The organism is Sulfurimonas paralvinellae, assembly GCF_014905135.1.
GTDB classification, from domain to species: Bacteria; Campylobacterota; Campylobacteria; order Campylobacterales; family Sulfurimonadaceae; genus Sulfurimonas; species Sulfurimonas paralvinellae.
Genome location: NZ_CP041406.1, coordinates 114854 through 172036 on the forward strand (window position 1 = coordinate 114854; position 57183 = coordinate 172036).

Consider the following 57183-nt stretch of genomic DNA (forward strand, 5'->3'; position numbering starts at 1 on the left):
CTATGGTTTCGTTAAGTTTCTCCTGTGCCTGGGTTACCAGTTTTTGCTGCTCTTCTTCAACGTTTTTAAATTTTTGCATTGTTTGGAGATAGAACTCTTTGTCATCGGTAAGAAGAAGGATCTCATCTTTGTTCACCCATTTTCTGACAATTTTTCCATCGATCTTAAATTCAAAAATGACATTGTCACTATTTTTCTTCGTGATGAATTTCGGTACTTTAAAACCTATAAACTGTGTAGGATGGGTATCCATTTTTTTCTTTATGACATAATACATACTATTATTATACGATAATATGTTAAACTTTTTAATAAATGTTGAGGAGTGGCGAATGGATCACATATATGAACTGGCTATTGTCGGAGCAGGACCTGCTGGAATTGCAACGGCTGTTGAGAGTTATTTGCAGGGTATTCGAGATATCGTTTTGTTGGAAAAAGATGAAAATCATAACTCGACGATACGAAAGTATTATAAAGACAATAAACGTGTCGATGTGGAGTGGAAAGGTCAAAAGGTCGAACTTGACGGTAATATCTACTTTATAGACGGGACGAAAGAGACTACTCTGGACTTTTTTGATGAGATTCTATCCAAGCATTCCGTTGAACTGCAGACACATGTTGAAGTGACAGGAATCGAAAAAAAAGACGGCTATTTTGAAGTGCATATGGCAGGCAAGAGCATTAAGGCAAAATATGTTGTTGTTACCATAGGACGCATGGGAAAACCGAATAAACCAAGCTATAAGATACCTCCTGCCATTCGTAAAAAAGTGAACTACACGACAGATGAATGCGGTAGTGGCGAGAAGATACTTGTTGTCGGCGGCGGTGATAGTGCTGTTGAGTATGCGGTTGATTTGAGTGCAAACAATGATGTAGCTATTTGCTACAGACGTGAAACATTCCGTCGTGCAAATCCGACAAACCAGAGAGATATTGCCAATGCAATTGCCCATAATGAAGTACGCCCGATTTTAGGTGTCAATATTGACGGTCTTGAAGCGACCGAAGATGGGAAAATAAAAGTACTCTTCAATGAAATTGAGCCGGAAGTTTTTGACAGAGTCATCTATGCCATCGGAGGAACAACACCTTCTGCATTTCTGGCGAGTTCGGGCATTCAAGAAGCAGATGGGAAACCGGTTCATGATGAGCATTATGAGACAAATATTCCAGGACTGTTCGTTGCCGGTGACATTACGCAAGAAAGCGGCGGGAGTATTGCTCTTGGACTCAACCATGGCTATGCCATAGCCTGTCGCATCAACAACCTTTGCTAGGCTCTGTGTGAGATGACTCCCTCGGGAGTCTGCAGTGAGAGCTCTATCTCAGCTTCGAGATACTCTGAGAGTGTCAGCGGCTCGGAGTTTGTATCTTCAAAAGCGGCTATCTTTGCGCCGTTGATTATATTGTCAATGAGCGGCTTTGTCGCAATATCTTCATAATATCCACGGACTTCATCATCAACAATAATTTTGAGTGTCATAACAACAGATTCCTGCAGTGGCGGATACTGTTTTAAAAGAGCATCCTTGTCTATAAGGTTTCTGGCCTGAAAAACTTCATTTATCGACTCATGTGCTAGTTGAATTAGAAACGGACGGCTCACGCGAGGGCCTTTTGTTCTTTTTTTGTTTTGTAGACATTGATGAGTTTTATCATGATCATAACGGAAATGACCTGAAAGAGCGCAGCAAGAATGAAAGCGTAGTAGTGAAGCTTATCAATGGAGTTTGCGCTGTATGCTAAAGTAGCCATCGCAATAAGAAGCGTCAGCGGCATGGAATGAGAAAGCCCCAATAAAATCGTATCTGTAATCCCCAGGTCTTTTATGAAGACCAAAGAGGCAAAGAGACGCATTAAGATCATGACAACGGTAATGAGCAGTGCTTTTTCAATCAAACCGCTGATAAACAGAGCATCAAGATCAAATGAACTGCCGATATGGATAAAAAAGATAGGAATCAAAAGTCCAAAACCAAAAGAGCCGAGCTTTTCCGGAAGATCATGTTTATGCTCAAAGAATGTCGGAATGAATATGCCCGCTAAAAAAGCACCAAAAGCAAGTTCGAGATGCAGATAGAGCATAGCGCCGACAAGCAGAAAAAAGATTCCCATGGAAAGACGGATATCCTGTTCCTGATTATCCTCATGGGGCATAAGGGCAGTGGAGACCTTTGGAAACCACCAAAAGATAAGCTCCATTGCGCGAAAGAGCAGAAACATAAACAAAATAAAAGCGATCAAAGCCATGATGCTTTGGAATAGTCCAAGACCTATGCCTGATTTCAAAGTAGCCGATGTTATGGTCAAGATGACGATACTCACGACTTCACCAATACCACCGACGGTCATAGAGAGTGTTATCCAAGGGGTTTTTCCATACTCTTTTGCCAAAGAGGCAACAAGACCAACCGAGATAAGCGGCAGCAATACCATAAAGATCTTGCCAAGATGAAACTGCATCGAAAAGGCGATGGAAAAAGCGTATAAGAAGAAGAGATAGAGCGCTACTTTTTTGATGGTATGAACAGGAGTTTTGAGAACATTTTTCAGGTTGATTTCTGTTCCTGCGATGAACATAAGGTATAAAAAACCAAGTTCCGCAACGATATTAAAAAGATGCTCGTCATGTAAAAAACCGACATAACCAAGCAGTGAGCCTAGAATAATCTCGATAGGAGTTGTGGGCAGTTTGACACTCTTTGCAATAAAAGGCGAGAACATAATGATAAGCGATATCGTCGTAATGAGAAGGATGTTATCGCTTAGTGTATGACTCATATGTCTAACCTGCTACACTCTTGGCAATGTCAAGTCCGAGAGATTCAAGCATTTCAAGGTCTTTGTTCATCGCCCGTCCGGAAGTTGTCAGATAGTTTCCAATGACGATGGAGTTCGCACCTGCATCGAAGATCTCACTTTGGCGCTCACCGAACATCAACTCACGTCCGCCTGCGACCATAATACGCTTAGCATTTGGAATCATCTCTCTTGTGAGCTTGATGAGAGAAAGGGCATCTTCAACTGTCAGTGGATTTGGACTGAGCTGCAGCGCTTCATTGTGATGATAGAAGTTGATAGGCACGGAGGTAGGGTTGAGTGATGCTAAAGACTCCAGCATCGAGATTCTGTCAGCTTGCGTCTCGCCGAGTCCGAAGATGCCGCCGGTAATGAGAACAAGCCCTGCTTCGTTGACATTTTGGCAGGTCTTGTAACGCTCAGACCATGGATGCGTCGTGCATATCTGCGGATAAAACGCTTCGCTTGTTTCGAGATTGTGATTGTATGCTTTGATGCCTGCATCTTTCAATGTCAGCAGCTGATCTAATGTCGCTGTACCATTACAGGCAATCAGACGCAGTTCGGGTGCGACTTCTTGAACTGCGTGAGCGACATTGCAGACAAATTTCAAAGTCTTGTCATTGAGACCTTTGTCCGCCGTTACAAGACAAAAACCGAGTGCGCCGTTATCACGGGCATTAATAGCCTCTTGTTGGATATCTTGGATGGGTTTTTGTTTATAGCGATCAATGTCGGCTTTATAGCGCACACTCTGTGAGCAAAATTTACAATCTTCTTTGCATGTACCGCTGTTGATGTTACAGATGGAACATAGAAATATCTTCTCACTCACTCTTTTGCCTTTTAAATTCATACGTTTTTTGCAGTTTGAACTCTTTTTTTGGTTTTCGTGTATAGTAGTTTACTATAAATTTGTTTGATTTCACTTCAAGCATCACACACTCTGAGAGGGCTTTGTTTCTTGCGCAGACTTCGCCGGGATTGAGATAAAGCGTTTTGCCTTTAAATTCAATCTCGAAAGCATGGGTATGACCGAAGATGACCACCTCGGCATCCGCTGTCATATAAAACGGCAGATGCATCAGTTTGAACTTTGTGTCGGCGAGTTTGAAGTAATAAGGCTCTTGGACGAGATTGTAGTCGTTATGATAAGCTGCGAGGTGTGCGTCATTGTTTCCGTAGACTGCGATGTACTTTTTGCCGCAGTTGGCTAAAAGCTCCAAAATCTCAGGCTCGACAATATCCCCCGCATGGATAATAAACTCAGCCCCCTCGGCTATTAAAAAATCAAGAGCGATCTTTGCACGCTTGATTTTCGAATGTGTATCGGAGAGAACACCTATTTTCATGACTATTTTTGCTCGTCTATCTCTTCACGCGGTGTTCGCGCTTTACATTTGACACACTCATAGACCTCTTTATTTCTGTAGGTTCTAGGAGCAAGCACACCTGTACAGCCTTTTTCTTTACATTTGATGGTTGTCGGTTCGAACTTGGAGATGAACTTACAATCAGGGTAGTTTTCACATCCCCAAAACGGTCCTCTGCGTGAGTTCTTGAGGCTGATTTTGCCGCCACAGTCGGGACATGGCGTTTCACTTACTTTCTCTTCGACATTGATGCTTTTCGTATTTTTACAATCAGGATAGTTCGAACAGGCTAAAAACTGTCCGTTACGACCATTTTTTACAATCATATCGGCACCACACTTCTCACATTTGTCATCACTCGTCTGCTCTTTTTTCTCTACAGGGTTGCCCTCTTCGTCACACTGCTCTGTGTATTTACATTTTGGAAATCCGCTGCAGGCGATGAACTGTCCGAAACGCCCGCTTCGAAGCAGTAGCTCGCTGCCGCATTTAGGACAGTTTCTGCCTAACGGTTTGGCAACTTTGAGTGAAACGATCTTCTCTTTCCCCTCTTCAATCTGCTTCATAAAACTTTCATAAAAATCAATGAGCAGTTTTTGCCAATCTTCATGCCCTTCGGCTATCTCATCAAGCTTCTCTTCCATCTCTGCTGTGAAGTTGATGTCGACGATATTTGGAAAATGCTTCTCTAAGATTTCTGTTACCGTAAAGGCGATCTCAGTAGGGATGATCTGCTTCTTCTCAATGGTTACATAGGTGCGGTTCGAGAGTGTCGCGATTGTCGGTGCATAGGTTGAAGGACGTCCGACACCTTCGGCTTCGAGCTTTTTGATTAGACTTGCTTCTGAATATCGTGAAGGTGGCTCGGTGAAATGCTGCTCAGGTTTGACGCTTTGAATATCGGCTTTGTCACCCTCTTTTAGAGTAGGAAGGAGTTTGTCTTTGTCTTCTGTTCCTGTTACGGCATAAAAACCATCAAAGATGAGTTTACGCCCGCTTGCACGGTACTCGTTTTCATTTCCTTTAAAAATGATGCTCTGCTGCTCGAAGAGGGCATCTTCCATCTGACATGCCATAAAACGCTCATAAATGAGGCGGTAGAGTTTTATCTCGTCTGGTTTGAGGTATTTGACCGCTACTTCAGGAGTGAATTGCAGCATAGTAGGGCGGATAGCCTCGTGCGCTTCCTGTGCCCCTTTTGCTTTTTTCGTGTAGACTTTCGGACTTTTCGGCAGGTATTTTTTACCGTAGCGGTTTTCGATAATGCCGCGAACTGCACCTACAGCCTCTTGTGCCAGATTGAGTGAATCGGTTCTCATGTAGGTGATGACCCCTGATGTTCCGTCAGGTGTTTTGACACCTTCATAGAGTGTCTGGGCTATCATCATCGTCTTTTTCGGTGTGAAACCGAGTTTGCTTGAAGCTGTTTGCTGCAGTGTTGACGTCATAAATGGTGGCGGTGTTGCTGATTTTCGTTGTTTTGTCTCTATCTTTGCGATTGTAAAGTCATCGTTTTTTACACTCTGCGTGATAGATTCCGCTTTTTCTTTGTTCTCTATAGAGAGCTTGGAGAGCTTTTCGCCTTTATGTTTGATGAGGTTTGCGTCGATGTTTGTTTTAAAGACAGTGTCAATTGTCCAGTACTCTTGGGGAACAAAGGCTTTTATCTCACGCTCACGGTCAACGACGAGCTTGAGTGTCGAAGATTGAACACGCCCGCCTGAGAGTCCTTTTTGAATCTTTGAAGCTAGAAGCGGAGAGAGCTTGTAACCCACGATTCTGTCAAGAAGACGGCGTGCCTGTTGCGCGTTTACCATCTTCATATCTATCTTGCGTGCAGATTCAAGCGCGTGCTTGATAGCGCCTTTTGTGATCTCATGAAAGACGATACGCGGCAGATCTTCGGGGTCTTTTTTGATGGCGTGCGCGATATGCCAGCCAATAGCCTCTCCCTCGCGGTCCTCATCGGTCGCGATATAGATAGTGTCCGCTTTTTTCGCTTTTTCACGTATCTCTTTCACGGTAGGGGCATTCTCTTTGGCAACGGAGTATTTTGGAACAATCTCATGATGTTCTTCATCTATGGTTATCCCAAAGCGGGATTTCGGCAGGTCGCGGATGTGTCCTTTTGAAGCGATGACATCATAACCCTTCCCAAGAAAGTTCTTGATAGTACGGGCTTTTGCAGGTGATTCGACGATAATTAAGTTCAACTCATTTTTCCTATATATAGTATAGTGATCTATTTTTTGATTGTGGAAGTGTACCCAAAAAATCTAAAATTGTAAAAAAATGAAAAATTTCACATTTTTTCTAAAGTTATTTTTTTGGGTGACGATATTGATACAGTCTGAGGCAGGGAAGCCAAAAGATAATACAAAAAACAAAGAGCGATAGGCTCTTCCATAGAAAAGGATTTATTATGGGTTTTAGAATTAACACAAACATCGGTGCGATGAATGCACACAAAAATGCTGTTTTTAACAATCAGGCGCTTGATAAAAGTTTAAATAGACTTTCATCTGGTCTAAGAATAAATAAAGCTGCTGATGATTCAGCTGGTCTAGCGATTGCAGACAAACTTTCTGCGCAGTCACAAGGTCTTGGTCAGGCTATTAGAAACGGGAACGATGCTATCGGTCTTATTCAAACTGCTGATGGCGCTTTACAAGAGTATACACAAATTGTACAGCGTATTCGTACACTTGCTGTTGAATCATCAAATGATACGCAAGATTCTGCTTCAAGATCATTTATTCAAACAGAGGTTAACCGTCTTATCTCTTCTGCGAGTTTTATTAATTCACAGACTAAATTTAATGGTAAAACATTGTTTACAGATAGTAGTTTTACATTTCATATTGGAGCGTATGCAAATGAAACAACAAAAACTACTATTGATTCTATGACAGCATCTAATGTTATTGGAACTGCTGGTGTATCAACGCAATCGGCGGCAGAAGCTACAATCTCTGCAATGGATAGTGCTTTAAAAACGATTGATACATTGAGATCAACACTTGGTTCAGCTCAAAATCAACTTGAATCGACTATTAGAAATATCTCTACAACTCAAGTTAATGTTACAGCGGCTGAGTCTCAAATTCGCGATGTTGATTTTGCTGCTGAGTCTGCAAACTTCAACAAAAGAAACATCTTAGCGCAATCTGGTTCATATGCGATGAGTCAGGCTAATGCTGTTCAACAAAACGTGTTAAGACTTTTACAGTAGTAGCAACACATTTAAACTAAGCCTTTTGGCTTAGTTGTTTTTCCATCTCTTTTATGAAATTTTCCAGATAATTTTTATAATACTCAACGAGTTTTATCATTTGTGCTGTTAAAAGTTTACTCAGCTTTTTAATATGTTTTTTTGGATTTGTGACTTCTCTTGTATTGATAAAATCAAAAACATAACCACTGACCATTTGAATATACAGTGAAATGACACCATTCGTATCTTCTGCTTCTTGAACATCATCTTCTGCTAATATATTGATAAAAAGTCCAAGCAACTCATAATGAAAAATATTCATAGAATTAAATTTCATTTTTTGAAATGACTCCAACAGATTTAAGACATTATTTGCATGAAAAACACGCTTTTGCATATGCTCTATTTCATTTTCTGTCAATCCTATGGTAGATGATGATTCAAAAAGTTCTGTGAGTTGTTTTTGAATGTATGTTTTATCCTCGGATTCTAATTTTTCTTGTTCTAAACTATCAACCTTGAGTGGAATCGTACACTCAATAGCAGCACCGTCTGAGAGGTTAAATATCGTTTGCTTGGGAGATTTCATACGAATAAGCATACCCTTTATTTCCATTAAAGAACTGAGAAAATTAGGTGTTGTCGGTATTTCATCCGTAAAATTTCCTTTTGTAAAAAAGACACTATCATGATAACTGATATTTTCTTCCAATGATACTTTATGATTGATATCGAGTTCTTTGCTATGAACATGGTCTGAGAGATGCGTACGCCCTGTTTTAGCATCTAAAGCCATATCGAGACCAAGCAGGTAGAGTTTTTGCGTTTGAAACATGACAGGCAGAATACAGCTGATTATCCCTACATTTGAAGCCGTTATGAATTGATATCCCTCTTTTATAGAAACACCTGATTGGAAAATATAGAGTTTATCCAAGTTAAAAGAAAGAGATAACTCAGGATAGGTAAATGTTGAAAAAAGTTTGATAGAGTCATTGAAGAAATCTATAGAAGTTACATTCTCAAGGTGTTTCATACTTGCTTCAAAGCCATCAATGTGGACAAGTATATCTGGATGTATATTATTTTTTTCCAGCAAACTCATTGCTGCTGTTGCTGCAATTATGATGAATTTTTCCTGATTTTTGTGAACCCACTCTATATTTTTTTGTAAAGACGGTCCTGCACCCAGAACTAACACTTTGTGTTTTTTAAATTCTTTGGAGTCGATGATTTTTGTAAGGTTTACAAATTTAAATTTATTCTGTAAATAATCCAGAGGTCTTAAAAAAGCGAGTAAAACGGCTGAATGGGGAAACTTTAGATAATCTTGCGAAATGACGACATTATGCATAGCTTTTAATTTTTCATCACTGTGACTTAAAAGCAGAAAATATTTTAGATAGTGGTTGTAGATTGGCATGTCTCGTAAAAAAGCAAATGCCTTGTATCGAAAATCAGCTTCTTCTTCAAAAACGGAAAAGTGAAGATTTGCGCCATTGTCTGTCAGTGAAGCGTAATCACAGGTAAAAAGTGAAAGATAAAAAAGTTCCAGATCATCTTCTATAATGAAATAGACATTGGATTGAAGTTTTTCATGTACTTTTGGAAGATGCAACCCAAGACCGACACCAACAAAGATAAACTTATAGATTTTTTTCATAGTGGTTGTTTTGTCTGCATATTGGTTTGTATAATGAACGATTGGAGCGATAGTTGCGAGTGAAGATTCTATGAGATCCATCTGTTCGTATTTTTCAACATCTTCATCTGTAAAGCGTAAATCTCTAAAAGTTTCAAATAGATTATCTTCTTTTGAAAAATCAATACTTTTTGTAATTTTCTCTGCATGTTCATTACTGTCAATATTATAAAGCCATTTACCAGTTTCTTTTTCTATGACATCGAAGTAGCCTTCATTCTTATATTCAAGATCATATTTTTGTGTATAAAAACCGTTTTCAATAGCATTTTCAAAAGCTGAGATTTTTTCATAAAGATCAAAGTGTGATGATTGTAGAAAAAGAATGTTCTTTGTGTATACTTTCTGTGTCTGTTGTTGTATCTGTTGCATATCCATTATTATCCTTCGTTTATTAAAAACTGCGCAAATTTAAAGTCTAGTTCTGTATCGATGTCTATTGATTTTTCTTGTGGCATTTTATAGGCATAAATTTTACTGTTCAAAAAGAAAGTTTTTTCTTTGAGCACTCTTTTGGTATCTGCAATATATATAGCTCCATTCAGCCTGTAGTAAGGTTCAAGATCTTGACTTCTTTTGTTCTTTGCTTCAGCTTGTAAAAAGTTTTGCATACTGTTGTCTTCAGGGAGTTGGTTTGACCATAGAGGTGAATGTTCCGTCTTACAAACACTGATGACGGCATCAGCTTTTTTTGTCATAAGCAACTCTATAGCTTCATCGATTTCTTTGGAAGTTCGTAGGGGACTAGTTGGTTGTAGTAGTACGATAAAGTCGTATGTATCACTGTTCTCAATTGTGTGAATGACTGTTTCAATACTGCTTGCTGTGTCACTTGCAAGTTCTTGAGGCCTTTGTAAAACATCACTACCATACTCTTTAGCAATTTCCAAGATCGTTTCATCATCACTCGTGACGATAACTTTGTCTATGTATGTACTCTGTAGTCCCGCTTCTATGCTCCATGCTATTAATGGCTTTCCTGCCAGGTCGAGTATATTTTTCCTTGGTACTCTTTTACTCCCGCTACGCGCTGGAATAATTGCTAAAAAAGTTTTTTTCTGTAACATTAAAAGATCTCACCATACTCGTTTTGTGCCTGTTCAAAGTCACTCATCCGACCAATGTCGAGCCAATATTCATGGATAGGAAAAGAGATTGATTTTAGCTCATCTTTGATGATATCCTCAAAGAGTGTTGGCATATCATAGAACTCATTTTTTGGTATATACTCAAAGACTTGTGGTGAAAGAGTGTAAATACCGGCATTGACAAAAAATTTATGAACTGGTTTTTCTTCTATGGATGTAATACGACTGCCATCTGTTTGTATGACCCCATAAGGAACCTGATAATCGTACTCACGCACACACATCGTAGCAACAGAGTGTTCCATCAAGTGAAAATCGAGCAGATGTTCAAAGTTTACATTTGTCAAAAGGTCGGCATTCATCACAAAAAACGGCTCTTGCGGACGTTCCTGTATGAGACTGAGCGCTCCTGCCGTGCCAAGGCGCTTCGTTTCTTCGATATAGTCAATATTTACACCCAAATCACTTCCATCCCCAAAATATTTTTTGATCATATCAGCTTTGTAGTTGACACTAATAGTAATATTGACAAAACCATACTTGGCAAAGTTTTCGATAATTGTCTCAAGAATCGGTTTATTGCCGACTTTTAAGAGTGGTTTTGGAATATCTTCGGTCAAAGGACGAAGACGTGTTCCCAGGCCTCCTGCCATTAAAATCACCCTGTTGTTTTTTGCATTTGTTTTTAACAGTTTTGAGATCTCTTCGATCTTTACTAACTTACCTTCATCATCTACGATAGGAATCTGGTATATTTGTTTGCGAACAGCTTTTTGAATAATCAGTTCTTTAGAATCATTGATATTTGCCAGTGTCGGTTCTTTAAAGTAAAGATTTTCTATACTTGATTCAAGCGTGAGACCATCAAGCAGTCCACGACGAATATCTCCATCACTCAAAGTTCCAACAACTTTTTCATCATTATCCAGTACAATAGCAATACGCATTGCTCCTTTGTCGATAACATGCAGAGCTTTTTTTATGGTTGAATCTCTTTGTAGTAAAATATCTTGATATTTATTCATGGAAACATCCTTTTATGTCATAGAATTTTTTTCTTAAGATACCGTTTATTGGGTTCTTTTTTAATATTTCTTTTATTCTTTTCGCACTATTTGGCATTTCAAAAGGGCTTTTTATATCACTGATGTTTTTGAGAAAATCTTTATTGTATGCTGTTTCAATAGCTCTTTGTATGTCAGCTTGTTCTATCTTACAGTCAATGATACTTTGAGCTTTGAGTCTTCCTTCTTGTCGTTCACCTATATTTATGGTCGGTTTACAAAAACTTGGAACTTCTAAAATACCGCTTGAACTATTTCCTATTACAGCATCGACATATTGTATAATGCTAAAGTATCGTAACTGCCCCAAAGAATTAAAAGCAACAGCTCGTTTTTTATGTTTTTTTACAAATGTATCGATCATTTTGTTGATCTCTTTTCCGCCTTCATCAGCATTTGCTTTTGTAAAGACTATTGTGGTATCTTTAAGATTTTCAAGTACACATAAAAGTTCATGAAATTGTTCTTTTGGGGTCATTATTGAGAGTGTTTGTGGGTGATATGTTACAAGTAAATTTTTCTTACCGAGTGAAAAATTAATGTTTTTTTCTAAAGAGTGTCTGTCAAGCAGTTTCAAATTCTTAATATTCTCAACGCCTAACGAACCTACATTGAATACTCTAGCCGGATCTTCTCCAAGCTGTATGACTCGATCGGCATACTCTTGGGCTGCCGTAAAATGGAGCAAGGAGAGCTTTGTTACTGCATGGCGTATATTATCATCAATAGCTCCCTCTGTAATCTCACCCCCATGAATGTGTGCAATAGGAATATGCAGCATCATGGCTGCTGTTGCTATGCTAAGAATTTCATAACGGTCTCCTAAAAGCACAATAATATCAGGACTAAGTCTAGAAAGTGCGAGTGTGATATCTTTTTGTAATTCTGCCATACTCAATGATAATGATACAGGAGTATCACTTGAGAGATTCATTGCTATTTTTTCATTGATAGAGAATTCTGCTTCTATCTCTTTATATGTTTCACCAAAGTTTTTATCTAAATGAGTACCTGAAACGATCAATTGCAATTGTAATGCTTTATCATCTTCTATTTGCCGCAACAGAGGTTTTAAGAGCCCATATTCTGCACGTGTTGTTGTAACGACACAAATTTTTCTCATAACAATGCATCTTTCTGATAGTCTTTTTGTGAGACCGTGCCAATAATTTCATCCCATTTCATCGGACTTATTCCATTACCGGGTCTTTTGATAGTGATGTTTTCTTCAGTAAAAATTTCACCTTTTTTTATCTCTCTTTTTGCAACTATACTTTTTCGTGCCACAATAATATTTGGAGTTTCACTTTTACTTGGTTTTTTCACGCCATCACCTAAAGCCAGTTCTATATTGCGTATAGCTTTTACCATTGCTTTTAATTCATCCGGTTCTAAACTTGCCTTATGGTCAGGTCCTTCCATACTCTTATCAAGTGTGAAATGTTTTTCGATGACGCTCGCACCCATCGCCACAGCAGCGATGTCGACCTCGATGCCTAAAGTATGATCACTGTATCCATAGGCGATATCAAAGGTACTACCTATGGTAAGCATGGCTCGTAGATTGACATCTTCCATTGGTGTCGGGTACATTGTATTTGCATGCAGGACTGTAATGTTCTCTTTTTTTGTTCCTGCATCTTGGAGTATCTGCAGGGCATCATCTATCTCATCAAGTGTTGCCATACCTGTAGAGAGAATTACTTTTTTATTTAGTGCTCCTATTTTACGCAGGTAGGGCAGGTTCGTTATCTCTCCACTTGGAATTTTAAAGATTTTCAAACCAAGATCATTTAGCATGGCGATACTTTCAAGATCAAAAGGCGTGGAGAGGAACATTATATTCTTTTCTTCACAGTATTTTATAAGTTCTTTATGTGTTTCAAGATCAAGTTCGAGCTTTTTTATCATGTCAAACTGAGACTCTTGCGCATCTGTTGTCTCTTTTTGATACTCTGCTTTTTGAGCATTTTTACTGACGAGATTTTCGGTTTTGAAAGTTTGAAACTTAACTGCATCGGCTCCGGCATTACTTGCAACATCGATGAGTTTTTTAGCAAGTTCTATGCTACCGTTATGATTCACACCGGCCTCGGCGATTATAAAAACACTCATTTGACAATACTCCCGGCTTTTATAAAGCCACTTACGCATATACTCTGCTTTGTTGTCGTACCACTGCCTATAAAAGTGTCCTGCATCACCTGTACACCGCCATTGATGATGGCACCTGTGCTTACATGACAGTTGTCTTCAATACTGCTGTCATGTTCTATGAGTACTTTTGTATTGATAATACAGTTCTTGCCGACTTTTGCAGCGGCATTGACGATGGCATGGTGCATAATGACAGTGCCTTCTTGCAGGGTTGCGTGAGGAGAAACATAGGACAAAGGAGAGATTATTGTCGGAATGGTAAAGTCGAGTTCCTTCAGTTTTGAAAAAAGCTTTTTGCGTACGGCATTGGAAGCGATATGCCCTATGGTAATGAAGGCATAACTGTACTGCTCGCGCAAAGTTGCAAGTTCATCATCTGTACCGATTAACGGGTAGCCGAATATGGGTGCACTCTCACCTTCGAACTTTTCTACAATTCCGGCGATCTCGAATCTTCCTTCTTGTTCAATGACATCGATGACACTTTTGCAGTGTCCGCCGCCGCCAAGTAAAATGATCTTCTCTTTTTTCATTATAACACCACGCTGCTTGGAATATTGACTATCGTCTCAGATAGTGCGAATGAGTTTGCCAGAGTGTCTTTTTGACACTCTCTGTAGATCTCAAGCTCACTTAAAAGCTGCCAAATCGGTCGGGTCATGACATTGTTGGCATTACAACACTCCAAAAAAGCATCTCTTTGGCCTTTGTTTTGAAATGCCAAGGCGTTGAGCCAATAGTTGCTCTGTGCCCCCTTTGGTTCTTTTATAAACTCTATATCGTCATATTTTGAAAAAAAATCATTATATTTTTCTGCGAGGGAGCGTTTGTTGTGTAAAAACTCTGAAAGCTCTTCAAGCTGTGCGACAAGCAGTGCTGCGTTAAGGTTTGGCATACGGTAGTTATAGCCCATCATATCATGTACATATTCCCATTTGTGTGGAACTTTTGCCGTTGTTGAGATATGCTTGGCCTTTTGCGCCAAATCGGCATCATCAGTGACGATCATACCTCCGCCGCCTGCTGTGATGATTTTGTTGCCGTTAAATGAGAAACAGCCCAGTTTGCCAAAGGTTCCGGTATGTTTTGTTCTGTAGTAAGAGCCAAGACTCTCCGCAGCATCTTCTACAAGAGTAATATGCCAACGTGAGCAGATTTCGGCAATGGTGTCGATTTGACAAGGATGCCCAAAGGTATGCATAGGGACACATGCTTTGATGACTTTTTGCGTTGTTTTATTGATGCATTGTCTGTTTTCTATCTGACAGTTCTGTGTTAAAAAATTTTCAAGTGCTTCGGGACTCATGCCCATGCTCTTACGTGAGACATCAAGAAAGATCGGTTTTGCTCCACAGTAGCTGATGGCATTTGCCGTTGCTACAAAACTCAGTGCCTGCGTGAGCACTTCATCGCCATTTTTTACACCTGCGCAAAGCAGAGCAACATGTAGTGCACTTGTACCGTTAACGGTGGCAACTGCATATTTTGCTCCGACAAAAGCAGTAAAATCTTCCTCAGCTCTATCGACGAACTTCCCTACACTCGAAACGAAAGTGGAGTCGATACATTCGTTGAGGTATCTTTTCTCGTTCCCCCTAAAACGCGGCTCATGAAGAGGAATGAACTCTTGTGTTCTGTAAGTTTCTTGAATGAATTGAACAATATCATTACATTTTTGAGTCAAGATATTTTCCTTTGTCCTCGTAAGCGAAATTTGGAAGTAGTTTGAAAAACTCCTCTACGATGTCTCGTTTTTCCCAACTATAGTTTTGTTTAAAACTCTCGATATGTTTTGTAAAATCATTGAGTGCTTGATTATCAAAATCGGCTCTATTTTTAATGACACCAAGATTTTCAAATCGTTCCATATCAAGTGTTTCGTTCTTTGTGAAGAACTCTTCGAAATCCTTTTCACCTGTTGTATCGCTCTGTGTAAAAAGACAAGGCCATTTTCCTTCTTGTGGCAAAGTTTTTGCCAATAACCTTGCTTCATCCTCACTTTTACAAAGATAAGGTTCATAACCCTTTTTGCGCAGATATTTGACGGCAATATCAGCGAAGGAGATAAGATGCAGACTCTCTGAAAGTTTCGGAAAGAAGATATCTCGGTTCTCCCCAAAAATAGCGCTCATAAGACAAAGCTCTCCGCTCTCTTGCGGTGTGACAAAGTAGCGTTTGATGTCGTTTGGCGCAACAATGGGCTGGCGTTTTTCAATTCGCTGGTTAAATCCGTGTAAAAGGCTGCCGTCAGAAAAGGCCACATTTGCAAAACGAGCCATTGAGACATCTATATCAAGTGAATGGCGATGTACGAACATCTCCATGATGCGTTTGCTTGCTCCCATCATATTGACGGGATTTGCCGCTTTGTCCGTAGAAACACAGAAGTATTTTTTTACTCCGTTTTCTATGGACTGCGTGAGGGTTTTGTCGGTATTGAAAATATTGACATCACACATACGCATCAAAGTAAAAGGGTCTTTTTCACTGCGGACATGTTTGAGTGCCGAAAGATTGAGAACATAATCATATCTGCCGTCATTTTTTATAAAAGCGTCATATTCGAGTGAGCCTATGTCCAGAGCAAAGGTTGCGAATTCTCCGTCTATATAGCCATAAGAGCTGCGAATATCACGTACGAGTTCAACCATATTGTTTTCGGAAATATCTACGACATGCAGTTTTTGAGGATTACGTTTAAATATCTCTTTGACAACGGCTTGACCGATACTTCCTGCACCGCCGAGGACTAAAAAAGAAGATTTCTTGACACATTGAGACAGCAAGGCAGAATATTGTCGTATATCGCTGTAAAATAGTTCTTGATCTCTTCCAATAAGTTCTAAGATATTCAATCTGCATCCATCTTTAATGATTTATTTATATTTTGTTATAGCAAATATGGTACCAGACTAAAGAAAAAATAATTTTTGTCGATTATATGTTTAAAGAATTTAATAATTATATATAAAGCAAAGGATTTATTATGGCTGTATCATCATTAGGTCTTGGTTCAGGTGTTCTGACACAGGATGTATTAGATCAATTACGTAAAGCTGATGAGTCATCACGCGTCACACCGATAGATATGCAACTGGCACTTGTTAAAGATGAGCAGGGGGCTTTTAATGTATTGGATGCAAAGATGACAAATCTAATTGATAGCATCGATGCATTGAAAAGACCACTTTTGTATGATGAAAGAACGGCAAGAGTGACAGGAACATCTGTTGCAGTAACTGCAAGTGCCAACAGTGATCTTCAAGAGTTTACGCTGAATGTTACACAGTTGGCTACGAAACAGATTGAAGAATCAGGTTCATTTGGTTCTGAGACAGATACTATTGCAAGTGCGGCTGGCAGTATTAATCTCAATATAGACGGCACTGACTTTACGATTGATTATGATGATACTACTACTTTAAAGAGTTTTAAAAAATCTATTAACGATATTGCCGGTGATAAGGTTAATGCCACAATTGTTCAAATTGCAAGTGGTGATTATAGATTGTTTTTAAACTCTGTAGGAACAGGGAGCAATCAAGATATAACTATTACAGATAACAGTGGGAATCTATCAGGAACACAGTTAACAGATGATTTAACTGCCTTGCAGACGGGAGTTGATGCAACGTTTGAGTTTAATGGTCAAACGGTAACAAGAAGCTCTAATGAAGTGACTGATCTTGTTACGGGATATGATATAACACTTAAAGAACTTGGATCATCAAGTGTGAAGATCGAACAAAATAGAGACGCAATATTAGAGAAAATTGATAGTTTCGTAGAAAAGTACAATGATGCAATGGGTGAGCTTGGAAGACTTACAGTTAATAGCACTAATTCTGATGAGAGAGGTATTTTTGCAGGTAATAGTACTATCCGAAGCATGCAGCTTAAGATACGAAATTTAATGGATGACATAGGCGGTGGTGTTGGTAATATCTATGACTATGGTTTTGATATAGACAAAAGTGGAAAATTGACTTTTGATAAGTCAGTATTCAATGATGCTCTTGATGCAGATGCAGCAAATGTAGAAGCTTTCTTTTCCGGTGGAGATTTTGATAATGGGGATGGTACAACAACGATAGTTGATGGTATTTTTAATGAACTCTCTACAGCAGTTGGGGCGTATACAAACTACGATCAAACACTAGATCAATTTAAAAAGAGTTTGATGGAACAAAGTACTGAACTCGAGGATAGACGAGCGACAGAAATAGAGAGACTAGACAATAAGTATGCAACATTACAAAAACAGTGGGCTGCATATGATGCTTTAATAGCAAAATTAACTTCTTCTGCCAATGCATTTATACAGATGGTAAATACGCAAAATTCGACCAAAAACAACTAAATTTTTTTTAAAAAGTGTCGATTTAATTGGTAGATAAAAAGGATTGAAAATGTATGCAAACAGTGCTTATAATGCCTATACGGAAAACTATATAGGGATAGAATCACCATATAAACTAATAGAAATGTTATACGAAGGGGTGCTACGTTTTAATGCACAAGCAAAACGGGCAATAAAAGATAATGACATTGAAAAACGAGTATATTGGACAAATCGATCAATCGCTGTATTGGCTGAGCTCAAAGGGAGTTTAGATTTTAAGCAGGGGAATGTAGCAAAATACTTGGATGGTCTGTATGATTATCAGATTAAACTTTTAACAGAAGCCGGTATAGAAAATAGTCTTGAAAAACTTGAAGAGTGTACAAATGTATTTAAGGGGCTTTTGGAAGCTTGGAGAGAAACTACGGATGTGGCTTAATCAGCTTAAGATTGCCATTGTCCAACAAGATGTAGATTTACTCAATAAATTACTAGATGATATTCCAACATTTGATGATGTAGATAAAATTGAAGAAGCTTTATACCTTTTGAAAGAAGCGACACAAATCGTACAAGGACTTCAAGATGAAACGGCTGAATCAATGAAACAAATGAAAAAAAATATAGATTTTTTAAAATCTACTCAGGTAGATAAAACCGCAAAATTCGACATCACTTCTTAGATTTTTTACGTATCCCAAAATTTAGACTTCTTATGGTGTAGTCACTTACAACAGCACCTTTTCGCATAGTTAATATATGCTCTACCGCATCGGCGATATCTCCTGCCAAGAGTTTTTCATTTTCATTTTCACTGACATCAAAACGCAGTTCATCGTAAAAAGTGCTCTCTGTCATGTCGGGGTTGATGTTCGTTATGCTGAGGTTTGTTTTTCGTGTCTCTTCAAAAAGGGCATCGCCAAAGGCCTTCAGACCTGCTTTTGTGGCAGAGTAGAGAGCGGCGAACTTACTTGCCCGCAGTGCTTCGATGGAGTTTATGTTGATGAGGTAGCCGCTGTTATGTTTGAGTGAGCGAAGTGTTGCGTGAGTAAGCAGCATCGGTGCTGTGAGATTGAGGTGTGTCATCTTCTCAATGATTTCAGGGCTTAACTCTTCGTGCAGCTCGAACCTTCCAAAACCTGCAGCATTGACGAGGATGGAAATATCCTCTTTTTTCAAAGCTTCACAGAGCTTTTTCGTTGCGTGAGCATCGCAGAGGTCTGCCTGAACGGCTTGAAAATCGGCATGCATAAAATCTTCATAGGATATTGTCCGACTGATACCCGTAACGGCATATCCAAGGGTTAAAAGACGTTGTGTTATCGCTTTGCCGATGCCGCTGCTTGCTCCCGTAACCACTGCTTTTCTCACGCAACTCTCCTTTTTGCTATAATCATGCCATGAAAAATATTTACATAACAGACCTTGACCATACTTTTTTACGTTCTGACTTGTCTTTGAGTGATTATACTAAAAAAATCTGGAACTCTTACGAAAATGAAGCTATTTTGGGCATTGCAACTGCGAGAACCTACAAAAAAACGGTACAGTTCCTAGAAGGTGTGTATATTTCAGCACCGATGATACTCCTTGACGGTGCACTTATTGCTACAATGGATAAAAAAATCATCGACACTAAGTTCATTGCAAAAGATGCAGCCGACACCATCATAGATGAGGGTGCACGGCTGGGTATCTACCCCTTTGTACTCTCACTGGTCGATGAGAAACTGGGTGAAGCGTTCTCTTACTCGACAACGCTCAATGCGTATCAGCAGGAGATCATCAAGCGTTATGCGAACGATGACCATACAGAGGCTTTTCGTGATCTGCGTGCAAAAGAGAGGAACTTCAAAGTGGTCTATATGGCAGAGGAGATGCTGCTTGAAGCATTGAAGCAGAATCTTGAAGCCATCTTTGGCGATGAATTGAAGTATATATTGGCACCCGAAGCTTATATGGGCTGCTATTTTTTGACCATTTTACATAAAGATGCAGACAAATCCCACGGTATCAAGAGTGTGAGTGAAGCAGTCGGATTTGATCTGGATAAGTTAACCGTCTTTGGAGACAATCTTAATGACATCGGTATGTTCGAGCTGGCAAACAGGTCTGTGGCGGTGGCGAACGCGCAGGAAGATGTGAAAGAAAAAGCGGATATTGTGTTAGAACACACAAATGATGAAGACGGTGTTGCCAGATATCTTGAGGAGCTGAAAAATGCATAGAAGATCTTCACTTATTCCGATGCTTATCATTGGAGCACTCTTTTTCATTTTCGGTTTTGTGACCTGGCTTAACGGTTCGCTCATTCCGTTTTTAAAAGAGATCTGTTCGCTTAATGAGTTTGAGGCACTTTTTGTCACTTTTGCTTTTTACATTGCCTACACGGTTATGGCACTGCCGATGGCTTTTGTACTGGAGAAAACCGGTTACAAAAAAGGAATGGCTCTCGGGCTTGTCGTCATGGCAGTAGGTGCGTTGCTTTTCATCCCAGCGGCACAGAGTGCGGAGTTTCTTGTTTTTTTGCTGGCACTTTTCACGCTTGGGACAGGGCTTACCATACTCCAAACGGCATCAAATCCTTACATCGTTCTTATCGGTCCAATAGAATCAGCGGCAATGCGTATCAGCATTATGGGGCTTATCAACAAAAGTGCGGGTGTTTTGGCACCGCTTGTCTTTACAGCGCTCATACTTGCAGATATCCAACCCGACCCCTCTCTGTTAGCCCACGAGCTCATTAAGCCTTATGCGATCATGGCGGCTATTTTAGCGGCATTGGCACTCTTTGTCTACTTCTCTTCGCTTCCTGAGATCGAGTTTGAAGAAGACCCATATGATGATGAAAATATCTTTGGTTTTCCCCGTGTCGTGCTTGGTGCTGTGGCACTTTTTTTCTACGTGGGTATCGAAGTTATTGCTGGTGATACCATTGGACTCTATGCGCAGAGTATCGGGATGGAGAATGCAACAGCCTTGACCTCTTATACTATGTTCTTTATGGTTATAGGTTACATTATCGGTGCTGTTGCCATTCCAAAGTTCCTTACGCAGGAAAAGGCATTGACACTTTCGGCTCTCTTTGGAATAATACTGCTTTTTGGTGTGGCTTTTTCTTCCACGAGTGATACAAGCTTTTCTGAGATTTTATGGGGTTGGAGCGGTGTAATGCTGCTGCCGAACTCTCTACTTTTTGTGGCACTTTTAGGTCTTGCCAATGCTCTTGTCTGGCCGACGATCTGGCCTTTGGCACTTGAAGACCTTGGAAAACACACAGCAAAGGGGAGTGCACTGCTTATCATGTCCATTGCCGGTGGGGCACTCCTGCCGCTTGCTTTTGGAAAAACGGCACAGCTCACGCACAATATGCAAGAAGCCTATCTTCTTGGCATCATCTGTTACGCTGTTATCTTGATGTATGCACTCAAATGGCATAAGATGAAAGGGTGGAGAGGCTAGCGTGTATGCTTTAAAAGAGCTTGAAAACGGATTTGTTTATTTAGAAGTAAAGAATGAAGCGGCTCACGCAAAGATAGCGCTGCAGGGTGCGCATATTTTTAAATATGAAAATTATAACGGTGAACTGCTCTGGCTGAGTCAAATAAGCCGATTTGAGACGGGAAGTGCCATTCGAGGCGGTATTCCACTTTGCTGGCCTCGCTTTGGCAATCTTGATGAAACGCTGCCACAGCATGGTTTTGCACGAACAATGATTTTTGAGCTCATTGAAGTAAAAGAGGTTTCAAATAGCCTCACGCAAGTCCATCTTCGGCTGGAAGATACTCCCAAGAGTAGAAAGATCTGGAATTTTGCTTTTGAACTTGATGTTGTTTTTGAGATTTCTGCTACACTCTCCATCTCTATGAAAACAACGAACAGAGATACAAAAGAGTTTCTCCTCACGCAGGCTTTTCATACCTATTTTCAGGTGGATGATATTGTAAAAGTACGTATAGAGGGTTTGGAAGGCATGAAATATTTAGATACGTTGAGCGATACTAAAGCCGTTGAAGATCAGCCGATAGAGATAGATAAAGAGATAGACAGGGTTTATCTTGGCGTGAAAGAAGATATACACTTGCGTGAGGAGCATAAAAACATCAGTATCCATGCAGAAAATTCCAACTCGGCAATCGTATGGAATCCCTGGGCGGAAAAATGCAGTAACATGAGTGCTATGAAGCCCGATGCCTACAAGGAGTTTGTCTGCATAGAGAGTGCGAACGCTTTTGATGACTTTCGGATTGTTCAACCAAATGAGAATGTACATTTACGGGCTACTTATCTCACGCAAAGGTGTTAAAAATGAAGATGTACATAGATGGAGATGCCTTTCCCAATCTTTTAAAGCCGATAGTTCTGCGTCAGATAGAAAAACTGGGCATTGAAACCTTTGTTGTAGCGAATAAAAAAGTCACTATTGGAAAGTCACAGAATGTTTTTTATGTTATCGTTGATGCCGGAGCGGATGAAGCGGATAATAAAATTGTAGAGATGTTACAAGAGGGTGATCTTGTCATTACCGCTGACATTCCGTTAGCAGACAGAGTAATCTCAAAAAATGCACATGCCATAGATCATCGAGGAGAACTCTACAGCAGGGACAATATCAAGCAATATCTTGCGATGAGAAATCTTATGGAGTCCATCAGGGAAATGGGTGAAGTAACCAAAGGAGCAAAGGCATTTGGTCAAAAAGATGCTGAACATTTTGCAAATCAACTCAATGCATTTTTGCAGAGATATGATTTCTAGGTCAAAATATATGCGTTACTATGCCGTATTTAGAAGTTTACTTTTAAGAGTTTCTAAAAGGTAATGTTAAGATTAATTCAGTGATTGTTATGTGTTGATGGTGCGGACGAAAGGACTTGAACCTTCACACCTTGCGGCACCAGATCCTAAGTCTGGCGTGTCTACCAATTTCACCACGTCCGCGTGGAATAAGTTTTTAGTGTCACTTCTGACGAATAACATATAGTGGTACCCCCTACACGATTCGAACGTGTGGCCTACGCCTTAGAAGGGCGTTGCTCTATCCAGCTGAGCTAAGGAGGCATAATCAAAGGTGGTACGCCCGATAGGATTCGAACCTATAACCCTCGGAGCCGAAATCCGAAACTCTATCCAGTTGAGCCACGGACGCAACTATGTTATTATGATTATTAATATTTTATATTTGTTTTATGGGGTGGGATACGGGATTCGAACCCGCGACCCCCGGCACCACAAACCAGTGCTCTAACCAGCTGAGCTAATCCCACCATGTTTTTGAATAAAATATAAAAAATTGAAATTTAAAAGTGGTCGGGGTGAAAGGACTCGAACCTTCGGCCCCCTGGTCCCAAACCAGGTACTCTAACCATACTGAGCTACACCCCGACCTATACACTAAACGAGCGCTTAAGCTGATTAATGAGGCGAAATTATAGTCAATATATCACTGTTTGTCAATAGTATTTCTCTATTTCTTTAAAAAAATACTATTTTTAAGTATAATTAGACCAATTAAAAGGGAAAGCACTTTATGAAATTAGCAAGATTTAGTCGGTTAGGTTTTATTTTAGCAGCAGCAGGCTCTGCTGTCGGACTTGGAAATATCTGGAAGTTTCCATACATTACAGGAGAGTATGGCGGCGGAGCATTTGTGCTCATTTATCTTATCACTGTGCTGCTTATCGGGTTTTCCATCATGATAGCGGAGATGCTCATTGGTTATCTTGGCCGCCGTGATACGGTTACATCGTTTGAAGAACTTGCTCCTAGAAACAAGCATATATGGAAACTTGGTGGTTTTCAGGCCTTAGCAGGTCTATTCATTATGATTTTTTACTCAGTCGTTATCGGTTGGATATTTAACTACATCATCACTTCTTTGAGCTATCTTCCTGCAAGCGTCGAAGAGGCGGAGACTACTTTTACGACAATGCTTCACAGCAATTTTTGGATACAGCTTTTTTACCATACGCTCTCTTTTGCTTTCATTACCTATGTAGTTCATAAGGGTATTAAGAGTGGTATTGAAAAACTAAATTACTACTTGATGCCGGCATTGATGGTGATTCTTGGTGGTATGTTCATCTATGCAACGACGCTTGGAGGTTTTTCAAAAGCGGTGGACTTTATGTTTATGCCGGATTGGTCAAAAGTTACTTCAGAGGCGTTTGTCGTAGCGGTCGGACATGCATTTTTTACTCTCTCACTCGGTATGGGTGCCATTATGACCTATGCAGCATCACTGCCAAAAGATGCCAACCTTGTTAAAAGTGCTTTTTGGGTTGTCTTTTTAGATACGACCATCGCTATAGTAGCGGGTTTGATGCTCTTTACATTTCTATACCAATACGGCTCAGGCCCTGCAAAAGGCCCGGGGCTGGTTTTTATTTCATTGCCGGCGGCTTTTTATGAGATGGGTATTCTTGGCAACTTCTTCGCAGTACTCTTTTTTATAGCGCTTGCCTTTGCCGGACTTACATCTTCGGTCTCTCTTGTTGAGCCGATGATTCAGTACTTTATCGACAGATTTGGCTGGAGCCGCCTTAAATCTTCTTTGAGCATGGGCTTTTTCTTTTGGTTTTTAGGCATCTTTGCCATTCTCTCAAATATCGACGGCACAAAAGAGTTCCTGACATGGGGAAGCAAAAACTTCTTTGACTGGGTAGATTATGTAACGGCAGCCATTATGCTGCCTTTGGGTGGTCTTATCATGGCTGTATTTGTCGGCTTTGTCATTCCTGAGAGTGAAGTGGAGAAAGTTGTCAAACCACAATTGAAATGGGCATATAAACCATGGTACTTTTCACTTCGTTATCTTACGCCGGTCGCTATGTTCGTGGTCATGCTTTCACTGATGGGAATCATATAGATGGATATCGCCAAAGAGTGTAGAAAAATCCTGCGTGAGGCAGGTGTCAATTCTCAATCACACATCGATTTTGATGTCAATGGTGAAGTGATGACGCTGACACTTGAGTATATCATAGATGCATATATGCAGGCTTCCAAAGAGTCTCAGCTTGTTTTTTACGCTGCACTGCAGAAGTCACTCGATACAAAAGAGATGGGAATTGAGAAGTTCTTTGAGGGGATGGGACAGCTGCTGCTTATGTCCCATCTCTCTGAGAAGTTTGAAGGTTTATAAAGGAAAATAGATGGGATGGACATGCCAACACGATTACAAAGGTTTTTGCAAACTTTTAAATGTAGTCTGCACTCCGGGCATCAAAGGATGTACTCTTAATAAAGGGAAACACGACTATTTTTTTACGAGTGGTAATTTTGAAGAGGATAAAAAAAGGGAGGAGTCCAAAAAGAGAGACTCCATCGACTTTGCCGCTTTGGCAAGGTCAAACTAAAACTGAATCAATCCATCAACAGGACTTGATGCCGTAGCGTATGGTTTTTTAGGTATGCGGCCTGCAAGATAGCTCATGCGTCCTGCAATGACAGCATGCTTCATGGCTTCTGCCATCGCGATAGGATTGTTTGACTGAGCGATGGCTGTATTTGTAAGCACACCTTCTGCACCAAGCTCCATGGCATAGGCTGCATCACTCGCACATCCGATTCCCGCATCAACGATTACAGGAACATCAACCGCTTCACGTACAAAGACAACATTGTAAGGGTTTTGCACGCCAAGACCGCTTCCAATAGGGGCTGCCAGCGGCATAACTGCATGAGCACCCGCATCTTCTAAGCGTTTTGCCATGATAGGATCATCTGATGTGTACGCCATGATGGTAAAGCCGTCTTTGTGAAGGACTTCACAGGCTTTGATAGTCTCAAGTACATCAGGGTAGAGTGTTTTTTGCGTGTCACCGATGACCTCTAGTTTTATAAGATCGATGCCTGTCGCTTCACGAGTCAGACGAAATGTCGTGATCGCCTCTTCAGCCGTTACACAACCTGCAGAGTTTGGCAAGAATTTTACATTGGTTCCTGCAAAAGTATCACGTAAATTCTCTTTGCTCGGGTCTGTAATGTTTAAGCGGCGAACGGCAACAGTGATAAGTTCACTCCCTGATGCCAATGTTGCCTCTTTTGTCATCTCAAAAGAGGCATATTTTCCACTGCCGACGATAAGGCGTGAGCCTAATTCATATTTTCCGATTTTTAGTTTGTTATTCATTATAGGTTTCCTATATTATATTAATTATTGATTTATAGCATAAGCTATCTTATAGTTTTCCAATTTGCTCTATCAAATCGTTTGGCGTAAGAGAAAAATCAGCCCCGCTATAATGTTTTGCCAGTGTTGTATGTGCCAGCGAAGCATGGATGGCTGCGTGAAGCGCCTCAAACCCCTGCGCTAAAAGCGCACCGATAAGGCCGCTTAGAACATCGCCGCTGCCGCCTTTGGCTAGTTTTGCACTACCGTGAGGGTTGACATAGAATTTCTCATTTTGCCCGATGATGACATTTGCTCCTTTTAAAAGCAGTGTTGCGTGAGGATATTTTTTACAAAAGAGTTCTGCATACTCAAAACGTTCATTTTGTAACGTTTCTACACTAATGTCTGCGATGCCTGTCAGTTTTAAGAGTGAGACAAATTCTTTGGGATGCGGCGTGAGCACAATATTTTTACGTTTTAAAAGCTTTAAAATGATATCTTTGTAAAAAAGATCGGCATCGATGATAAGCGGCAAATCAGTGTCTAAAAAGGCCAACAGTTCTTTGTCGCTGAACTCTTCGCCAAGTCCCATTCCAAGTGCGATAGCCGATGTCGTCTGTGGCAGGGCATGTCCATACATCAGTGCTGAAGGGATGTTTAAGAACTGCTCTTTTTCATACCCGATAAGTGTGACAAGTCCTGTACCAAAACGAAGTGCAGCCGAAGCAGAGAGTACACTTGCACCCAGTTTCTCTCCACTGAGAACTGCTAGGTGCCCATAACTGCCTTTGTGTGAGTTTTTCTGTTTTCTATGAGGGAGTTCAAGGTCTTCTTCATCCAGCAGGTACCAGTTTGATTCTCTTTCGTAGAGCTTGCGTGAGATGCCAAGATCGATCACATGAATCTCTCCGACATACTCTTTTGTTGTGTCTAAAAAGAGGGATTTTTTCAGTGCTCCCATCGTCAGTGTTGTATCTGCAAAGAAGTTAGGACTTGGCATATCGCAGGCGATCTTGTAACTATCAAGAGTATTCATCTCTTGAATGAGTTGCGTGAGCTGGGTAGAAAACTTACCTTGAAAGCCTGTTCCCACAATGGCCTCTACGAGTACGTCACATGGTTGAAGCTGCGTGAGAATCGGAACACCAAGAGCATCGGCACGTTTTTGCTGGAGCTGTGCCATGGGAGATTTTGGCTCTTTTGCATGGAGGAGGGAAACGTCATAGTCACCATGGATCAGTCGAGTAAGAGCGATGCCGTCAGCACCGTTGTTTCCGCTGCCAGTGACAACTATGACCTTTGCATCTTTTGCAAACTTCTCCCTGATGAAAGCGGCCATGCCTTCTGCGGCATGTTCCATCAAGATATCTTCACTCAGGTAAAAATCATCATAACAACGTCTATCAAGGCTGCCTACTTCATCAAAGAGCTTTTGCATGTTACTCTTCCAGTACGTACTCGTCTATTTTCACGATAGAACTGACAATCTCATTAAAGAGCAGTGTTGGATACGCTGTACGGTACTGATAGAGAAACTTGTTCTTTTTGAGTGTTTTCAGCAGCGCTGTATTGTAGTAGTTTGCATTGGAACATTTTCCAAGGAACAGAAATGAAAAGAGTAGTTTAAGGTGTGGGTTTTCAAAAGTTTCATGCGGTTGTGCAAGAAAGGTAAAACCGTATTTTTGCAGATTTGCAAAGCTGAGCATATAGAGAAGAAAATCTTCGAACTGTGTATAAAAACCGTTGAGATTTTCAATGTCATGGAAAAAGTAGTAATAGTTGTCCAGCAGTTCCTGTTGGGAGATAATCTGTGAAAGCTTACTTTTTTCATCTCGTTTGCGTGCAAAAAAGTTTGGGTCTACCGCCATATAGATATGTTTTTTCTCTGCAACGAGCTTTTTAAACGCTTCATCAAAAGCATCGCTCTCTTCAAAACGAATGTAGTTAAAATGCTCATCTTTGTATCGCAGCTCAACATCCTCTTCATGTGAGTTGTTAAAGTCCATGTAAAGTGTTGGAACATTCATGTCAATGACGTAGTTGCGGATTCTACAGGCGAGATTCGTTTTCCCTGAACCGACCTCTCCTAAAATCAAGGTATTGTGACAAAGCATTCTCTCTTCAAGTTTCAGTGCATCGATAGTGTCTAGGTATTTTCCAATAGTTTCTCTCATAGGTGTTCCTTTATGCAATAGTATTTAGTTCGTCTTATTATATCTTCTTGAGGATAAAAAAGGTATAATAAGAACATGAATTACAAAACAATTGCACAAGAAACACTCCAGATAGAAGCAGATACCCTGCGTGAGGCTGCAAAAAAAATTGGAAATGAATTTGATAAAGCTGTCGAAATTATCCTGAACTGCAAAGGCAAACTTGTTGTTAGCGGTGTAGGAAAAAGCGGGCTTATCGGTGCCAAAATGGCTGCAACATTTGCATCAACAGGCACACCGAGCTTCTTTTTGCATCCCACAGAAGCACTTCACGGCGATCTTGGAATGATAGGCAAAGAGGATGTAGTCCTTGCTATCAGTTACTCCGGAGAGAGTGAAGAGCTTAGTTCGATTTTACCACATATAAAACGTTTCGGTACGCCGCTTATCGGGATGACGCGCAATGAGCATTCAACACTTGGGGAGTACAGTGATCTTGTTATCAAAGTGGAAGTTGAGCGTGAAGCCTGTCCGCTTAATATTGCACCGACAAGCTCAACGACACTTACGCTTGCTCTTGGGGATGCTCTGGCGGTTTGTCTGATGAAGGCGCGTGATTTTCAAAAGAGTGATTTTGCCTCTTTTCATCCGGGCGGCGCGCTTGGAAAGAAACTTTTTGTAAAAGTAAAGAACTTGATGCAGACAGAAAATCTGCCGATTATCAACCAAGATGCAAAAGTGAAAGATGCCATTTTGACCATTAGTGAAGGGCGGCTTGGAACAGCGCTCATAAACGATGAAAAGGGAAAACTTGTTGCACTTATGAGTGATGGAGATGTACGTCGGGCACTTTTGAGCGAAGCGTTCTCACTTGATGATCCGGTACTGAAATATGCAACGAAAAATCCGCTCAGCATTGATGATGCCGAGATGCTGGCAAGCGATGCACTTGTTTTGATAGAAGATAAAAAAATTCAACTTTTAGTCATAACTGACACAGATAAAAAGATACAAGGGGTACTTCATATTCATACCCTGATAGAAAAAGGAATCTCATAAATGAGACTAAATAAATACATCGCGCATTACTCGACCTACTCACGTAGAGAGGCTGACAAGGCAATTCAAGACGGTTATGTCCGTGTTAACGGTGAGATCGAAGATAACCCAGCTACACAGATAGAAGAGGGTAGAGATATTGTCTACATCAGCGGTAAACAGGTAAGTCCGCAAGAGAAATATACCGTCATTGTTTATAACAAACCAAAAGGCGAACTCGTTACAAAGTCAGACCCAAAAGGGCGTCGAACTATTTACGATTCACTTCATAAAGATTTTCGTCATTATATTCCGGTAGGACGACTCGACTTTGCATCTGAAGGTCTGTTACTCTTAACCGATGCTTCGCATGTGGCAACGGCTTTGATGGAGTCTGACCTTGAGCGAATCTACAAAATAAAGATCAAAGGCGAAGTGACACCGGAGATGGAAGATGCGATGATGAACGGGCTCTATCTTGAAGATGCAAGTGCCGGTGCACATTCGCATTCAAAAATAAAATCTATGGAGTTCAAGCCTTTCATCGGGTACAAGATCCAAAAGAATCAGCCGAACTACTCCATACTCAAAGTAGCACTTAGCGAAGGAAAGAACCGTGAACTACGTCGTTTCTTTGCACACTTTGGCGGCGAAGTGGTTGATTTGAAACGTTTGAGCTTTGCAGAGATAGAACTTAACAATCTACCAACCGGCAAGACGCGTTTTTTGACACGTTCGGAATATTCGGCTCTGCATAAATTTCTCAAAGAGGAAAAAAAGCGCTCCAAAGAGAGAAAAAACAGACTAAAAGCTGTTGAAGACGAGTAAAATTTTGGATTTTACCTATCTATTGCGTCCAAAGAATTTCGATGAGATGGTGGGGCAAGAGCACCTCACGCAAATAGGTGCACCATTGAGAACACTGTGTGAAAAAAATGCTTTGGGACACAGCTTTTTTTATGGGCCTGCCGGTGTCGGTAAGACTTCGCTCGCACGAATCATAGCTACAACGCTGGATATGCCTTTTTATGAGTTCAATGCAACCTCACTCAAAATAGATGAGCTTCGAAAGGTTTTCGCTCAGTATAAGAATGCCCTGCAAAAACCGCTTATCTTTATAGATGAGGTGCACCGTCTTTCTAAAAATCAGCAAGAGGTTTTGCTGCCAGTAATGGAGAATAACTCTGTACTTGTCATCGGTGCCTCAACGGAGAACCCTTTCTTCTCACTTACTTCTGCAATGCGTTCACGCTCTATGCTCTTTGAGCTCAAAGCTATCTCTCATGCAGCCCTCACGCAGCTGCTTCAAAGAGCGCAAGAAAAAGAGAACCTGCAGATTGAGAGTGATGTGCAGGAGTATCTTGTAGCTTCTAGCGGCGGGGATGCTCGTGCAATGTTGAAGCTGTTGGAGTTTGCAGCCAATGTAGATGAGAAAATTACGCTGGAGCTGCTTAGATCACTGCGTCCAAATGCACTGCAAACGGGAAGCAGTGAAGCGGGTGTCCATTATGATCTGGCCTCGGCGCTTATCAAGTCGATTCGCGGAAGTGACGTGGATGCTGCCATCTATTATCTTGCACGGCTTATTGAAGGCGGGGAGAGTGCTGATTTTATAGCCCGTCGTTTAGTGATACTCGCAAGTGAAGATATCGGCAATGCTAATCCGCAGGCACTCACACTGACGACTTCGACACTCACGAGCGTTAAGCAGATAGGTTATCCGGAAGCGCGCATTATTTTGGCGCAGGCTGTTCTCTACCTTTGTGCCTCACCCAAATCAAACTCAGCTTATTTAGCAATAAATAAAGCTTTGAAAGCCGTTCGAGACGGCGAGATACTTGAGATTCCGAAAAACATAACACAGCAGAATGAAGGCTATCTCTATCCACATGATTTTGGCGGTTATGTAAAACAGCAGTATTTAAGTAAGGATCTCAAGCTCGTAGAACTCAAAGAGATCGGCTATGAGAAAAAAATGAAAGAGTGGCTTAATTTATTTTGTACTTAAGGGTACATTAGATATTATGTCTAGCATTAATTGATAATTAAAGGGACGTATCTTATGGATATTTCAACCACATCTAACGTTGTTACAATTTCGGGGAACATTAAAACTGTCAGTGATTACCAAGCTATTAAAAGCACTCTAGATTCATTGATTGGAGCAAATAAGACCATTATCATCGATATTAAAGATTCTATCTCTATTACATCATCTGTTATAGGGTACCTTACAAAACTTGTACAAAAAGAGGGTATAGACCTTAGTATTAAAGTTGGTAACGATAGTCTGCTTGAACTATTTGACGATCTTAATCTCATCACACTTTTCAAAGTTAAAAAGGCATAAATCGTGACTATTAAAAATAAACTCAAACTTATAACTGCCATTGTCGTCTCTTTCGCACTCATAATTATTGCATTGACGATAAACAGTGCAATGAATGAACGAGCAGTGATAACACAGGCAAAAGAGCTGAATGTGCTTTCACAGAAACTTTCACTCCTGATACATGAAACACAAAAAGAGAGAGGGGCAAGTGCCGGTTTTCTTGGATCAAAAGGGAAAAAGTTTGGTGAGATTCTTAAAAAACAACGAGTGCTTACAGATAAACGATATGAAGAGTTACAGCAATATGTAAAGAGTCTTGATCTAGAACACTACTCGTCTGAATTGCGTACGAATATCAAAGAAGTTATGGATGGGATGGGGAATATTGGAAAAATTCGTTCCCGTGTTGACAGTTTGACAATCCCGGTAAAAGAAGAAGTACAATACTATACGGGTGTCAATAAAGACATCTTGGATGTGGTCTCCCTTACAGCAAAACTTGCAAATACTCCGGAACTTGTGAAAGCATTAAGTGCCTATACGAACTTTTTAAAATCAAAAGAGAGAGCGGGAATAGAGAGAGCTGTTATGAGTGCTACCTTTTCATCAGATAAATTCGGTAAGGGAATGTTTGCGAAATTCATCACATTAATGGCTGAGCAAAATGCTTATATGGATGCTTTTACAAGTATTGCACCGCACGAGTCTGTGAAACTGTATAAAGAGACAATGAACTCCCCAGTTGTTGCAGAAGTCAATAAAATGCGCTCAATTGCACTGGCAAAAGCAAGTGAAGGTGGTTTTGGCGTTGATGGTGTTGTCTGGTTTCAAACGATCACAAAGAAAATCAATCTACTGAAAAAAGTCGATGACAGCCTTGCAAAAGAGAACGATAAACTGTTAGCTGAAATTGAATCACAATATAAACAAGACACTCTTATCACTCTGCTTAGCTATAGTATATTTGCTATTGCTGTATTTATTATCATCTTAATAATTGCAAGAGGTGTCAATAGAAGTGTTGATAGCTCACTTGAAAAAATAAGCTGTGTATCAAATGATCTGGATCTTAGCTGTAATGTTGTCGTTGAAGGGGATGATGAGATATCTCAAATTTCACGAGCACTACACAAGATGATTATTGCCTTTAAAGAGAGTGTATACAGCTCTCAGGATGTGGCAACAGCAACGACACGTGAGAGTAATCGTTTGAATGAAGTTGTTGATGCTTTAACTGAAAATTCCCAACAAGAAGAGAAGAAAATTACCGAAGCAAACGGCCTTATATCCGAAATTGGAGAGAAGCTTGACATTGTTGAAGAGTCAACTATTGTGGTTACTGAAGATCTCAACACAACATTCAATGTTCTTGATAGTTTCATTGTAAAATTGGACTCTGTTGTTACTTCTATTGAAAATGGGAGTGAACAGCAACAAGAACTTGTGGATAAAGTTGCATCACTTACAGAACAGGCGAAAAATATCAAAGATGTGCTTGCTATCATCTCTGACATTGCTGATCAGACAAATCTACTAGCACTCAATGCTGCCATTGAAGCGGCTCGTGCAGGAGAACATGGACGTGGTTTTGCCGTTGTAGCGGATGAGGTAAGAAAACTTGCTGAGCGTACACAAAAATCACTCTCAGAAATCAGTGCTAATGTGAATCTCATTACACAAAATGTTGTTGAAATTTCTGAAGAGACAGACAGAACATCACAAAGCATGCATGCCATTGCCGGTTCTGCACAAGAGCTCATTATCTCATCCAATGAAACAAAAGATAACCTAGTGAGAACAAAAGACAAATCAACAGATACGATGCATCAGAGTGTATTTATTGCAACGAAAACAAAGACACTTATCTCTACTATGAATGAGATTGTCGCTGTTGCGATGAAAAACAGTGAACTTAGATCTACTGTGGAAACTGCAGTGGAAACATTAACGAGAGACGCTAAAAAACTACAATCAGAACTGAGCAAGTTTAAAATATAATGTCCAAAGAGAGACTTGAACAGCTAGAAAAAAGTGAGGCTTATGCCTCCTATCAATCAGATTTGGCATTTGCAAAAGAGCTGAATATTCTGAGAAATGATTTTTATTATCAGATGATCGATTCGAATGCGGCTACTTTAGTCGATTTTTTGTATAAACCGTTGGATACGCTTAGTGGCGATGCTTACAGTGCTAGAAGAATTGATGAACATAGAACATTTTATCTTCTCGTTGATGGCATGGGCAAAGGCGTGTCGGCTTCTTTTACCGCGGTTATTATGACGACTTTTATCAATCATTTAGTTGATAAGATGATAGAGCATGACAGTTTTAGTTTAGATCTTATTGTTAAAGAATCTATGGAGTTTATCAAACCGATCCTGCTTGACGATGAAGTTTTGGCAATAGATTATATTTGTTTTGATAACTATTATGATGTTTTAGAGTATGCAAAGTTTGCCATGCCTCCTTTTTTACTGCAGGATAAAGATGATAATATCATCAGGATAAAAGCTAACAACACTCCCCTAAGCAAGTGGCAGTCTAAATATGACATTGCAAGGCATAATGTTGCCAATATCGAAAAATTTCTCTTTTACAGTGACGGTATTGTCGAGAATACAACAGATTGTGAAGGCTTGCCTTATGCCGCTTTTATTGAAGATGATTTTAGAGAATCTTTTAGTAGAGAAGAGTTTAAAGAGAAATTCTTCAATAAGGTCAAGGAACAAGAGGATGACCTCACGCTTATCTTTATTAACAGTTTGGATATTCGTGAAGAGACACTTGTGGCAAAACACTCCTTTAAGACATCTTTAGCTGACGTTGATGCAGCTTCGCAGTGGTATGAAACACTTTGGGGGAATATTCAGACAGATAACTCTTCTGAGGCAGAGAAAGCAGGTGTAGTATTTACGGAACTCTATATGAATGCCTATGAACATGGAAATCTCGGCATCAGTGCGAAGGAAAAACATCAATATCTTGAAGACGATGTCTATTTTGAAAAACTGAATGAACTTGAGCAAATGAGTACAAAGAACATTATTGTGGAAGTCTATATGCTGAAAGAATTTGCCAATGAGTATGTTGTTACAAAAATAAAAGATGAAGGCGATGGCTTCGATACTCAGATTCTCAGTCAGATCTTTCGAAATTCTCGAAAGTTTAATGGCCGCGGTGTCTTTATCTCACGCAAGAATTCTATGGGAATTTACTACAACTCCCAAGGAAATTGCGTACTTTTCTTCAATAAAATATAACTATTTATCGAAATAGTTATATAATTACATTATAGAAAAAATAAGGATTTATAATGTCAAAAAGTATGTCATTTGAAGAGGCATCTCTTAATTACCACAGAGCAAAAGGTGAATTTGATCAAAATGGAAAAACTGCTACTCTTTTAACAAAACCGTGCACGACACAGGAAGAGCTTTCTATGGCTTACTCTCCGGGTGTTGCCTATCCATGTCTGGAGATTCAAAAAGAGAGTGAAAAAGCGTATGAATACACAAACAAAGGAAACCTCGTTGCCGTTGTAAGTGACGGAACTGCGGTTCTTGGGCTTGGTGATATTGGACCATTGGCTGGAAAACCTGTTATGGAAGGCAAGGGCGTTTTATTTAAATCTTTTGCCAATGTAGATGCTGTTGATATTGAGTTAAATACAAAAGATACGGAGGAGATCATTCAAATTGTTGCTGCTATGGCTGATAGTTTTGGCGGTATAAACCTCGAAGATATTTCAGCACCAAGATGTTTTGAGATAGAAGAGCGTCTCAAAGAGATCTGTAATGTACCTGTTTTTCATGATGATCAGCATGGAACGGCGGTTATTACGACAGCAGGGCTTATGAACGTGCTTGAGATGAGCGGTAAGAATGTCGAAGATTTGAAAGTTGTTGTGATCGGTGCTGGTGCTGCAGGAATCGCCTGTGGCAAGATGTATAAAGAACTCGGTGTGCAAAACATCACTATGCTTGATTCTAAAGGTGTTATTCACAGCGGTAGAGATGATCTAAATAAATATAAACAGCAATTCGCTCTCGATACTGATGACAGAACACTGGAAGATGCGATGAAAGGTGCGGACATGGTTCTTGGACTTTCAAAAGCTGATATCATTACACCGGAGATGGTAAAGTCAATGTCTGATACACATCCAATCATCTTTGCCTGCGCAAATCCAAATCCTGAGATAAAACCTCCTGTAGCCAAAGAAGCAAGAGAAGATATCATCATAGGGACGGGAAGAAGTGATTATGCCAATCAGGTAAACAATGTTCTTGGTTTTCCTCAAATATTCCGTGGAGCATTGGATGTACGTGCAACAAAAATAACAGAGAAAATGAAACTTGCAGCTGCACGTGCATTGGCCGCTCTTGCAAAAGAGGAAGTGCCGGCTCATGTAAAAATAGCACACCATAGAGAGACTATGGAGTTTGGACCTGAATATATCATTCCTTCACCGTTTGACAGACGTGTTCTCGTTTATGTTGCTTCTGCAGTAGCAGAGGCGGCTATTGAAGATGGTGTTGCACGTGTGAAAGATTTTGATATGGATGCATACAAAATAAAACTACAAAGACTTGCAGACCACCTCGACGGCAAGATCTAAAACCAAAGAGAGATTTAGACTCTCTTTGCCTCCTTATAAAACTTGCGAAGTCCCAATTTTGCTTTTGTATCGAGTTTATACGATATAAGTTTCAGATAATTTAAAATATCTTTTTTTTCAATGCCTGTTTTGTTGGAGGCTTGCTGCAGCAGGTACTGAGGGATTTTATACTGCTTTTTTAAAAATTCATTTTCAATTTTTTTATAGAGCTTTCTATCTTTGTGATAGCATAAAAGTGCAAATACAAAAGGAAGATGATGTGTCGTGTTCCATAGTGCCGCTAGATCGATATAGTCATCATGTGCAAGAGAATATTTGAGCGCTTTGTCGCCGATGAGCACCTCTCCGTTTTGCTGTAGGATACGGGTTAAAACATTGGATGATGCCGATTCTCTATCGCTTTTGTCCTTGCGTGAGGGAATGACCAAAACACTCTGGACATTTTTTTTGGCAATGATACCTAGATTAACATGTTTATATTTTTTCGCACTAATACTGGAGATAAAAGCGGCATCGACACGTCTGCTTATAAATTCATGATTGATTTTTGCAGGAACATTCTTTTTATGATTCATGATGGCATTTTCCTGTGAGTTTCTGCCAAAGCGTTTCATAAAGATATGAAAAGGGAGGAGGTTGAGGTATTCTATTTTTCCAAAAATCATGCGAAATTATATCGCACTTAACTTATCTTAGATATAATTTTGTACATAAAATACGAAGGTGCAAAAATGGTAAGAGTAGAATTTTTAGGGCCCATACAAAAAGATGCTCTAGAGCTTGAGATTGCAAATCTTGGTGAGCTTGCGGCAATTTTACAAGAAGATAAAGAACTCTCAGAGTGGCTGAAAAATTCAGCGGTAGCAGTAAACGATACAATGGTTACATCTCTTGATGTAGCACTTAAAGATGGCGATAAGATATCTTTGCTTCCGCCAGTCTGTGGAGGGTGAGTCTTGTTAAGTCTCTATGACGGTGCTTTGGATGTGCCAAAGATTTTAAAAGAGTGGTATGAAGAAGAGGCGCAGAGTAATTATGGTGCCTATATTCCTTTTGTCGGTACCGTACGCAGTGAAGACGATATTGATGGACTGAGTTTTGATATCTATGAGCCTATTTTGGAGTCCTGGTATAAAGCATGGGAAGAAAAAGCGGCACAAAAAGGCGCAATCATTAAAATGGCACACTCACGCGGTGATGTGATGTTGCATGAGTCTTCTTATATTGCAGCAGTCTTTTCGCCAAAAAGACGTGTGGCATTGGAGTTTATTGATGAGTTTGTAGAAGATTTCAAAGCAAGTGCACCTATCTGGAAGTATGATTTAAAGAACGGTCAAAGAATTTATGCAGAGGATCGCTCGACGGCGATTAAAGGCAGCGGTATTTTAGGAGAAAAAGTATGAGTATAACAGGCACTGATTTCATCTCTTTTGAGACAAGTCAAAATATGCTTGATCTGTTGCAGGTAAATAATCACAGATATGAGAGAGTTCCTTTGAGTGATGCCTTAGGTCGTGTCTTGGCAGAGGATATTGTCGCTCAATTTAACGATCCGCAGTTTCCGACGGCATCGATGGACGGTTATGCAGTGCGTCATGCAGATTTGGCAAAAGGCGAGTTGAGCGTTTTAGGTGACAACCCTGCTGGACATGATGAACAGCGTGAGCTGCAAGAAGGTGAGTCTATCAAGACATTTACAGGTTCTATGATGCCCCATGGATCAGACACACTCATCCAGATAGAAAATGTTATCTTTGCAGACGGGAAGATCATTATCAATGAGATGGTAGAAAGCGGAAATGCCGTTCGTCCTGTCGGTGAAGGTTATGCCGCTGGTGATGTACTCATTAAAAAAGGAACAAAGATAGGTTTTGCCGAGATCGGTGTGATGGCTGGGCTGAATCAGGTCATGGTAAAAGTGGCACTTCGTCCCCGTGTAGCTGTTATTGCCACAGGAAGCGAAATACTTGACCTTGGTGAGAACTCTGAGAATCCCGCACAGATACGAAGCTCGAACAACTATACTTTGTCGGCCCTGTTCGAGCAGGCAGGTGCAGAAGTCATTCAGCTTGGAACAGCTCCTGATGACAGAGATGCCATAATGAAGACCTTTGAGAATGCTTTGGAATCTGCGGATATTATGGTCAGTACAGGTGGCGTGAGTGTGGGTGATTATGACTTTGTCAAAGATATCGTGCCTCGTCTTGGTGCGGAGATCGTTTACAAAGGTGTTGGTATCAAGCCGGGACGTCATATTTTGGTTGCGCAGCGTGGGCATAAGTTCATCATGGCTTTGCCTGGATTTGCCTACTCATCAACCGTAGTGGCAATTTTATATGTTTTGCCACTTATTGCTAAAATGCTTGGCAAAGAGAAGCCATACAAAACAGTTGCCGCAAAACTGCAGGAAGACTTTAGAAAGCGAAGTCGATTTACAGAGTTTACAGCGTGTAATGTCGTTGTAGAGGATGGTGAGTACTTTGTAAATTTTGAGGGTAAAAAAGTCGGATCATCGGCGATACTGACAAATATGCTTGATAATTCCGCTTTAATGATCGCCGGAGAAGAAGATAAGTTCCTGGAAGCGGGAACCTATGTCAACGTAATACTATTGGAGAATTTTTAATGCAATGTTTCGCAATTAACCCTGAAGAGAAAAAAATAGAGAAGATAGATATTGAGATGAAAGCAGATACACTCTACAGCTTTTTTAACTCAATTCTCATCGATGAGATGCCGTCCATTCGTGAGCATATTATTTATGCCGATGCAAATGCACTCTCACAGCAAAAAAAGCCTTATTTTATAGGTGAACAACTTGTTCTTGGTAATTCGTTGATAGTTGGAATGAATGAAAATATGGGTGAGCAGGATGCTACTATTCCTCAAGAGGCTTTGGAGTCCATCATCAACTATGAAGTGACGACTTTCTATAAAGATGTATTGGAGCTTTTAAGTCAGACAGATATCAATCTCTATCGAATGTTTGAGGTCGAGAAGGGTGATGAAAAAATTATGCTCAATACCGAATGGGTGCTCTATACATATGACGTGGCAGATGAGAGAACAAGAAACTACTTTAAAGAGGAACTCTCAAAAGCCATAGAGCGTGAGAATGATGTCGCACAGCTTATTCGTAATATGGCACAGCTTGCTATGAATGCAGCGGGTTAAAAAGAATTATCTGTGCGTATATAAAAACTCATAGCGTAAAAAAACTTCTAAAATACTCCCGCCGATACCACTGACAGAGTCTGTATACTCTGTCCCGATAACGAGATGGTCTTGTGAGTATACTTTTCCACCATAACCGGCACTAAAGCCAAATGTCATATCATTTATTTCACTGTTATAATAAAGTAAGCCTTCAAAATAAGGTCTCCAAACTCTTGTATAGATTTCACTGTTTTGCATACCATAGGAAAAATTGGCACCAAGATTGTAAAAATCTCTCGGGAGCACTTTATAGGTTCCATCTTGAAGTTTGTCTATGACACCTTTGCTTCCTTCATTTTCATTATATATACCGCCGTCGCTGAAAATACCTACATGAAGATCAGGGTAGCCGTTTCTGATTTGATAACCGAGGTTTGCAGTGAAATAGTTTCCATCTCCAATAGCTATGTTGTCTTGTGAACTATATTTGTTCTTATCATATCGAAACTCTAAAGATGTGGAGTTAAGAATATGATAGACAAACCCGAGGGAGAGCATATCTTTTTTACCACCGAGAAGCAGCTGCGTCGATTCATCTGATGTGATATTTTTTGCTATTTCAGCTTTAAGCGTAAAATATTTATGGAGTATATACTCCCCATAAAGAGAAAAACGATAGTAGCTATCCATACTGTCGGCATAACCGCCTTCTAGTTCTACTTTCCCTCTGTTGAAGAGTTTTCTCACGCCAAAATCTACGCCGAGAGAGCTATTTGGCGTATAAAGCAGCACTGTGTTGTCAAGTGAGGAGTTTTTATAGTATTCAATATGACTCAGTAGATAGAGACCGTCATTGATGTAGGTATCATTTTTTATCTTGATATATTTTCTCAGCAGAGGGTCACGATTGTAGTATGAAAGTTTGGAGTCAAAAAGATCTGAGCGTTTTTTCGTTAGATTGAGCCACGAAATATAGGCACTCTGATTGTAATGGTTCGTGTTGAGAGAATTGTATGTCAGTGACTGGGCAAGGGCAGTTTGACCGTCATTATCCGCTGCATATGAGGCATCGTCAATTGGCAGTGTTTTAAGATATGCAAAGAGAAGGTCTTCAATGGTTGTGTGATTTTGCTGCATTAGCGCATTTGAGAGTTCCAGCCAAAGTTCGCGCTTGTCGGTTTGCAGATAGATCGTGTGTGCGAGTTCATCAGCATTGTTTTGTACTGCCCAACCGTATCGAAGGTCATCATAGTGTGTCTGCGTGAGATATTTTTTACCAGATGCGAGCTCTTTTTCAAAGCTGTCTGCCTGTGCAGTATACATACGTACACGCAGGTAATCATACTGGTATTTATCCGTTTTAAGAACTACCGGATTGTTTTTTGCCTGATGGGCCAAAATTGTCTGAATTTCTCGGAGTTCATGTGCAACAGCCGGTTTTTTGAACTGAGCCCTGTAGAGTTCTAGAAGCATAAATTTAAATTCAAGACTCTTGGTTGCAGGCGCTTGTGCTTTTTGCAGGGCATCTATGTAAAAGGCTGCTTGGTCAATATCATGCAGAGCATAATAGAGAGAGGCGACAGAAAGGTAGAGAGCCGATGGAAGGTTTTTCTCCTCTGCAAGTTTTTGGAGTGTCTCTTTCGCATCGGCATAAAAACCGGCTTTTAAAAAGAAATCGATTGCCGTGAATTGTATCTGAAGATTGTGCTTGTCAAGTTGTAGTGCTTTTTGCAGAGCAAAATGAGTTTGGTCTTTTTTATTGTAATGCATAGCGAGCTGCGCTTTAATAAGCCAATAGTTAGCTTCATTTGTGATGGCTGCGTGCTCTTTGTCAATCTTGTTTGTAATTGCGGCTATTGTATCATACTGATGCAGCTTCATAGCATTGTTTGCAAAAGTATAGAAGAGATAGCTGCGATGATATTTTTCATATGCCGCTAAAGCAGTTTCAGAGGCAAGTGTTGTATTTGTATCTTTTGCAACATAGATAACACGCTCATAGTCGACAAGACGACCATCGTTATGTTCTATAAGAGCATAGGAATTTTTTGCGGCGTATTGATATTTTTGGATATACCAGCCAAGATCGCTGCGTGAGATAAAGAGTTGTTTGTCATATTGCTGTGCAGTTGTTTTGTTTAAGGCAGCAAATGCCTGCTGCATATTACGTTTAAGGTAATAATAGTAGGAAATCAGCGTAATATTGTTATGTGTATAAAGAGAATTTTCTTCAATAAGATCGACAACTTTTTTTGCTTTATCAAGCTCTCCCATGTTTATATAGAGTTGTAACTCTTTTGTTAGAAAGTAACTTTCGTGAGTGCGTTTGTAAAGTTTTTGAAGCACTTCTGCCGCTTTTTCAGGCTCGCCGGTCTGAGCATAGATATATATCATCAGTTCTACATTTTTTTTTGTAGGCTTTTTGAGTGCCTTGTCGGTTATAAGGTCTTTGATGGCATCATATTGGTACGCACTCAGTCCATAGTCAATAATCTCCTGTGCAAGCTTTTGGCTGTGATGCTTACGGTAAAGGAAGTCAAGATATTTCATCGCCTCTTGACCCCTGCCGCTCCATCTGCAGATATCCGCCATTTTTTGGTTCCAATAAAGAGAATGGGGATGTCGTTGATAACCTATTTTTGCCGTTTTGTAAGCATTGTCAAGATCATTGGAATATACAAAAGATTGCAGCATCAACTGTATCTCTGTATCACTCAAGCGAATGGTTGTTTGTGCTTTGAGTGAAAAAACAAGCAGCAGTGCCAATAAACATGTACGAATCATTGCATGACCTTTAAAATCTTTCTTGAAAGTCTTTTCGCTTTTTGGACTTCATTAGCTGATAAATAGAGTTTCAAGAGCAGCAGCCTTGAACTTTTGTCTTTTATAAAATAATCTTCATACTTGCTTCCTAATTTTACAGCATCTTTGAGCAAATTACCTGAAACAAGTGTTTTTATCGCTTTTGTCCATAACTTTTTTCGTTTTTTATAAGAGCTTGTCCTATAAAAAAGTGTCATGTAATAATCGGCAGCTTTTTTATACTGTTTGTATGAGAGATAATAATCAATAAGTTTCTTTTGCCAAAAAGTTGAACTTTGTGCGGCATGCAAAAGATATGCTTCCATCTTTTTATAACTTGAGAGCTGTGTGAGCAGGAAATAGTGCTCGTTATTCCATCGTTTTATATGTTTTTTATCCACCTGCGTGAGCAGCTGCACATAGTTGAGTGCTTCATCATATCTTTTTAATTTTGTGGCAAGATAGAGTGCATCACTGAGAAGTTTTATATCTTTTGGTTTTTTCTGCAGCATCTCTCGGACAAGTTGATACTGTGCCGGTTGGCTGCGCAGGAACATTGCTTCTTTGTAGAGCATAGGCAGATCTTTTTGCTCATAAAAGTGTTTGTCTAAAATAAAGAGAAATGTCTTTTCAAGTTTTTTTCGCAGTTTTTGCATCTTGTGTGTTTCATGTTTGTTTTCTAAGAAAAAGTAGTTTTGCTTCAGCAGCTCATAGCTTAAAAGATAAGCTTGTTTTTGTACTTCTATATGGTTTGATTTTTTTAGAAGTTCAAGGAGGCTTAAAGCAAGATCACGATTTTGGCTTTTGATGCTCTTTTGTGCCAGAGTAAGGATGAGTTTCTCATTTTTAGGGTCGTTTCTCAGCATATTTTTGAGGTAAAGTACGCTGAGGTCATAGTTCGATTTTTCTTTTAGGATCTGGTCCATAATCAACTCTTTTGGATAGAGCACAAAAAGGATCAAAGCAAAGGTGATAAACCCGATGATAATTTCTTTGTAGGTGGCTACATAGACTTTTTCGTTATCTGCAAATCGCATCTATGGTCACTTTCTTATGATGTTTGTAGTTAAAAGAGATGACGTTATTCTTTTGAACTGTTTTTTTATAGCCTGTTGTTAGTTTATAATGACACCTTTGAGGGATAAAAAGCTGTAGTTTTACCGGAAGATGTGATTCAAGAATAAGATGCAGTTTTTTGTCTGTTTGTTTGAAGTCCTTTATTCTGCCATTGGCACTGACAAGATAGGGAATGGTTTGATATTCTCTCGCAGACGCTTCTTTCAGTAAGAGCTCTGTTTGTGTACCTGCATGAACATAAGTATGGTTTTCAAAATGGTTGTAACCGGCTATATTTTTTGAATTTGTCAGATTGACAGCGGCATCTTTTTTTTCAATACGAACTGTCTTGAGATCCTTGAATCCTGAGAGTAGCGTCTCCCCATTTTCCTGTGCTAGAGAAACAGTATAGTAGTCCATTGCTTTTGGAATGTACTCTGAAGTGAAGATAGGATTTGTATCTTGTTTTATTACCCAGTCATAGACATATTTCAAAGCATTGTAAGAGGCTCTTTTTGATGCGGAGTAGTAGTGATAGTAGACATCTATCGGCTTGAATCTTCGTGGAGAATTTGTCAGTTTAAAGGTCTGTATAGTATTTTTAAATCCCCAGTATGGACCCTTCCAGTCATTTGTGTAGACATTTTCATCCTGCGCACCTGTATAGATCTGATAGTATTCGCCTCTCTCTATGCCGTACGGCGCAATGTATGAAAGCCAGGGATGACTGTTCATAATGTAAGTGTCACCTCCGTTCATGTTGAGAATATGGTGTTCATAGACATAGCTGATTGCATTTTGCTGCGGCATGCAGTTTCCGCTCCAAAAAAGCATATGTGCTTTTGGCAGTTTGTTTTTTGGGTAATATTTTTCATTGATCTCTTGGAGCATGCCGCTTATCTCATAAGCCAGAGAGAATTTGTAGCCTTTTGGTTTGAGTCTGTATTTTGGTGCCAAATCACCGTTTTTGAGTTCTTGCCAAAAGAATGGATGAGAAAAAGTGTGTGTTGCTCCTTCAATATTTGGCAGTTTATATATATTTTTTACAATTTTTTGGAGCTGCGGTGATATTTTTGGGTAAAGCCCGTTAGGATCCACTTCTGCACCTACGATTGAAACTGAGATGGGAACATGGTACTTTTTAAGAAAGTCGCTTAAAATCACCTCACCTGAAAATAGTTTTGGATTCCATTCTACACGGTTCATGATTGCATCGCCGTCTATATGACTGAAGAAAATTCTTTTACCGTTTTGGGTTGTGGTGTCAGGAACAGGTATCTTTTTGAGTCGAAAAGCTTTTTGAAAAAACTCAAAAGGGTTGATTGTCCAGATATTGTCATCATCAATGGTTGTCATAAAACTGTTTTCCAAAGCAAACCCGCCCCATGGCATGAGTGCGGCAAGCGTTGCTGTATGTCCGGCACTGTCTTTGATGCTGTAGAGTGCTTTTCCTGAAGATATACTGATAAAACTACCTGAATAAAAGAGCGGTGGATCCATTTCGTATCCCATCATTTTATCTTTCATGAGTATGCTGTTTATGTTGTTTGATGGCTGTGCGAAGCTTTTGCTTTTTATACCGAAATTATTTAACAGATTGGTGTCTTCCAAACCAAAATTACCTGCAAAGACAATCTTTATACCTGCATCTTTTACCTGCGTGAGCCAACTTACTAATTTTTGACTGTCTGTATAACTTTTCGGAAGCCATACAATGACGCCTGCATACTGCTGCATATTTTCAAGTTTTGGCAACGGTTGGTTGATATCATAGAGTTTTTGAATATAACCCAGATACTCAAGAGGCAGTGCTCCATAAAGGTGTGCTCCGGTCTCCATAAGATAGGTATTGCTTGTATCGACTAAGGTTAGGATCTCACGTTTGAGGGCATTTTTGGAAGATTTCCCATAGGTACTCAAGTCTTGTGTTGTAACATAGGGAATAAAACCTTTTTTCTGGAGATCGTTGACAAGCTTGTCGGCTTTTTGCGTCTCAAGCTGCTCAAAAGGAAGATAATCGACGGCAATGATATCGAGCTTGTATTTTTGTACCTTTGCAAGTTCTTTATTCAGCCATTCTCTGCTACTGTCATTGACATCATAATAACTTGCTTTTTGTCCTTGCACACCATTAAAATAAGACTCAAAAAGAACAGCTGTGACATCATTATGAACAGTATCAATGATTTCAAAACCTCTGTTTATGATGAGCTTTGCGTGAGGATAGCGCTTATGAAACGTCTTGATGATATGAATAAGCGATTCTTTGCTTCTTTCTTTTTGTTCGGGTGTTTTGGCAACAAACTCGTAAGAGTCCAAAGTATCAAAAAAGAAGTTTTTAAAACCGCGTTTTATCTGCGGCTCTATCATTTTGGAAAAGAGAAATTTTTGGTAATCTGGATTTGTCAGATCTAAAACATCGCTTTTCCAGGCTTTGTTTGTTCCGATAATCCAGCTTTTATTGATATCTTTATACTCGTCAATATCTTTGTCAATCTCACCAATGCTTACGTAAGCATACATTTTGTCCTTATAAACATCAAACCCGTGTGTATAGACGTTTGTGTTGGATGGCTGCACAATTATGTAGTCATGAATACCGACCATGGGGTAGGAGATGTTGTCTCCGTAGTAGAGAATGGCACTCTTATCACTGAGTCCGGCAAAAAGAGTTGTAACTGTGAACAGCATAAGCATTAGAAGTTTACTGCAGCATAAATGTTTCATAGTTTAACCTTTCCATTTGATTACGAAGTACAAGGATACTCGCCGTAAAAACGATAAGCAGTGAAACCGCATAACCGTATCCATACATTGCCGGTCCTATGTCTATAGAGAGTAGGGTAAGCAGAGCATTGAGAATAAAAAAAGCGATACTCAGCCACATGGCAACTTTTTTACGGTCGAGATAGTAGAGTATGGCAAGGACTGACATAAAAGCCAGCTGCAGCATCGCACCGATTGTTAGAATATAAAAAAGTCCGAGATAGAGCTGTGGAATGTTGAGTGCTGCAAAGATCTGTGGGGCCGTGAGAAAGAGCATAATATCAACAATCCCCTGAATAATAATAATCTCATGCATTGCGTGACGAATGATATTGACCATTTCATCTCTGTAGATTCGTATGAGCTTCAATGATCCTCCGTTTCTGACTGCATCGTAATAGAGTTCATACTTTTCAGCAAAATCGGCCTCTAAACGAAAGAAAAATATAGCCATACCCGGGAGAATGGAGAGATAAGCCAAAAATATCGGCATGTCATAGACTATAGATGCATGCAGTCTGCCTAAAACTGCATAACCTGTTGCAGGATTGTACCAAAAGATTATTTTGTCAATCCAGGCGCCGAGATTATAAAAAAGTCCTGCAAAGGCTAAAGACCAGTAAAAATTCTTAGCCAGAAAGAAGTCGACCTTTAAAAATATGGTCGCGTTGTAACTTTTTATGATCAGTGTCATGAGGGCAACGAGCAGCAGGGCGTTACCTATAAAAAAGATATAGATGAGCTTTTCAATACTGTCACCAAAAAAGATAGAAGTGATGACAATAAGTGTGTAGGATATAAAATAGGACCAGACGACACCTTTATAGTACTTGAGACTTGCGGCCAGGATACTTGCTATCCAAACAGCACAAAGAACAAGAAAAGTGGCTATTGTTCCCATGATAAATACAAGGCTCTCTCCCTCAAACATCCAGAGATAAAATGGAACGATAAAAGGCAGGCCGAGTATCCATGCCAAGAAGATCGCACCGAAAAATGAGGGGAGAATTTCATCTTCTTTGTGCTTAAAAACTAGATCGGCGATATAGCGGGTAAAGGGAAGTTGAATAATTCCCGTGATAATCAAACTTGACGCCAGAGCGATAGCATAGGTGATAACGACCTGAAAACGGTAAACATCACTATTTGGACCGTAATTTGCAATCGAAACGAATCCTACAAGTAAAATGGCAATGATGGAGATGACCCACGGTCCTGAGCTGAGAATTGCCGAGTAGCCGTATACTTTTGCAAGGGAGAGAAGTCGGTCCTCTTTGAGAATCTTTCGTAGCTCGAAGCCTATGCCTGCCATGATACTTTGCCTCTTTTTACTTTTATTTTTGGATACGGAAGTTTGTTCGGTGCATAGTATGCAAAAACTTTTTTCTTGAGTTCATCATAGGTCAGCGGAAGCGCTTCATTATAGATTGCTCGGTAATCGTTTAAAAACATCTCCTCTTTATAATATTTTTGAACTCGGGTGAGTGCATTTTTTTGTGCCTGTTCCCACATACCATTGTGAAAATTTAAAAATTTTACATACTCTTGTGCCAGTGCTTCAGGATTTGCAATGCTTGTAAGTGCACCTGCAAGGCCGATATGTTTGTCATCTTCATTGAGACCGCCTTCAATAAGATCGCGGCAGCTTCCCACATCAGTTGCAACACAAGGTACACCTGCTGCAAAACCTTCTAAAATAACCAGAGGCATACCTTCACTGATAGAAGTGAGTGTCTGCAGTGCCGATTTTGGAAGAATCTCTTTAATGTTCTGATGGCCGAAGAATTTGATTTTATCAGGGTCTTTTTCAAGTTCTTCCAATGATTTCGTTGCTTTATTGTTTGTAAAAGTTTGAAGATTAAATTTGAGATCAAGAGAGATAGCCATCTGTTGGCATTCGAGAACATATTCGGCATCTTCATCGACAGCACCTACTATCCATCCTTCAATATCCGGAATGTGCTGTGATGCAATTTTGATGGCACGTATGAATGTTTTAATGTCTTTTATGGGAACAACTCGTCCAATAAGCGTGACAATAGGCCGTGGGGGATCCTGACGCAGTTTTATTGTCTGCATCAATCCATCGACATCGACACCGTTTGGTATGATCTCACATCGCTCTTCTGGTGCACCAAGGGCTATCTGTATCTTTTGGGCACCTCTGTAGAGTGAAAAGATATGGTTAGCTCGGTGGTAACAAAAAAGACCGATCTTGTCAAAAAACTCTACCCACATTTTTTTGATATAGTTGTACTCTTCAGGCTGCTGCAGGAGCGTGGGTTTCTTATACTCTATCCAGTCGGCTGAAAGCATATCTATCTTTCTCTCACGTGTATAAATTCCATGTTCTGTCAGTATAAAGGGACGTTGTGTTGTATATGACGAGAGTGTACCGAGAAAACCGGCATATCCTGTAGAGGGTGAATGGTAGATTTTTGATTTTGGAAGATTTTTGACAATCTTTGCAAGTATCCAGATTGGTCTGTGAATATTTCTGACCGTCCAGAAATAGTCAATAAAAGGAATGTCGGGAGCGTTCTTCATTGCAAGTTCATTGATGAAATCCCAAGACTCCTGTGAATATAAAAAATCTTCAAAGGTAACATCTTGGAGATAAAAATCTATATTCTGCAGCATCTTTGGCATCTGACCTCTTTTTGTCGTGAAGGAGGTATGTAGTTTTCTGATAGCGCTAAATCCTTGCGCATTGCCTTTTATATTGCTTGGAGTTGGTGTTTCATCTTGGTTGTCAAAGAGATAGTGAACTTCGAGATGTTTGAGGTTTGGCGGGAACTCATAACAGACTTCCATCTTTTTGCCATTAATATAGGGTGTCGCTCCAATGAAGCAGACGCCAAAAGTAAATTCAGGAAGTCCTTTCATGAGCTGCAGTATCCAACTTGAGACGCCTCCTTTGATATACGGATAGGTTCCTTCAGAAAAGAGCATAATGTCAACTTGGGAACTTTTTGGGAAATTGCTATTCATAACTGCTCTCCCACTGTTTGATGAGAGGATAGAGTTTTGGATTATAGGCAAGGTCATGCGAGTGGTTTAAAATGGACTTTACTATAGAGTATCGTTTGGTTATAAAATACACCTCTGCAAGATAAGGAAGAATAGCCGTTGACTTTTCATCTATCAAAGATTCGGCAAGGGTAAAATACTCCTGTGCTTTTTCATAATTTTGTTTAAGGGTAAAGATTCTTCCTTTTAATGTATAGATACTTGAACAGGTGAAATAGAGATCTTCAAGAGTTCGGTTGAATGATGGAGATTGCTTTTTCTCATGAAACTCTTCTGTTAGCTGATTTAGCTCTTGCATATAAAATTCTTGGGCGAGATTAAGATACAGAAGTGCTGAATTTAAGAAGTTTTTTTTCAAACTTTCATGTGAGAGTTCTGTGTAGACCATTTCCCAGTATAAAAAAGCAAGTTCTTTGGATGCAAAAGCAACTTTCTTTTCATCTCTTGCTTCTCCTTTTGTTGATTCTTTTCGAATAACATCGAGATATTTATTGATACGGTCATTGATGTTCTTCTCTGTTTTGTTGAGAATGGCATAGCCAAAAAGGCGGATCTCGTCATCATCATTGGTAAGTGTCTGTTTAATAATACTCAGGCTGATTGGTGAAGGATTATTTGCCAAAATAGAGAGAGCTTTTATTTTTTTTGATTTTGGAATATAGCTGTTTTCAATGAGATTGATCATTGAACCCTCTCCAAAGGTTCGCTCTATCTTCAAAAAAGAGGTTTCAAATTCATCAAGATTGAGCATATTTGTCTGTACAGCTTTGGCCTGATATTTTACATGCACCATATACCAAAAGAGCCACAGCGTGAGAAAATAACCGGCAAAGGGAATAGCCAGATTAAAACTGACAACAAAGAGAAAAATACTTAGAGGATTGTTCTTGTGCAGTGATGCAAAGAAAAGAAATTTAAAAAAAGCAGATCTGTCTTTAAGAGCTTCAAGTCTATATCTGTCTTTGCTGCACTCTTTTGGAAAACGTATGAGTGCATAGCGTGAGATGAAAAGAGCCAACATAAGGGTAATGAATATGTGAATAGAAAAAAGAAGATAAAAATGATGGGTATAAAAAGTAAATAGTTTATCCATGGTAATCATCTGTTATGTATTGATATATCAGCTTCTCTTCTTTGATACTAAAGGTCATATACTCGAACTTTTTATCTTTTTCATGCTTAAGATTGTACAGCAGCCTATTGAGAAAGCCTAAAGCTACGGCCTGATCGTTAAGCGGGAAAAGTATGACAAGATAATAGATCTCTTTGTCCTTTGTTTGTGTAACGATGTCAAGTGAACGTAAAAGATTTTGGGTCTTTTCAAAAACCCTTCGCGTCTGCAGTTCGTTATCTATTTTTAGAATTAGGAGTGTCGAGTCAACTCTGTATTGTTTTTGCAGATGTTGCAGTCGGTTGTATTCATATAAAAAAGATCTTTCAGAAAAAATGGCAGCTATTTTTTCTGATTGCTGCATAATGTTTTCTTTATAAATTTCAATGGAAAGGTACTCAAGTAAAATAGCGATTGAGATGAGATTCTCTTTGTTGAATGCCATAAAAGGCATCTTCTCGATTACCAAAAGTGATAGCACTTCATTATTGTAAACGGTAGGGATTGCAGCGAGGTATCTTGACTCTTGTGTTGTTTCAAGTGTCGGATTATGAGCGGCATCACTGACAAAGACAGGTTTTTTTCTGCTGAGAGCCTGCGTGATAATGTAGTCATCAAAGAGAGCTGCTTCATCGGTATCTTGTTCATAGGATTTTGTATAACTTATCAAAGAGTTTTCAGGTGCAAGCGTCTTTTGAAGTTGATGATCGATTTTATGGATAATAAAACCACTTTGCAGGCTAAAAGATTTTTCAAGAAGAACCAAAAAATCCAGATACTGCATGTTGTTTTTATCTCTATTGAGAATAATTGTCTCAATCGCGGAGCGAATACTCATGGGTTTGAGTACATAGTTTTTCTCAAGTTGGTCATGGGATATTTTTAAACTGTAAAAGGCTTTGGAAAGCTCGTCGAGCTTCGATGCTTTATAGTCATCATCAATTTGTAACTCATGTATTCTTTTTGTCCAGTAGTAGTGAAACTGGCTAAAGATAAGCACCATCATGAGATAGACCAAAAAAGAGATATAAGGAAATTTGTCATAAAACTGCCACATGCTCAATGAGATTAAAGTCATGGCAATAAACGCACTCTCAAAACCATGAAAAAGTGTCAATATAGATAAAAGAATCAAAAGATAGGGGATCTTTTCCTGCGTGAGACAGATATCGTGAGGATTTACGATATAGCCGATGATTAAAAAGGCTGTAATAATGGTAAAACTCTCCAAATAAGAGTATTGACGAATCTTTCTTATGAAATATTCTAGTCGTGAGAGTTTTTTAATTCTTCTTGTAATACTTCTTTTCATTCAAAGGCATTTTTTTATTTAATGACGTGCTGTCATCTGTTCGATGAGGTTTTGAGCGGTACTGCCGATGGAACCGTTACCCCAGTCACTGTCCGAACCCGTTGCACTCCAAATGAGTTTGGCATCTTTTGTGCTGTATAGACTGAGCTGTAGACTTACAGCAGGTTCGCCGTCGATACCTGTTTTATATCTCCACTCACTGATGCCGCCAATGAGAAAATAGTCTGATTTATCTTCTTGTGCTGAGTCCTGTGCATCTTCAAGAGAATCTATCTTTTGGTTTATATGGGTTTTGAGATGGTAGCCTTGTGCCAGCAGGACACCTTCAACAATATTGGTAGCACGCATACCCGCTCTTGGAGTATCTGTGTAGTTATTGAGTTCAAAGAGTGATATCTGTGCTGTAGTATTGGTTTCGGGAAGTCTGTTTTGTGTATTTACAAGGGCTGTTGTTGAACATCCTGCTAAGAGAATAAGGGAGAGAGTGAATAATATAAATGGTTTCATAGCTGCAATACCTTTTTTTAAGATATTATAGCATGAATTGTTTCTTTCTTAGATTAGTTCATTGAACCCATAGTGGCTATTATGCTAAAAATGTAGAAAAATAGTAAAGCGACAAAAATAGCATAAACCCAGATTACCCATTGGTTGTATCCGCCGACTGCACGCATGGTCTCTATTCTTTTTTGTATGTCGTCTATACTGGCTTCTATCTCCGCTTTTTTATGTTTGTAGCCTTTGTAGACAAAATAGGTTGAAAAGCCGCCTGCCAAGATAGCTACAATCAAACCTCCAAAGGGGATAATTCCCGCAAAAAGAGCCACAAAGAAAAGAACTAGTGCAGGGATGTACTGTTTTCTGTAGAGCAAAAATGCCCATCCACCAAAGAAAGCCCACCAGCTCCATACCCATTTCATGGTATCTATTCCATTGACATTAAACTTTGAAAAAGCATTCTGGTACCATAATGTCTTTTCCGGCTTATCTATAAATGCCTCTATCATTGCATTTTCATACTCTTTTTCAGACAATTCTGATGATGTGTTTGGTTGTGCTTCTACTTCTTGTGTGACTTGTGTTTCTTCCACAATGGCTCTCCGATATTAAAATTTCATATATTGTATTGAAAAAAGTTAAAAAAGTCTAGGTTCGAGTGCTTTGATTTTATAACTACGTCTGTGAACAGGTGAGTAGCCATATTTTTGTATCATTTCTATATGGAGTTTTGTGCCATAGCCTTTATGTTTTTCAAACTGATACTGCGGATACTCTTTGGCAAGTTCTAATATGTCTTTGTCGTGAGTAACTTTTGCAAGGATGGAAGCGGCACTCACCTCGGCAACCTTTCCGTCGGCTTTAATCATCGTCTGCAGACCCTTGACGCCATAGTTTGAATTGCCGTCAAAGAGATACTCATCGGCTTTGAGGTTTTGCATGATCTCTTTGAGCCCTTGCGTGAGGCAGTGAGATATTCCTTTTTCATCTATAGCGGAAGCCGAAAATTTCACTATATGATACTCTGCGTGAGGTATGATAAGCTCATAGAGTGCTTCTCTTCTTTTTTCACTCAGCTTTTTAGAATCATTCAGTCCTTCTACTGCCTCACGCAGGATACATCCCGCCATAACCAAATCACCCGCAAGCGGTCCGCGTCCCGCTTCATCTATGCCACAAAGAATGCTCATCTAATCTCCTAACGCCCAAATGTCAAAAGGTATTATAGCAACCTTAGCAAAAGGGTGTGAAATCGTTCCCTCTTTGTTCATCGTGATAACGGTTATCTTTGTGATGCCGTAACTGAATATAAAGGCTTCAAGACTCTCCAATTTTTTAAAGAGACGGCGTTCATCGGCAAAGGGTTTACATAGGATAATCTCATCATTATCCGGCAGATAAAAATCTATGCCGTCCTCGTAATAACATACTGTTTTTGATTTGAGAAGTTCAAGGTAGACCATGTTTTCAAAAAGACGACCGAAATTTTTCTCAGTGCTTAGAGCGGACTTGAGTGAGGTGTCACAGAGATAGACCTTCTTCGTTGCTCTTGCGTGAGCGAACTTTTCAAGCAGATGGATGTATTTTTTCTCTTGCAGTGCTTCAAAAGATCTGTAGAGTTTGTCTTTGGATATCTTTCGTGTCAGCTTGAGTCTTTCATATAGAGTAAAGGCTGAGAGCTTTTGTGCCGTGAATTTTGCACAGAGTGTCATGATGTCAAACTCCACATCATCGAGAGATGAGCGCATGATGTTTTGAAGAAAGATGATGCGTTCGTCCGTGCTGACTTTGTGCATAACAGGAAACCCTCCCAACTGCACAAAGTGATTGAGTGCCGATGAATCGAACTTATGCTCATAGGCAAGAAACTCTTCATAATCTAGTGGATAGAGCTGTATGGTTTTTAAAAGAGGAAGTTCATAGTGCTGCTGAGATGCGACGAGAAGCTGCGTAACATTGGGAAAGTCAAACTCAGTTCGATAGTTGTCGAGTGCCAATACATCTATCTTGTTCTGATTACAAAAAGAGGGCAGCAGCCTATTGAAGGCTTCGACATCGATGCGGATATCATTGCAGTTAATGTAGAGATAAGTTCCCTTTTTAAGTGAAAGCAGATAGTTCTTTATAAGTTTTGTCTTCCCGCTTTGCGTGATACCATTTATCTGATAAGAACCTCCATCAATAGAGACCTTCCGCTGATGAAATTTTTCAAGCTGCAGGTCGGTTTTATAGTATTCCTCTAGTAAAATTTCCACTTTATCAGCCTTTAGTTCAGATAGCTTGTAAATATACTCTCACTCCGAGGACAAATCCTCCCTAACGGTCTGAGCCTCTGCGTGAGAGTATATTTATGAGCGCAATTAATAATTTTTGATGTGTAAAATTTTATCATTTCCTTATTAAAAGGAAATAAATTTCAAAGAATTTCCATTTTTACCCCCTAAATCCTTGAATATTACACCTAGTTTGAGTATAATTCCGCTCCCTTAAATAGTTGGGCTAGGATCCAACGAGTTCTTTAGAAGGAAAATTATGGAAAAAATTCGTTTAAAATTGAAAGCTTACGATCACCGTGTTTTGGATAGATCGGTAGCATCAATCGTAGAGGCTGTTAAGCGTACTGGCGCGGTAATCCGTGGTCCAATACCTTTACCAACAAAAATTCGTAAATATACTGTTTTAAAATCAGTTCACGTTAATAAAAAATCTCGTGAGCAATTCGAAATCAGAATGCACGCTAGAATGATCGACATCGTATCTGCTACGCCAGAGACAGTTGATTCATTAATGAAACTTGATCTTGCACCGGAAGTGGACGTTGAAGTTCGCTCTATGGACAAATAGGAGTAACCAATGGAATATATCGTTGAAAAAATCGGCATGAGCCGTACTATCACAGTTCCTGCAAAACCAGTTACTCTTTTAAGAGTTCTTGATGCAAAGGTGTGTGAAGTTAATGATGGTAAAGCTATTGTTGCGTACAACAGTGGTAAAAAAATGAATAAAGCAATTGAAGGTCAACAGAAGAAATACAACCTTCCAGCAGAATTTAACCGTTTTGTTACATTAGAAGTAGCAAACGAAGAGGCCGGTGATTTAGATTTAGCTCCACTTGCAGAAGCAAGTATCCTTAAATCTACTTTCAACACAAAAGGTCGCGGTTTTTCTGGTGGTATGAAGCGTTGGAATTTCGGTGGTGGTCCTGCATCTCACGGTCACAGATTTGGTCGTAGAACAGGTTCTATCGGTAATGCTGAATGGCCAGGTCGTGTTATGAAGGGTAAGAAAATGCCTGGACAATATGGAAATACACAAAATAGTGTAAAAAATGAGATCGTTTCTTACGATGCTGAAAACAAAATCATTGCGGTTTTAGGTTCAGTTTCAGGTGCAAACGGTTCTTTAGGTCGTGTAAAGGTAGCTAAATAATGAGCGCAATCGTTTTAAATGAAAAAATGGAAAAAGCTTCTGAGTTAGCGTTACCAGAGTCTTTCTCTGGAATCAACCCTCATAACCTTTACCTTTATGTAAAATCTGCTCAAGCTGCACAACGTGCAAACACAGCAGTTACTAAAGGTAGAAGTGATGTACGTGGTGGTGGTAAAAAACCATGGGCTCAAAAAGGCGGCGGTCGTGCTCGTGCTGGTTCACGTCGTTCTCCAATCTTCGTAGGCGGTGGTAAAGCTTTTGGTTCACAAAACAACCGTAACTACGATTTAAAAGTAAATAAAAAGCAAAAAAGACTTGCTTTAGAGTTTGCTTTAAATGAGCATGCACAAAATGGTACTCTTTTTATCGTTGACAGCATCGCAGTTGAGTCTGGTAAAACAAAAGACGCTGCAGCAATGTTCAAAGCTTTAGGACAAAGAGACACTCTTTTTGTAAAAGAATTATTAGACGAAAAAACATACTTGGCATTTGAAAATCTTCAAGCTACTTATGTTATCGAGTCTAATGAGTTAAACGCATACTTAGCTGCTAACTATCGCTCTATCGTGATAGAAAAAGCTGTATGGGAAAATCTTGTAAGTGAGGCTAAGTAATGGCAGATATTACAGATATTAAATCTATACTATATACAGAAAAGACTCTTGGTCTTCAAGAAGATGGTGTAATTGTTGTTCAAACATCACCACGTATGACTAAAACTGGTCTTAAAGAGGTTTTTAGAGAGTATTTCGGAATTATTCCTTCAAAGATCAACTCTCTAAATCAAAGCGGAAAAGTAAAACGTTTCCGTGGTGTACAGGGTAAACAAAATGACTTCAAAAAGTTCTATGTAACTTTACCTGAAGGTGCACAAATAGAAAGTTTGGCGGTATAAGATGGCAATTAAAACTTATAGACCGATAACTCCGTCTCGTCGTTTTTATACGAATGTTGACAGTTCAGATATCACTGCTAAAGCAAGCGTTCGTTCATTACTTGTTAAACTTCCAACACATGCTGGTCGTAACAACAATGGACGTATTACATCTCGTCATAAGCAAGCGGGTGCTAAAAAACTTTACCGTATCATCGATTTCAAAAGAAATAAATTCGGTGTTCCTGGTACAGTTTCTACTATTGAGTACGATCCGTACCGTAACTGTAGAATTGCACTTGTTACATATGCTGACGGTGAAAAAAGATACATCCTTCAACCAAAAGGTTTAGAGGTTGGTGATACAGTTGAAGCTGCTGAATCTGGTTTAGATGTTAAACCTGGTAATGCAATGAAACTTAAAAACATTCCTGTTGGTACACTTGTTCATAATATCGAGCTTAAAGTTGGAAAAGGTGGACAAATGGTACGTTCAGCTGGAACATCTGCTCAAATTATGGGTCGTGACGGTAAATATGTTTCTTTACGTATGCCTTCATCAGAAATGCGTTTAGTTCTTGGTGAGTGTTTAGCAACTATAGGTAGTGTTGGTAATGAAGAGTTTGCAAACATCGTGATTGCAAAAGCTGGTCGTCAACGTCACTTAGGTATTCGTCCTCAAACTCGTGGTTCTGCGATGAACCCTATTGATCACCCGCATGGTGGTGGTGAAGGTAAAACGAATTCAGGTCGTCACCCAGTTACTCCTTGGGGTAAACCAACTAAGGGTGCTAAAACTCGTCGTAAAAAAGCAAGTGATAAACTTATTATCACTCGTCGTAAACCAAATGCAAAAAGGGTAGGCTAATGGCTCGTTCAGTTAAAAAAGGTCCATTCGTAGATGAGCATTTAATCAAAAAAGTCGAAGCAGCAAAAGCTAGCGGAGACAAAAAACCTATTAAAACATGGTCAAGAAGATCTATGGTTCTTCCTGAGATGGTAGGTTTGACATTAAATGTTCATAATGGTCGCCAATTCGTTCCTGTATATGTTACAGAGAACCATATTGGTTATAAACTTGGTGAATTTGCACCAACTCGTACATTCAAGGGCCACAAGGGCTCTGTTCAGAAGAAGGGGTAAT

The 57183-nt window shown here is 39.7% G+C and carries 59 protein-coding genes and 5 tRNA genes (1 of these 64 running past the window's edge); 29 read left to right on the forward strand and 35 right to left on the reverse strand.

Annotation, left to right across the window (positions count from 1 at the left end; translation table 11 throughout):
- Positions 1 to 277 carry the 5' portion of a hypothetical protein gene (locus FM071_RS00580; protein WP_193111082.1) on the reverse strand. Its footprint begins 95 nt before the window's first position, so 277 of the gene's 372 nt are visible here — the first part of the coding sequence; its start codon is at positions 275 to 277; the stop codon falls past the left edge of the window.
- Between the two features lie 55 nt (positions 278 to 332).
- Between FM071_RS00580 and FM071_RS00585 the strand changes: the two genes are divergently transcribed.
- Positions 333 to 1286 carry an NAD(P)-binding domain-containing protein gene (locus FM071_RS00585; protein ID WP_193111083.1) on the forward strand — a complete coding sequence of 318 codons (954 nt, stop codon included), beginning with the start codon at positions 333 to 335 and terminating at the stop codon, positions 1284 to 1286.
- On the opposite strand, the gene FM071_RS00590 is transcribed toward FM071_RS00585, so the two are convergent.
- Genes FM071_RS00590 through topA form a run of 5 tightly spaced genes read right to left on the reverse strand, consistent with a single transcriptional unit; the run spans position 1283 to position 6394 of the window.
- Positions 1283 to 1615: an AMMECR1 domain-containing protein gene (locus tag FM071_RS00590; RefSeq protein WP_193111085.1), complete on the reverse strand. Its 333-nt coding sequence runs from the start codon at positions 1613 to 1615 to the stop codon at positions 1283 to 1285. The two genes, FM071_RS00585 and FM071_RS00590, sit on opposite strands and share 4 nt — an antisense overlap.
- Entirely contained in the window at positions 1612 to 2790 is a 1179-nt protein-coding gene (locus FM071_RS00595) for a cation:proton antiporter (RefSeq protein ID WP_193111087.1), read from the reverse strand. The genes FM071_RS00590 and FM071_RS00595 overlap by 4 nt, the downstream gene beginning before the upstream one ends.
- Positions 2791 to 2794: 4 nt before the next feature.
- Entirely contained in the window at positions 2795 to 3643 is an 849-nt protein-coding gene (locus tag FM071_RS00600) for a biotin synthase (RefSeq protein ID WP_264299363.1), read from the reverse strand.
- The gene (locus FM071_RS00605; protein WP_193111090.1) at positions 3636 to 4160 is read right to left on the reverse strand and encodes a metallophosphoesterase family protein; all 525 of its coding nucleotides are present in this window, start codon (positions 4158 to 4160) and stop codon (positions 3636 to 3638) included. Before FM071_RS00605 ends, FM071_RS00600 begins: the two co-directional genes overlap by 8 nt.
- A gap of 2 nt (positions 4161 to 4162) precedes the next feature.
- On the reverse strand, positions 4163 to 6394 hold the full coding sequence (gene topA / locus FM071_RS00610; protein ID WP_193111092.1) for a type I DNA topoisomerase: 2232 nt from the start codon (positions 6392 to 6394) through the stop codon (positions 4163 to 4165).
- Positions 6395 to 6603: 209 nt separating this feature from the next.
- On the opposite strand from topA, the gene FM071_RS00615 reads away from it, so the two are divergent.
- Positions 6604 to 7413, forward strand: coding sequence for a flagellin N-terminal helical domain-containing protein (locus FM071_RS00615; RefSeq protein WP_193111094.1), 810 nt, complete (start codon positions 6604 to 6606; stop codon positions 7411 to 7413).
- 16 nt (positions 7414 to 7429) lie between these two features.
- Here the strand turns inward: FM071_RS00615 and FM071_RS00620 are convergent, their stop codons facing one another.
- Genes FM071_RS00620 through FM071_RS00655 form a run of 8 tightly spaced genes read right to left on the reverse strand, consistent with a single transcriptional unit; the run spans position 7430 to position 16261 of the window.
- Positions 7430 to 9475 carry a motility associated factor glycosyltransferase family protein gene (locus tag FM071_RS00620; protein WP_193111096.1) on the reverse strand — a complete coding sequence of 682 codons (2046 nt, stop codon included), beginning with the start codon at positions 9473 to 9475 and terminating at the stop codon, positions 7430 to 7432.
- Positions 9476 to 9477: 2 nt separating this feature from the next.
- A complete protein-coding gene (locus FM071_RS00625) occupies positions 9478 to 10164 on the reverse strand; it encodes an acylneuraminate cytidylyltransferase family protein (protein WP_193111098.1) in 687 nt (228 codons plus the stop codon).
- Entirely contained in the window at positions 10164 to 11210 is a 1047-nt protein-coding gene (locus FM071_RS00630) for a nucleotidyltransferase family protein (RefSeq protein WP_193111099.1), read from the reverse strand. Before FM071_RS00630 ends, FM071_RS00625 begins: the two co-directional genes overlap by 1 nt.
- Positions 11203 to 12372, reverse strand: coding sequence for a UDP-N-acetylglucosamine 2-epimerase (gene neuC, locus FM071_RS00635; RefSeq protein ID WP_193111101.1), 1170 nt, complete (start codon positions 12370 to 12372; stop codon positions 11203 to 11205). The genes FM071_RS00630 and neuC overlap by 8 nt, the downstream gene beginning before the upstream one ends.
- Entirely contained in the window at positions 12369 to 13364 is a 996-nt protein-coding gene (neuB, locus tag FM071_RS00640; protein ID WP_193111102.1) for an N-acetylneuraminate synthase, read from the reverse strand. Before neuB ends, neuC begins: the two co-directional genes overlap by 4 nt.
- On the reverse strand, positions 13361 to 13939 hold the full coding sequence (locus FM071_RS00645) for a NeuD/PglB/VioB family sugar acetyltransferase (RefSeq protein ID WP_193111104.1): 579 nt from the start codon (positions 13937 to 13939) through the stop codon (positions 13361 to 13363). Before FM071_RS00645 ends, neuB begins: the two co-directional genes overlap by 4 nt.
- Positions 13939 to 15090 (reverse strand): LegC family aminotransferase, encoded by a 1152-nt coding sequence (locus tag FM071_RS00650; RefSeq protein ID WP_226960542.1) that lies wholly within the window; start codon positions 15088 to 15090, stop codon positions 13939 to 13941. Before FM071_RS00650 ends, FM071_RS00645 begins: the two co-directional genes overlap by 1 nt.
- On the reverse strand, positions 15074 to 16261 hold the full coding sequence (locus FM071_RS00655) for a UDP-N-acetylglucosamine 4,6-dehydratase (protein ID WP_193111106.1): 1188 nt from the start codon (positions 16259 to 16261) through the stop codon (positions 15074 to 15076). Before FM071_RS00655 ends, FM071_RS00650 begins: the two co-directional genes overlap by 17 nt.
- Positions 16262 to 16392: 131 nt before the next feature.
- On the opposite strand from FM071_RS00655, the gene fliD reads away from it, so the two are divergent.
- The 3 genes from fliD to FM071_RS00670 are packed head-to-tail and all read left to right on the forward strand — an operon-like array spanning position 16393 to position 18431.
- Positions 16393 to 17766, forward strand: coding sequence for a flagellar filament capping protein FliD (gene fliD, locus FM071_RS00660; RefSeq protein ID WP_193111107.1), 1374 nt, complete (start codon positions 16393 to 16395; stop codon positions 17764 to 17766).
- Between the two features lie 49 nt (positions 17767 to 17815).
- Positions 17816 to 18187, forward strand: coding sequence for a flagellar export chaperone FliS (gene fliS / locus FM071_RS00665; RefSeq protein ID WP_193111109.1), 372 nt, complete (start codon positions 17816 to 17818; stop codon positions 18185 to 18187).
- Entirely contained in the window at positions 18177 to 18431 is a 255-nt protein-coding gene (locus tag FM071_RS00670) for a hypothetical protein (protein WP_193111110.1), read from the forward strand. Before fliS ends, FM071_RS00670 begins: the two co-directional genes overlap by 11 nt.
- Here FM071_RS00670 and FM071_RS00675 read toward each other — a convergent pair.
- Complete coding sequence (locus tag FM071_RS00675) at positions 18421 to 19119, reverse strand: SDR family oxidoreductase (RefSeq protein WP_193111112.1); 699 nt, start codon at positions 19117 to 19119, stop codon at positions 18421 to 18423. The genes FM071_RS00670 and FM071_RS00675 overlap by 11 nt on opposite strands.
- A gap of 29 nt (positions 19120 to 19148) precedes the next feature.
- On the opposite strand from FM071_RS00675, the gene FM071_RS00680 reads away from it, so the two are divergent.
- Genes FM071_RS00680 through FM071_RS00695 form a run of 4 tightly spaced genes read left to right on the forward strand, consistent with a single transcriptional unit; the run spans position 19149 to position 22506 of the window.
- Positions 19149 to 19976 carry an HAD-IIB family hydrolase gene (locus FM071_RS00680; protein ID WP_193111114.1) on the forward strand — a complete coding sequence of 276 codons (828 nt, stop codon included), beginning with the start codon at positions 19149 to 19151 and terminating at the stop codon, positions 19974 to 19976.
- Complete coding sequence (locus FM071_RS00685; RefSeq protein WP_193111115.1) at positions 19969 to 21210, forward strand: sugar MFS transporter; 1242 nt, start codon at positions 19969 to 19971, stop codon at positions 21208 to 21210. The genes FM071_RS00680 and FM071_RS00685 overlap by 8 nt, the downstream gene beginning before the upstream one ends.
- Position 21211: 1 nt before the next feature.
- A complete protein-coding gene (locus FM071_RS00690) occupies positions 21212 to 22054 on the forward strand; it encodes a D-hexose-6-phosphate mutarotase (protein ID WP_193111117.1) in 843 nt (280 codons plus the stop codon).
- A gap of 2 nt (positions 22055 to 22056) precedes the next feature.
- Positions 22057 to 22506 carry a YaiI/YqxD family protein gene (locus tag FM071_RS00695; protein ID WP_193111118.1) on the forward strand — a complete coding sequence of 150 codons (450 nt, stop codon included), beginning with the start codon at positions 22057 to 22059 and terminating at the stop codon, positions 22504 to 22506.
- Positions 22507 to 22604: 98 nt separating this feature from the next.
- Here FM071_RS00695 and FM071_RS00700 read toward each other — a convergent pair.
- The 5 genes from FM071_RS00700 to FM071_RS00720 form a co-directional block, all read right to left on the reverse strand.
- A tRNA-Leu gene (locus FM071_RS00700) sits at positions 22605 to 22689 on the reverse strand.
- 43 nt (positions 22690 to 22732) lie between these two features.
- Positions 22733 to 22809 (reverse strand) — tRNA-Arg (locus FM071_RS00705).
- Positions 22810 to 22820: 11 nt separating this feature from the next.
- Positions 22821 to 22897: transfer RNA gene (locus FM071_RS00710), tRNA-Arg, on the reverse strand.
- Between the two features lie 41 nt (positions 22898 to 22938).
- Positions 22939 to 23015, reverse strand: a tRNA-His gene (locus FM071_RS00715).
- Between the two features lie 40 nt (positions 23016 to 23055).
- A tRNA-Pro gene (locus tag FM071_RS00720) sits at positions 23056 to 23133 on the reverse strand.
- Positions 23134 to 23278: 145 nt separating this feature from the next.
- Between FM071_RS00720 and FM071_RS00725 the strand changes: the two genes are divergently transcribed.
- Genes FM071_RS00725 through FM071_RS00735 form a run of 3 tightly spaced genes read left to right on the forward strand, consistent with a single transcriptional unit; the run spans position 23279 to position 25106 of the window.
- The gene (locus tag FM071_RS00725) at positions 23279 to 24616 is read left to right on the forward strand and encodes a sodium-dependent transporter (RefSeq protein ID WP_193111120.1); all 1338 of its coding nucleotides are present in this window, start codon (positions 23279 to 23281) and stop codon (positions 24614 to 24616) included.
- The gene (locus tag FM071_RS00730) at positions 24617 to 24892 is read left to right on the forward strand and encodes a hypothetical protein (RefSeq protein WP_193111122.1); all 276 of its coding nucleotides are present in this window, start codon (positions 24617 to 24619) and stop codon (positions 24890 to 24892) included.
- A 10-nt stretch (positions 24893 to 24902) separates the two neighbouring features.
- The gene (locus FM071_RS00735) at positions 24903 to 25106 is read left to right on the forward strand and encodes a hypothetical protein (RefSeq protein WP_193111123.1); all 204 of its coding nucleotides are present in this window, start codon (positions 24903 to 24905) and stop codon (positions 25104 to 25106) included.
- On the opposite strand, the gene FM071_RS00740 is transcribed toward FM071_RS00735, so the two are convergent.
- The 3 genes from FM071_RS00740 to FM071_RS00750 are packed head-to-tail and all read right to left on the reverse strand — an operon-like array spanning position 25103 to position 28038.
- Entirely contained in the window at positions 25103 to 25882 is a 780-nt protein-coding gene (locus FM071_RS00740; protein ID WP_193111125.1) for a thiazole synthase, read from the reverse strand. The genes FM071_RS00735 and FM071_RS00740 overlap by 4 nt on opposite strands.
- Positions 25883 to 25931: 49 nt before the next feature.
- Complete coding sequence (locus FM071_RS00745) at positions 25932 to 27302, reverse strand: NAD(P)H-hydrate dehydratase (protein WP_193111126.1); 1371 nt, start codon at positions 27300 to 27302, stop codon at positions 25932 to 25934.
- A gap of 1 nt (position 27303) precedes the next feature.
- Positions 27304 to 28038: an ATP-binding protein gene (locus FM071_RS00750; protein WP_193111128.1), complete on the reverse strand. Its 735-nt coding sequence runs from the start codon at positions 28036 to 28038 to the stop codon at positions 27304 to 27306.
- A gap of 75 nt (positions 28039 to 28113) precedes the next feature.
- On the opposite strand from FM071_RS00750, the gene FM071_RS00755 reads away from it, so the two are divergent.
- The 7 genes from FM071_RS00755 to FM071_RS00785 are packed head-to-tail and all read left to right on the forward strand — an operon-like array spanning position 28114 to position 36005.
- Positions 28114 to 29076 carry a KpsF/GutQ family sugar-phosphate isomerase gene (locus FM071_RS00755; RefSeq protein ID WP_193111130.1) on the forward strand — a complete coding sequence of 321 codons (963 nt, stop codon included), beginning with the start codon at positions 28114 to 28116 and terminating at the stop codon, positions 29074 to 29076.
- Positions 29077 to 29883 (forward strand): pseudouridine synthase, encoded by an 807-nt coding sequence (locus FM071_RS00760; RefSeq protein WP_193111131.1) that lies wholly within the window; start codon positions 29077 to 29079, stop codon positions 29881 to 29883. It begins immediately after the preceding gene.
- Positions 29884 to 29887: 4 nt separating this feature from the next.
- Entirely contained in the window at positions 29888 to 31063 is a 1176-nt protein-coding gene (locus FM071_RS00765) for a replication-associated recombination protein A (RefSeq protein ID WP_193111984.1), read from the forward strand.
- 54 nt (positions 31064 to 31117) lie between these two features.
- Positions 31118 to 31405 carry a hypothetical protein gene (locus FM071_RS00770; RefSeq protein WP_193111133.1) on the forward strand — a complete coding sequence of 96 codons (288 nt, stop codon included), beginning with the start codon at positions 31118 to 31120 and terminating at the stop codon, positions 31403 to 31405.
- A 3-nt stretch (positions 31406 to 31408) separates the two neighbouring features.
- Positions 31409 to 33385, forward strand: coding sequence for a methyl-accepting chemotaxis protein (locus tag FM071_RS00775; RefSeq protein WP_226960543.1), 1977 nt, complete (start codon positions 31409 to 31411; stop codon positions 33383 to 33385).
- Positions 33385 to 34647 (forward strand): ATP-binding SpoIIE family protein phosphatase, encoded by a 1263-nt coding sequence (locus FM071_RS00780; protein WP_193111134.1) that lies wholly within the window; start codon positions 33385 to 33387, stop codon positions 34645 to 34647. Before FM071_RS00775 ends, FM071_RS00780 begins: the two co-directional genes overlap by 1 nt.
- Before the next feature lie 53 nt (positions 34648 to 34700).
- Complete coding sequence (locus FM071_RS00785; protein WP_283949408.1) at positions 34701 to 36005, forward strand: malic enzyme-like NAD(P)-binding protein; 1305 nt, start codon at positions 34701 to 34703, stop codon at positions 36003 to 36005.
- 14 nt (positions 36006 to 36019) lie between these two features.
- Here the strand turns inward: FM071_RS00785 and FM071_RS00790 are convergent, their stop codons facing one another.
- Positions 36020 to 36670: an MqnA/MqnD/SBP family protein gene (locus FM071_RS00790; RefSeq protein WP_193111136.1), complete on the reverse strand. Its 651-nt coding sequence runs from the start codon at positions 36668 to 36670 to the stop codon at positions 36020 to 36022.
- A 66-nt stretch (positions 36671 to 36736) separates the two neighbouring features.
- Between FM071_RS00790 and FM071_RS00795 the strand changes: the two genes are divergently transcribed.
- The 4 genes from FM071_RS00795 to FM071_RS00810 are packed head-to-tail and all read left to right on the forward strand — an operon-like array spanning position 36737 to position 39179.
- Positions 36737 to 36958 carry a MoaD/ThiS family protein gene (locus tag FM071_RS00795; RefSeq protein ID WP_193111137.1) on the forward strand — a complete coding sequence of 74 codons (222 nt, stop codon included), beginning with the start codon at positions 36737 to 36739 and terminating at the stop codon, positions 36956 to 36958.
- Between the two features lie 3 nt (positions 36959 to 36961).
- On the forward strand, positions 36962 to 37408 hold the full coding sequence (locus FM071_RS00800; RefSeq protein WP_193111139.1) for a molybdopterin synthase catalytic subunit: 447 nt from the start codon (positions 36962 to 36964) through the stop codon (positions 37406 to 37408).
- Positions 37405 to 38631: a molybdopterin molybdotransferase MoeA gene (locus FM071_RS00805; protein ID WP_193111140.1), complete on the forward strand. Its 1227-nt coding sequence runs from the start codon at positions 37405 to 37407 to the stop codon at positions 38629 to 38631. The genes FM071_RS00800 and FM071_RS00805 overlap by 4 nt, the downstream gene beginning before the upstream one ends.
- Positions 38631 to 39179, forward strand: coding sequence for a hypothetical protein (locus FM071_RS00810; protein ID WP_193111142.1), 549 nt, complete (start codon positions 38631 to 38633; stop codon positions 39177 to 39179). Before FM071_RS00805 ends, FM071_RS00810 begins: the two co-directional genes overlap by 1 nt.
- 6 nt (positions 39180 to 39185) lie before the next feature.
- On the opposite strand, the gene FM071_RS00815 is transcribed toward FM071_RS00810, so the two are convergent.
- From FM071_RS00815 to FM071_RS00865, 11 genes are read right to left on the reverse strand one after another with little or no spacing between them, the layout of a single operon-like run.
- A complete protein-coding gene (locus tag FM071_RS00815) occupies positions 39186 to 41945 on the reverse strand; it encodes a tetratricopeptide repeat protein (protein WP_193111144.1) in 2760 nt (919 codons plus the stop codon).
- A complete protein-coding gene (locus tag FM071_RS00820; RefSeq protein WP_193111146.1) occupies positions 41942 to 43000 on the reverse strand; it encodes a hypothetical protein in 1059 nt (352 codons plus the stop codon). Before FM071_RS00820 ends, FM071_RS00815 begins: the two co-directional genes overlap by 4 nt.
- Positions 42984 to 45746 carry an endo alpha-1,4 polygalactosaminidase gene (locus FM071_RS00825; RefSeq protein WP_193111147.1) on the reverse strand — a complete coding sequence of 921 codons (2763 nt, stop codon included), beginning with the start codon at positions 45744 to 45746 and terminating at the stop codon, positions 42984 to 42986. Before FM071_RS00825 ends, FM071_RS00820 begins: the two co-directional genes overlap by 17 nt.
- Positions 45724 to 47097, reverse strand: a complete 1374-nt coding sequence (pelG, locus tag FM071_RS00830) for an exopolysaccharide Pel transporter PelG (RefSeq protein WP_193111149.1) — start codon at positions 47095 to 47097, stop codon at positions 45724 to 45726. The genes FM071_RS00825 and pelG overlap by 23 nt, the downstream gene beginning before the upstream one ends.
- Entirely contained in the window at positions 47085 to 48776 is a 1692-nt protein-coding gene (gene pelF, locus FM071_RS00835) for a GT4 family glycosyltransferase PelF (protein ID WP_193111151.1), read from the reverse strand. The genes pelG and pelF overlap by 13 nt, the downstream gene beginning before the upstream one ends.
- Entirely contained in the window at positions 48769 to 49917 is a 1149-nt protein-coding gene (locus FM071_RS00840; RefSeq protein ID WP_193111153.1) for a hypothetical protein, read from the reverse strand. Before FM071_RS00840 ends, pelF begins: the two co-directional genes overlap by 8 nt.
- On the reverse strand, positions 49901 to 51238 hold the full coding sequence (locus tag FM071_RS00845) for a PelD GGDEF domain-containing protein (protein WP_193111154.1): 1338 nt from the start codon (positions 51236 to 51238) through the stop codon (positions 49901 to 49903). The genes FM071_RS00840 and FM071_RS00845 overlap by 17 nt, the downstream gene beginning before the upstream one ends.
- 18 nt (positions 51239 to 51256) lie before the next feature.
- Positions 51257 to 51745 (reverse strand): hypothetical protein, encoded by a 489-nt coding sequence (locus FM071_RS00850; protein WP_193111156.1) that lies wholly within the window; start codon positions 51743 to 51745, stop codon positions 51257 to 51259.
- A 53-nt stretch (positions 51746 to 51798) separates the two neighbouring features.
- Positions 51799 to 52329 carry a hypothetical protein gene (locus tag FM071_RS00855; RefSeq protein WP_193111158.1) on the reverse strand — a complete coding sequence of 177 codons (531 nt, stop codon included), beginning with the start codon at positions 52327 to 52329 and terminating at the stop codon, positions 51799 to 51801.
- A 45-nt stretch (positions 52330 to 52374) separates the two neighbouring features.
- Positions 52375 to 52926 carry a ribonuclease HII gene (rnhB, locus tag FM071_RS00860; RefSeq protein ID WP_193111159.1) on the reverse strand — a complete coding sequence of 184 codons (552 nt, stop codon included), beginning with the start codon at positions 52924 to 52926 and terminating at the stop codon, positions 52375 to 52377.
- Positions 52927 to 53991: an ATP-binding protein gene (locus FM071_RS00865; protein ID WP_193111161.1), complete on the reverse strand. Its 1065-nt coding sequence runs from the start codon at positions 53989 to 53991 to the stop codon at positions 52927 to 52929. It abuts the gene before it with no gap.
- A gap of 277 nt (positions 53992 to 54268) precedes the next feature.
- Here FM071_RS00865 and rpsJ point away from each other — a divergent pair, with 277 nt between their 5' ends.
- The 6 genes from rpsJ to rpsS are packed head-to-tail and all read left to right on the forward strand — an operon-like array spanning position 54269 to position 57182.
- Entirely contained in the window at positions 54269 to 54580 is a 312-nt protein-coding gene (gene rpsJ, locus FM071_RS00870; protein WP_152183763.1) for a 30S ribosomal protein S10, read from the forward strand.
- 9 nt (positions 54581 to 54589) lie between these two features.
- Positions 54590 to 55165 carry a 50S ribosomal protein L3 gene (gene rplC / locus FM071_RS00875; protein WP_193111163.1) on the forward strand — a complete coding sequence of 192 codons (576 nt, stop codon included), beginning with the start codon at positions 54590 to 54592 and terminating at the stop codon, positions 55163 to 55165.
- Positions 55165 to 55779: a 50S ribosomal protein L4 gene (rplD, locus tag FM071_RS00880; RefSeq protein WP_193111165.1), complete on the forward strand. Its 615-nt coding sequence runs from the start codon at positions 55165 to 55167 to the stop codon at positions 55777 to 55779. The genes rplC and rplD overlap by 1 nt, the downstream gene beginning before the upstream one ends.
- On the forward strand, positions 55779 to 56060 hold the full coding sequence (locus FM071_RS00885) for a 50S ribosomal protein L23 (RefSeq protein WP_193111167.1): 282 nt from the start codon (positions 55779 to 55781) through the stop codon (positions 56058 to 56060). Before rplD ends, FM071_RS00885 begins: the two co-directional genes overlap by 1 nt.
- 1 nt (position 56061) lies before the next feature.
- Positions 56062 to 56907 carry a 50S ribosomal protein L2 gene (gene rplB / locus FM071_RS00890; protein WP_193111168.1) on the forward strand — a complete coding sequence of 282 codons (846 nt, stop codon included), beginning with the start codon at positions 56062 to 56064 and terminating at the stop codon, positions 56905 to 56907.
- On the forward strand, positions 56907 to 57182 hold the full coding sequence (gene rpsS / locus FM071_RS00895) for a 30S ribosomal protein S19 (RefSeq protein WP_193111170.1): 276 nt from the start codon (positions 56907 to 56909) through the stop codon (positions 57180 to 57182). The genes rplB and rpsS overlap by 1 nt, the downstream gene beginning before the upstream one ends.
- The last annotated feature ends 1 nt before the right edge of the window (position 57183 follow it).

Bases quoted from the DNA above. Each gene is read 5' to 3' on its own strand.
- FM071_RS00585 (WP_193111083.1), top strand. From the start codon at position 333: ATGGATCACATATATGAACTGGCTATTGTCGGAGCAGGACCTGCTGGA.
- FM071_RS00595 (WP_193111087.1), bottom strand. From the start codon at position 2,790: ATGAGTCATACACTAAGCGATAACATCCTTCTCATTACGACGATATCG.
- FM071_RS00605 (WP_193111090.1), bottom strand. From the start codon at position 4,160: ATGAAAATAGGTGTTCTCTCCGATACACATTCGAAAATCAAGCGTGCA.
- FM071_RS00615 (WP_193111094.1), top strand. From the start codon at position 6,604: ATGGGTTTTAGAATTAACACAAACATCGGTGCGATGAATGCACACAAA.
- FM071_RS00620 (WP_193111096.1), bottom strand. From the start codon at position 9,475: ATGGATATGCAACAGATACAACAACAGACACAGAAAGTATACACAAAG.
- FM071_RS00625 (WP_193111098.1), bottom strand. From the start codon at position 10,164: ATGTTACAGAAAAAAACTTTTTTAGCAATTATTCCAGCGCGTAGCGGG.
- FM071_RS00630 (WP_193111099.1), bottom strand. From the start codon at position 11,210: ATGAATAAATATCAAGATATTTTACTACAAAGAGATTCAACCATAAAA.
- neuC (WP_193111101.1), bottom strand. From the start codon at position 12,372: ATGAGAAAAATTTGTGTCGTTACAACAACACGTGCAGAATATGGGCTC.
- neuB (WP_193111102.1), bottom strand. From the start codon at position 13,364: ATGAGTGTTTTTATAATCGCCGAGGCCGGTGTGAATCATAACGGTAGC.
- FM071_RS00645 (WP_193111104.1), bottom strand. From the start codon at position 13,939: ATGAAAAAAGAGAAGATCATTTTACTTGGCGGCGGCGGACACTGCAAA.
- fliD (WP_193111107.1), top strand. From the start codon at position 16,393: ATGGCTGTATCATCATTAGGTCTTGGTTCAGGTGTTCTGACACAGGAT.
- fliS (WP_193111109.1), top strand. From the start codon at position 17,816: ATGTATGCAAACAGTGCTTATAATGCCTATACGGAAAACTATATAGGG.
- FM071_RS00670 (WP_193111110.1), top strand. From the start codon at position 18,177: ATGTGGCTTAATCAGCTTAAGATTGCCATTGTCCAACAAGATGTAGAT.
- FM071_RS00680 (WP_193111114.1), top strand. From the start codon at position 19,149: ATGAAAAATATTTACATAACAGACCTTGACCATACTTTTTTACGTTCT.
- FM071_RS00685 (WP_193111115.1), top strand. From the start codon at position 19,969: ATGCATAGAAGATCTTCACTTATTCCGATGCTTATCATTGGAGCACTC.
- FM071_RS00695 (WP_193111118.1), top strand. From the start codon at position 22,057: ATGAAGATGTACATAGATGGAGATGCCTTTCCCAATCTTTTAAAGCCG.
- FM071_RS00725 (WP_193111120.1), top strand. From the start codon at position 23,279: ATGAAATTAGCAAGATTTAGTCGGTTAGGTTTTATTTTAGCAGCAGCA.
- FM071_RS00730 (WP_193111122.1), top strand. From the start codon at position 24,617: ATGGATATCGCCAAAGAGTGTAGAAAAATCCTGCGTGAGGCAGGTGTC.
- FM071_RS00735 (WP_193111123.1), top strand. From the start codon at position 24,903: ATGGGATGGACATGCCAACACGATTACAAAGGTTTTTGCAAACTTTTA.
- FM071_RS00740 (WP_193111125.1), bottom strand. From the start codon at position 25,882: ATGAATAACAAACTAAAAATCGGAAAATATGAATTAGGCTCACGCCTT.
- FM071_RS00745 (WP_193111126.1), bottom strand. From the start codon at position 27,302: ATGCAAAAGCTCTTTGATGAAGTAGGCAGCCTTGATAGACGTTGTTAT.
- FM071_RS00750 (WP_193111128.1), bottom strand. From the start codon at position 28,038: ATGAGAGAAACTATTGGAAAATACCTAGACACTATCGATGCACTGAAA.
- FM071_RS00755 (WP_193111130.1), top strand. From the start codon at position 28,114: ATGAATTACAAAACAATTGCACAAGAAACACTCCAGATAGAAGCAGAT.
- FM071_RS00760 (WP_193111131.1), top strand. From the start codon at position 29,077: ATGAGACTAAATAAATACATCGCGCATTACTCGACCTACTCACGTAGA.
- FM071_RS00770 (WP_193111133.1), top strand. From the start codon at position 31,118: ATGGATATTTCAACCACATCTAACGTTGTTACAATTTCGGGGAACATT.
- FM071_RS00780 (WP_193111134.1), top strand. From the start codon at position 33,385: ATGTCCAAAGAGAGACTTGAACAGCTAGAAAAAAGTGAGGCTTATGCC.
- FM071_RS00785 (WP_283949408.1), top strand. From the start codon at position 34,701: ATGTCAAAAAGTATGTCATTTGAAGAGGCATCTCTTAATTACCACAGA.
- FM071_RS00790 (WP_193111136.1), bottom strand. From the start codon at position 36,670: ATGATTTTTGGAAAAATAGAATACCTCAACCTCCTCCCTTTTCATATC.
- FM071_RS00795 (WP_193111137.1), top strand. From the start codon at position 36,737: ATGGTAAGAGTAGAATTTTTAGGGCCCATACAAAAAGATGCTCTAGAG.
- FM071_RS00805 (WP_193111140.1), top strand. From the start codon at position 37,405: ATGAGTATAACAGGCACTGATTTCATCTCTTTTGAGACAAGTCAAAAT.
- FM071_RS00810 (WP_193111142.1), top strand. From the start codon at position 38,631: ATGCAATGTTTCGCAATTAACCCTGAAGAGAAAAAAATAGAGAAGATA.
- FM071_RS00815 (WP_193111144.1), bottom strand. From the start codon at position 41,945: ATGATTCGTACATGTTTATTGGCACTGCTGCTTGTTTTTTCACTCAAA.
- FM071_RS00820 (WP_193111146.1), bottom strand. From the start codon at position 43,000: ATGCGATTTGCAGATAACGAAAAAGTCTATGTAGCCACCTACAAAGAA.
- FM071_RS00825 (WP_193111147.1), bottom strand. From the start codon at position 45,746: ATGAAACATTTATGCTGCAGTAAACTTCTAATGCTTATGCTGTTCACA.
- pelG (WP_193111149.1), bottom strand. From the start codon at position 47,097: ATGGCAGGCATAGGCTTCGAGCTACGAAAGATTCTCAAAGAGGACCGA.
- pelF (WP_193111151.1), bottom strand. From the start codon at position 48,776: ATGAATAGCAATTTCCCAAAAAGTTCCCAAGTTGACATTATGCTCTTT.
- FM071_RS00840 (WP_193111153.1), bottom strand. From the start codon at position 49,917: ATGATTACCATGGATAAACTATTTACTTTTTATACCCATCATTTTTAT.
- FM071_RS00845 (WP_193111154.1), bottom strand. From the start codon at position 51,238: ATGAAAAGAAGTATTACAAGAAGAATTAAAAAACTCTCACGACTAGAA.
- FM071_RS00850 (WP_193111156.1), bottom strand. From the start codon at position 51,745: ATGAAACCATTTATATTATTCACTCTCTCCCTTATTCTCTTAGCAGGA.
- rnhB (WP_193111159.1), bottom strand. From the start codon at position 52,926: ATGAGCATTCTTTGTGGCATAGATGAAGCGGGACGCGGACCGCTTGCG.
- rpsJ (WP_152183763.1), top strand. From the start codon at position 54,269: ATGGAAAAAATTCGTTTAAAATTGAAAGCTTACGATCACCGTGTTTTG.
- rplC (WP_193111163.1), top strand. From the start codon at position 54,590: ATGGAATATATCGTTGAAAAAATCGGCATGAGCCGTACTATCACAGTT.
- rplD (WP_193111165.1), top strand. From the start codon at position 55,165: ATGAGCGCAATCGTTTTAAATGAAAAAATGGAAAAAGCTTCTGAGTTA.
- FM071_RS00885 (WP_193111167.1), top strand. From the start codon at position 55,779: ATGGCAGATATTACAGATATTAAATCTATACTATATACAGAAAAGACT.
- rplB (WP_193111168.1), top strand. From the start codon at position 56,062: ATGGCAATTAAAACTTATAGACCGATAACTCCGTCTCGTCGTTTTTAT.
- rpsS (WP_193111170.1), top strand. From the start codon at position 56,907: ATGGCTCGTTCAGTTAAAAAAGGTCCATTCGTAGATGAGCATTTAATC.